Source organism: Pedobacter sp. WC2501, from assembly GCF_052682415.1.
Window position 1 is genome coordinate 5,418,547 of the sequence record NZ_JBQZFI010000001.1, and the last position, 57,671, is coordinate 5,476,217.

Below are 57,671 nucleotides of genomic sequence, written 5' to 3' on the forward strand. Positions count from 1 at the left end.
GTCGCCTAAAGCCATTCCACAAATGGCAGATACAGTCGATGTTTTAGCACAATTGGATTTAAGCAACACCGCTACAAAGCTTTTGGCCATTGTAGCCAATTTAAGGGGCGTAGAGGACGCGGTAAAGCATAAAACGATTGATTACCTTGGTTTCCCTTTTTCGATTTCTGAGACGTTCCAGCATCGTAATACCAATTCGAGCATATCACAATCATTAAATACGGTCGAAGAAATGCTCTCCCTTTGTGCTAAAAATAACAAAAAAGCGGTTGTTTATTTGTCTATGGGTTTTGGAAATCCTTATGGTGATGAATGGAATTATGAAATTGTAGAAAAATGGGCTGATGTTCTCGTGAATAAAGGAGTAGAGATTTTATCGCTGGCTGATACCGTAGGTGTTTCCACTCCGGAAAAAATAGAAAGTATATTACCTAAATTGATTTCAAGGTTTAACAATACAGAAATTGGAATCCATTTGCACTCCACTCCTGCCGAGCGGCTCGCAAAGATCCAAGCTGCTTATCATTCGGGTGTAAAGCGTATAGATTCAGCTTTAAAGGGCTTTGGTGGCTGTCCAATGGCTGCTGATGACTTAACCGGAAACATTGCTACGGAAGATGTTATTGGCTATTTGAATGCAAAAGGAGAAAACCTCAATTTAAATATTGATAAATGGAATGAGGCTATGGCGTTATCGGGAAAGATATTTTGGTAGGTTCCTTTTAACTCCCGAGGTCGTCATTTCGAGCGGAGTGAAACGCAGTCGAGAAATCTATATCAAAAGATTTCTCCATTTCGCTGCGCTTCAGTCGAAATGACGATATTAGGAACCGGTGTCTCTAGGCTAACTATTCCTTAAACCTTCTTCACCATTTTAAAATGCTGAATCCCAGCTTCCTCAAATTGCTCCCCCTCAGCTACAAAACCAAACTTAGCATACAAACTCATAGCATCTAATTGCGCATTCAGGTAAATATAATGTGCATCTTCTGGCAGATCAGATAATGCTTCAGCAATTAGTGCCCGGCCAACTCCCTGCCCTCTAAAATCTTTTAAAACTGCAAAACGTTCAAGCTTATACCCAAGGTCGGTTTTACGCCATCTACAGGCACCGCAAGGTTGTCCATTATTTGTAGCCAGAAAATGAATAGACTCATCTTCATGCTCCCACTCCAGCTCCGGCGGACAATTCTGTTCGTCTACAAATACAATTTTACGTATAGCAAATACTTTATCTAAATCTTCGGGATGGTTAACTTTTTGAACGTGCAGACTCATTATCGTGGTGTTTAAAGTGTTTATTCGTTTTTAATTTCGATTCATTTAACTCTTTCGCTACATCTATCGAATGTGAACAATGAATATCGGCCTCTTTTTTGGCAAGTGTGGCAATCGCAACGTAAAATTTATGTAACTGATCCAGTTCTTTTTCACTCAGATCTTCAATATCAACCATCCGGTTACTTGCCCCCTGCTGTGCAGCAATCAATTCATTTAATTTTAACTGGATCGCTTTACCATCTTTATTCTGTGCTTTCTGGATCAAAAAAACCATCAAAAAAGTAATAATCGTTGTACCTGTATTAATCACCAACTGCCAGGTTTCAGAATAATTAAACAGAGGGCCGGTTACTGCCCAAATAATTACTATAGCAGTTGCCGCAATAAATGCAACAGAACTACCGGTAAACTTGGTTGCCGCGTTAGCGAATTTCTCAAAAAAATTATTTTTTTTAGTATCGTTTTTAGATTTTGCCATCACAATTTGTTTGCTTAAATATAACCATAAAACAAACAAAAGCGCCATAAGTTTTTAAACCCATGGCGCTTTTGTTTAATTATCGAATGATTGATTTTTTGAATGGTTGAATGGAAATCCAATCTTCAAAAACCGATCAAATCTTACAGCTTATCGTTAACATTGATGCAGTTCAGATCTTCGAAAGCAGTAGTTAAACGCTTTACAAAAGTTTCTTCACCTTTACGTAACCATACGCGTGGATCATAGTATTTTTTATTTGGTTTATCATCGCCATCAGGGTTACCGATCTGGGCTTGAAGATAAGCTTCATTCTTTTTGTAATATTCTAAAATACCTTCCCAAAATGCCCATTGCATATCAGTATCGATATTCATTTTAATTGCGCCATAAGAAATTGCTTCTCTGATTTCTTCCTGAGTAGAACCAGAACCACCGTGGAATACGAAATTGATAGGTTTCTCTGCAGTTAAGCTGAATTTTTCTTTGATGAAATCCTGAGAGTTCTTCAAAATTACCGGTTGCAATTTTACGTTACCTGGTTTATAAACACCGTGTACGTTACCAAAAGCAGCAGCAACAGTAAAACGAGGAGAAACTTTGCTTAATTCTTCGTAAGCATAAGCCACTTCACTAGGCTGAGTATATAATTTAGAGCTGTCTACATCGCTATTATCAACACCATCTTCTTCACCACCTGTTACACCAAGTTCGATTTCGATAGTCATGTTCATTTTAGCCATGCGTGCTAAGTATTTAGCAGAAATTTCCATGTTTTCTTCGATAGATTCTTCCGATAAATCCAACATGTGTGATGAAAACAAAGGTTTTCCGGTTTCAGCGAAGAATTTTTCACCGTGGTCTAAAAGTCCATCAATCCAAGGCAATAATTTTTTAGCGGCGTGGTCGGTATGTAAAACCACGGCAACACCATAATGCTCTGCCAATAAATGTACATGTTTAGCAGCCGATACAGCTCCTAAAATACATGCTTGCAATTTCTCATTATCTAATGATTTACCAGCATAAAACTGTGCACCTCCGTTAGACAATTGAATCATAACAGGCGAATTTACTGCCTTAGCAGTTTCCAATACCGCATTAACCGTATTGGTACCGGTTACGTTTACTGCTGGTAAAGCAAACTGATGTTTTTTAGCCTGCTCAAACAATTCTTGAACGGCATCTCCGTAAATTACGCCTTTGTAGCCTTTTAAACTCATTTCTTGTTAATTTTATTAAGTCCGAAGTTATAAAAAAAAATAACATTCCAAGCTTTTGTAACAACAGAATTATTTGCCTAACAGCAAAATAAAGCCTGTTTAGTGTAAAAAAGACATTATCCTTAGTGTAAAAAAGACACACTTCAGTTTTCAATTCTAAGTTTACAATGGGCAAATACAGGTTTTCAAATTACTTCAGCTATTAGCTATTAAGCATCAACCACTTAACCATCGACTATTTTTACATCTAATAAGGGTCGACTTTATTTTATTTTTCGTTTCTTTGCAATCCAATTCTTCAAAAAATTATATGGCTTGGTTTAAAAGAGAGAATAAAGGTATCATTACCACAACAGAAGAGAAAAAAGAAGCACCAGATGGTTTGTGGAATAAATGTCCAAATTGTAAGAAACCGCTACATCAGGCAGAACTTCAGGAAAACAAATACGTTTGTCATTACTGCAATTACCATCTGAGAGTAGGCTCAAAAGAATATTTCGAGGTTTTATTTGATAATAACGAATTTAAAGAGCTGTTCCCTAACTTAACATCAGGCGACCCTTTAAACTTTAACGATAACAAACCTTATACCGATAGAATTAAAGAAAGTCAGGCTAAAACTGGCTTAAAAGATGCTATCCGGGCAGGTGTTGGTAAAATTGAAGGTCAGGATCTTGTTATTGCTTGTATGGATTTCGCTTTCATCGGTGGTTCAATGGGTTCAGTTGTGGGCGAAAAAATTGCACGTTCAATTGATTACAGCATCAAACATAAAGTTCCATTTTTGATGATTTCTAAATCAGGTGGTGCACGGATGATGGAAGCTGCATTTTCATTAATGCAAATGGCTAAAACATCAGCCAAACTGGCTTTATTAGGTCAGGCTAAAGTTCCGTACATCTCTTTATTAACCGATCCGACTACGGGCGGTGTAACGGCATCGTATGCCATGCTTGGCGATATCAACATTGCCGAACCAGGTGCTTTGATCGGTTTTGCCGGTCCAAGGGTAATTAAAGAAACCATTAAAAAAGATTTACCGAAAGGTTTCCAAACCTCCGAATTCGTTCTGGAACATGGTTTCCTTGACTTTATCGTTGACAGAAGAGCCATGAAAGCTAAATTGGGCGCTTTTATCAAAATGATGAACAATTAGTTGTTCAATAGTTCATTGGTCATTTGTTCATGAGTACAAGTTGCCCAGTAAACAAATAAACTTATAATAAGAAAAGCAGGGCTTAAATAACTCCGGTTAATTCAGTCCTGCTTTTTGCTTCTCCCGATTTTACATCGGGACCACGGCAATCAGGTTTAGCTTGCATAGCCAGTGGTTCTTATGAGGGGTTTTTCTAGCGAGTGTATTTTACCATAAAGGTACCAAGACACAAAGAAAAAGGCTATTCCTTACTTAGGTGAACTAAAGTGTCTTAGGTGGTCAAAAGATACTGGGTATTAACACCAACTCCTGCAACATTTCCATTAACATCCCCCAACCCTACTCCATATTTCATAAATTAGGGTATCAAATAATCAACCCTAATTAATTATGAATAAAAAGCTACTATTTTCTGCCCTATTCTTGTGCGCTTCTGTAAGCGTTTTTGCGCAAGACAGGAAAGTAATCGACAATATTGTTAAAGAAGTAAACGAAAACTCTCAATTAGAAAAACTTGCGCACGAATTACTTGATGTTGTTGGTCCGCGTTTGGTTGGTTCGCCACAAATGAAACAGGCCAACGATTGGGCAATTAAAAAATATAGTGATTGGGGCATCTCTGCCAAAAATGAAAAATGGGGTGAATGGGCAGGCTGGGAAAGAGGCATTACGCATATTGATCTGGTAAGTCCGCGTGTACGCACTTTAGAAGGAACACAATTGGCCTGGAGCCCATCAACCAATGATAAAGCGATTAATGCAGAAGCGATTATTCTTCCAGAAATAACAGATTCAGCATCTTTTCAAAAATGGTTACCCAATGTTAAAGGTAAAATTGTTTTAATTTCCATGAACCAACTTTCTGGCCGACCAGAAAAAAACTGGGAAGAATTCGCTACAAAGGAACTTTTCGAAAAATTTAAAAAAGAAAAAGCTGAGGCTGTAAAAGCATGGACAGCCAGCATTGCTAAAACAGGTCTAACCACTAAAACACTTCCTGTAGCTTTAGAAAATGCAGGTGCAGTAGCCGTGGTAATCAATAATTGGTCGCAGGGTTTTGGAGTAGATAAAATTTTTGGTGCAAACACCACAAAAGTGCCAACTTTGGATTTATCAGTTGAAGATTACGGTTTAGTTTACCGTTTGGCATTAAATGGCGACAAACCGAAGCTTAAGATCGAGGCAGATTCGAAGAAATTAGGTGCTGTACCTACTTTTAATACCATCGCTGAGATTAAAGGTACGCAAAAGCCAAATGAATATGTGATGCTTTCGGCTCATTTTGATTCTTGGGATGGCGCAAGCGGCGCTACAGATAATGGTTCAGGTACGATTTTGATGATGGAAGCCATGCGCATTTTGAAGAAAATCTATCCTAACCCAAAACGTACCATCCTGGTTGGCCATTGGGGAAGTGAAGAGCAGGGTTTAAATGGTTCAAGAGCTTTTGTAGAAGATCATCCGGAGATTGTGAACAACCTCCAGGCCTTGCTTAACCAGGATAACGGAACAGGCCGCGTGGTTAACATTGGTGGACAAGGCTTTGCTAAATCAAAAGATTACATTACCCGTTGGTTAGCAGCAGTACCGGATACTATTAAAAACCAGATCAAAACCAGTTTCCCAGGAACACCGGGCGCAGGTGGATCAGATTTCGCGTCATTTGTAGCTGCGGGAGCGTTGGGTTATTCGCTCAGTTCTACCAGTTGGGATTATGGAACATACACCTGGCACACCAATCGCGACAGTTATGATAAGTTGGTTTTCGATGAAATTAGAAGCAATGTGATTTTAGCTGCCATTATGGTTTATATGGCATCAGAAGATCCTGAAAAAACCTCAACAGAAAAAGCAAAAGATTTACCGGTTAACGAACGTACCGGAAAAGCATCTACCTGGCCGGTACAAACTAAATCGAACAGAAAAGGTGGGTTGTAAATAAATAACCCCGAGGCAAGCCTCGAGGTATTAAAAGAGCCGGAGTTGTTCTAAATGCACTTTTTGATACTCATTTTCCTTGCCTTGATTCTCTATATATTTTTTTATCACGTCTTTATTGCCATATTGACCAACAGTATTTGCATAGTAGCCACTTGTCCAAAAATTGCCTCCCCACAACAATTGCTTTATTTCCGGATGGCGTTTAAAAAGCTCACGAGCTGTGAGGCTTTTTATCAAGGTCACAAGTTTCGAAACACTCATCGAGGGAACAGATTGAACTAAAAAATGAACATGGTCTGGCTCGTAACCTATTTCCAAAAACTGCAATTCATAACGCTCGGATATCTCCACGCAAATATCTTTCAATGAAACACCTGAAGAACTGTTTAGTGCTCCACGACTATATTTCAGAGGAAATACCAGATGGTATAACAAAAGGGTCTTATTGTGACGTTTATAAATATGTTCATCCACAATGCAAATGTATTTGAAAACTCTTCGTTTTCAAACTTTCCGCTTTGACCCCGAGGCAAGCCTCGAGGTATTCTCGGAATAAAGACTTGAATACATTTTAAAGGAGCATTTGGAAACAGGTGCTCTTTTTTCTTGCAGCAACCCTGAATATGCTGTCATGCTGAGACACGAAGCATCTGCGACCTATGAAACAGATGCTTCGGCCTCAGCATGACAACAAGCGGTATTACTCCTCTTTCTTCTGAAACTTATAAAACAAATACCCTAAAAAAGGCAAAATTAATACACTTCCCAATAAAAGTGCTAAGCCCAAACTGTAAATAGTTTTTTCTGGCCCGGCTGTTTCCAATAGCGAAATTGCATCTCCGCTTTTTAAACGGATAAAGTTTGGAAAGTGGGCATAACTAATTGCCAGGAGGATCATCGTTACCTGGAAGCCCGCTAAAATGCGTAAAACCTTGGTTTTACCTTTAATCAGCAGATACCATAACAATATCAGCGATAAACTCGCCAAAACAATGGCCGATAAACCAACATTACTTTTAAAAACCCAGTCGGTTAATGGAATTTTATCTCTTTGGGCTGCAATAAAAACCATGGCACCAAAAACTACTGCAGCAACATTCATAAATTCGGCCTTTTTAATAAAACGGCGTTTATCATGATATTCATCTGTTTCGCCAATAAGATAGATGGCTGCCAGGAAACCGCAAAGTGCCACCGTAAAGAAGCCTACTGCAATTGAAAACCAGTTTAACCAACCCGATATATAGGCAGTATAAAAATCAGTCGCCTGTGTGTCGATATGGCCCGAAATTAAGCTTCCGGCAATTATACCCAGAAACAAAGCCGTTACAAAACTCGAATACCGAAATATCCGGTTGTATAACCACTGCATATCATCTTTCACGGCATCATAATGGCGGAATACAAAGGCAGTACCACGGGCAATAATCCCAATGAGCATAATGGCCAAAGGGATATGAAGGTAAACCGACATGGTGGTATAAATATGTGGGAAACCCACAAAAAGGATCACAATAGCAATGATCAGCCACATGTGGTTGGCCTCCCAAACAGGACCAATGGCCTGATACATGGTTTTACGGGTTTTACTCCTGTTTTTTGTTGAAGTAAACAGTTCTATAATCCCCGCGCCAAAATCGGCCCCGCCCAATAAAAAGTAGAGCAGAATGGCCATGCATAAAAATGTAATTACAACATCTTTCATAATTTATTTTTTTGCCACAGATTTATACAGATGAACACAGATTTCAAAGAAGTTAAGCAACATACATCAAAATTTTTATCCGTGTTCATCCTTTTTATCTGTGGTTAATTAATTCGTTTCAGATTTGTTATAAAGTACAGGTACCATTTTAATCTGTCGGTAAAGCAAAAACGTTACGATAATGCTTAGCGACACATAAATTGCCGAGAAGATGTAAAATGAATAAGCAATACCAGGCATCGGCGTAACGGCATCCTTAGTACGCATAATGCCATAAATAATCCAGGGCTGCCTGCCAACTTCAGTAACTACCCAACCGGCCTCTAAAGCGAGATAACCAAGCGGAATGGCGAAGACGAACAGTTTTAACAGCCAACGATTTTCGGTTAAAGGTTTCTTCTTAAAAAGGATAAAGAAATAGGTTAAAGCTACCAAAAGCAGTAAAGTTCCAATCCCTACCATGATCTGGAAAGCGTAATGGGTTATAGCGACTGGTGGATGTTCATTTTCCGGAATCTGATCCAAACCCTTAACTTCAGCTTGAAAATCGCCATGTGCAAGAAAACTTAAAGCGCCTGGAATTTTGATTGCCCCTTTTACCGTTTTATCCTTCTCGTTTACGATACCACCGATCAAAAGCGGGGCAGGTTTTTCGGTTTTATACAATGCTTCCATCGCAGCTAGCTTTGCAGGCTGACGTTTGGCTACGTCTTTTGCAGAGATATCGCCACTTAATGGCTGTAATAAAGCAGCAATACAGGCAAATACAGCCGCTATTTTAAAAGCTTTTAAATGGAACACCGCATTTCTGTCCCTTAGGATCATCAAAGCATGTACACCTACCACAGCAAAACCCGTTGCGGTAAATGCGGCCAAACACATGTGTAAAGCCTGACTAAACCAAGCTTTATTTAACATGGCTTGTATGGGATCGATATTGAGGTATTGTCCGTTTACAAAATCAAAACCTGCCGGACTATTCATCCAGGCATTGGCGGCCACTACGAGTATTCCGGAGGCCAAACCACTCACTCCTACTACCATTCCAGTAAACCAATGGAACCATTTATTTAACTTATTCCAGCCATAAAGAAAAAAGCCAAGGGCTATCGCCTCAATAAAAAAAGCTGTTCCTTCCAACGAAAAAGGCATTCCGAATATCGGTCCGGCATGATCCATAAATTTTGGCCAAAGTAAGCCCAATTCGAAAGATAACATGGTACCTGATACCGCACCGGTGGCGAAGAATATGGCCACCCCTTTACTCCAGGCTTTTGTGAGGTTTTTATACACCTCATCGTTTGTTTTAAGCCATTTGTAATGGGATACGGCCATAAAGAATGGCATCACCATGCCGATACAGGAAAAAATAATGTGAAAGCCTAATGATAAGGCCATTTGGGAACGGGCTGCTATAAAATCATCCATGGGCTGTAGATTTTGAATAGTAACAAATATAGTTGTTAAACACTAAAGCCTATGGTAATTCAATGACGTTGAAAGGATTATTTTAAATATAGAACGTTTATAAATTGAAAATAGATTTTGAGGTTGGTTGTTGCAGCAATGATTACTTGGTTTAACCACAGATGTGCACAGATAAACACAGATTTTGGAAGCATAATACCATTATCTATGCACATCCTTTTTATCTGTGGTTAATAAGCTCATGATTGTCTACCTCCCTTTTAGCTCATCATAAGCGGTGGTTAAACTCCTTGAATCAACTCGGAAAATTATTGTTAACCAGGTTATATCCAGCTCCCCTCCTAATTTAGGAGGGGAGCTGGGTGGTTAACGAATAAATATTTACACCCCTTTCAGCTCATCATAAGCAGCGGTTAAACTTCTTTCAATGCCTTCACCCTTCCATTCGGGTGCATTTGGGATCGTAGTCGTTTTTAAAATATCTTCTTTGCTTTTACCTGCTTTGATTTCGCCGCCCACAAAAGTTAAGAGGTTTTGAAGATAATTTTGATAAGCTTTAACATCAGCTTTATTTCCGGTTACTTTTTCCGGATCAAGGCTATGTCCCCAGATAAATAAGGTATCATTATCAAACTGGTTCTGGATCTTATCTAAAGCAGTGATCCAGTTGCCAATGTGTGCGCCATTTTCTCTATCAATATATGGAAATTTACGGTTGAAAACCAGATCACCAACATGTACGATATTGGCATTTTCGAAATGGTAAACGGCATCGCCATTGGTATGCCCTGAACCGTAATAATAAGCTTTAATATTTTCTTTGCCCACTTTCGCACTCCATTTTGTCCCAAAAGTGGTATCAGGCAGAAGCTGTTTATCTAAATTATTTGCTTTCTCTGCACCTCTTTTCTGGTTTACCAGCGAATTTTGGTGTGCAACCACTTTTTCTGCCAATCCTTTAAAAGAAATATTCCCAGCGGTATGATCGCCATGATGATGGGTGTTGATCAGATATTTGAAAGGTTTTTCGCCCAGTTTTTTTAATTCGTCTATTACATGAGGTGCTGTAGTCGGGAACTGTGCATCTACCACTACAAAACCATTGCTCGAATTTAACCAGCCAATGGTTCCTCCCTGTTCGGTAAATATACCCACATCATTACGGAGCGGCTTAAAATTATAAGCACGCAACAGCTCCTGCTGTGCAAAAACATCTGTTTTATAAATTGAAAGCAAGGCTACTGCCAGTGCTGAATTTTTGATAAAATTTCTTCTCTCCATTTTGCGATTAAGCTAAAAAAAACCACAGCAAATGCTGTGGTTTAAATTTAATGATTTAGATTCTAAAATAACAAATTATATCGCCGAACCTGGTGTAGTACCGGGTTCATGCCCAGGGCCTAATGGATTATTCTTACGGTCTTTATCTTTGTTAAACAGATTGGTCGTTACTTTTGATGATTTATTTTCATCTAAAGTTCTATCTTCTTTAATATCTTCTGCGGTTTTATCCAGTAAATCGTTCTCAACAACTTTACCTTTTTCTTTATTCGTTTCCATAGTAATTGTAAATTGATATACTATAGGAACAAGCTAAAAATAAGATTGTTTTTAATAGTTGTTTCTGGAATGGTTTTGGTACTTCCGATGTTTGGTGAGTCACCAAACATCGGAAGTAAAAATTTATGATTATCTTACTTAAAACATAATCATATGAATTCTGATATTTTTAAAGATAGAAGAAAATCATTCCTTGAATATAATGACATTTACTTTTGGACTTGCACAATTAAGGATTGGATGCTCTTATTAGAGCCACCTAATTATAAGCAATTAGTATTAAATTCCTTAAGAAAACTTGTTAAACAAAATTTTATTGAGGTTTATGGCTTTGTAATTATGCCAAACCATATCCATTTAATTTTGAAAATATTAAAACCAAACGGCAAAGAAAAACCGAATTCAAGTTTTTTAAAGGATACTTCACATGAGCTAAGGAAAGACCTTAATATCAATAACCCTAATTTTTTAAGACTTTTTGAGGTAACTGAATCGGATCGTAAATATAGAATATGGCAAAGGGATTCGCTCGCAATCAATATGTTTGATATAAATATTTTAGACCAAAAACTAAATTACATTCATTATAATCCATTACAAGAACGATGGCGTTTGGCTCAAAATACTGAAGATTACTATTGGTCCTCTGCCAGGTTTTATAAAACAGGAATAGATGATTTCAATATGCTAACAGATTATAGGGATGTATTCTAATTTGCTAATCCCTATGTTTGGTGGCTCACCAAACACGGTATTAAAATATTGTTTGGTGAGCCACCAAACAAGGAAACGGCGTCTCGCTAAGGCCCCTCAATTAATCTTGTCTCCACGCAAAAAAAAGTCTTAGCGAGACGCTAAGACCAGTCTAGGATTTTACAACATTGCTCCAGGCAATTTTCCCATTTCATGGATGCATCCGAAAGAATGAAATTTCCTTTTGTGTATTTTATTAAAATGGTTTGAAGATTCGAAAGAAAATGGATTGAAGATAAACTTGTAGATGTGTTTTCTTTCTGCGTTTAATTTTTCTTCCAATTTTGCATTTTCCAGATTTTGAGTATTGTTGTTCTTTTCCATGACGATATAGGTTATTGAAAACCTGGTGGGTTTTCAGGGTTAACAATTTTAATACTTAATAAAAGCTATTTTAAAATTTGCTTAACCTTATACCATGGGGTTTATGATAAGGTTTCGTTCTGGAACTACATTAAAATGGCGTGGATTGCCTTATGTTTGATTAAATATAAGCTTAATTTTTGAGCTTTGCAAGAGAATTTTATTAGTTTAAATGAGTAAGCATATTATTTCAATAATTAATTGTTTATTTTGGAAATCAGCCATAGTGGCATTTAGGTAGATACAGTCCTGCTCTTTACTTTACTCCGCTACGCTCCGTGTTCGCTCCGATCAGGTTTAGGTGGCACGGCCAGTAATCCTATTTAGGGTTGCAGGGCGCAAAGAATTTACCTGTAAGAATGAATTCTTCTCTTTCATCATACAACCTTAAATAGCAGCACCATCTTAATGGAGTTAAACCTGATTGAAGCGGATACCGGCCAAGTGCTTAAGGCCTGCAGGCGTATAAGCGTAAAGCAGGACGAACATTACAATGAAATACTGTCTTTGCTTTCCAAAAAAATCAGCTGTTTTTTGCCCACAAAAAAAGTCCCGATTTTCACCGGGACTCTCCTATTTGGTTAATGATATTTTAGACTAAAGCATTCTGCTTCACTACCATTTTAACTTTTTCGATTACGTAATCCAGATCCTCTTTAGTGGTATATTTACTAAAAGAAAAACGTACTGAAGGGCGATTTGGATCCGCATTGATACCATTTAGCACATGCGAGCCTATATTTGAACCTGAAGAACATGCACTACCGCCTGAAGCGCAGATACCATTGATATCCAAATTAAACAATAACATATCGGCCATGTCCATTTCAGGGAAAGAAACATTTAGTACCGTATATAAACTTTTATCGGCATCGGTTTCGCCATTAAAGCCAATACCTGGGATTTCGGCAACTAACTGTGTTTTTAGATAATCTTTTAGGCCCTGAATGTACGACTGATGCTGATCCATTTCTGCATAAGCAATTTCTAAGGCTTTAGCTAAACCCACAATACCATATACATTTTCGGTACCGCCACGCATGTTGCGTTCCTGTGATCCGCCGTAAATCATCGGTGGGATTTTAATATTGCTGTTTACGTATAAAAAACCAACGCCTTTAGGTCCGTGAAGTTTATGTGCAGCACACACAATAAAATGTGCTTTAAGCTCGCGTACATTGTGTGGATAATGGCCCATAGTCTGAACGGTATCGGCATGGTAAATAGCATTGTATTTCTCGCAGATATCGCCAACTTTAATCATATCGGTTAGTGTACCTAATTCGTTATTGGCATGCATTAATGAAACGAAAGTACGCTCGTTATTTTGAAGCAATTCTTCTAAATGGTTATAATCGATATTTCCTTTTTCATCAATATTAACGAAACTTAATTTATCGATCTCGCCATTTTTAAGCATCGTATTTAAGGTATGCTCAACAGCATGGTGCTCTATTTTTGAAGTGATGGCATGTTTAATGCCATAAGCTGAAATTCCGCAACGGATAGCTGTATTATCGGCCTCTGTGCCTCCGGAAGTAAAAAATATCTCAGACGGAGATGCATTTAACAGACCTGAAACGGTTTTACGGGCTTTCTCCACGAGTGTTCTCACCTCACGGCCAAGTGCATGAATGGCAGATGGGTTACCAAAGTAATTTTCCATCACATTTGTCATTTCTGCGATTACTGCTGCATCTAAAGGCGTTGTGGCCGCATTATCTAAATAGACCCTTTTCATTTCTATGAATATTTAAAAGTTTTTTGTTGCAAAGATGCCTTGTTAAGGGCAAACTCTGATTTAAATGCCCAAGGTTTAATCGTTATATTAAACCTTGAACAGGTATGCTTGATCCTGAAACCTTAAAAGATTAAAGGTGTAATATTTCTTTAATGTCAGAAATAATTTTGTTAGCCAAATTCTCGGCAATGGTTTCATTTTCTGCCTCACTGTAAATCCTGATGATCGGTTCCGTGTTGGAGCGGCGCAAATGTACCCAGGTTTTATCAAATTCTATCTTCAAACCATCAATTGTACTATATGGCTGATTTTTATATTTCTCTTCTACCTGTTTCAATAAATTATCGATATCCATTTCTGGCGTAAGGGTAATCTTATTTTTAGAGATGTAGTATTGAGGATAGCTGGCCCGAAGTACAGAAATAGATTTACCAAACTTGGCCAAATGTGTTAAAAATAAAGCAATACCCACCAAAGCATCTCTACCATAATGCGATTCTGGATAAATGATTCCACCATTACCTTCACCACCGATTATGGCATTCGTCTCTTTCATTTTGTTAACTACGTTTACCTCACCTACTGCCGATGCATGGTATTCTGAACCCGCTTTTTCAGTTACATCTCGTAAAGCACGAGTTGATGACAGATTAGAAACCGTGTTTCCAGGCGTATTTTTCAATACATAATCGGCAACAGCAACTAGGGTATATTCTTCGCCAAACATGCTGCCATCTTCGTTTACAAAACATAAACGGTCAACATCAGGGTCTACTACAATACCTAAATTTGCGTTCTGTTTCTGAACTTCTTTCGATATTTCAGTTAAGTTTTCAGGAAGTGGTTCAGGATTGTGCGGAAAATATCCGTCTGGTGTACAATATAATTCTACTACCTTGTTCACTCCCAAAGCTTTTAATAAAGCAGGAATAAAAATACCGCCGGTTGAATTTACACAATCGATTACTATTTTAAAATCAGCTTTTTTAATCGCCTCAACATCTATCAATGGCAAGGCTAAAACTTTATCGATGTGCTTTTGAAGATAAGTATCGTTTTTAATTACTTTTCCAAGTTTATCTACCTCAGCGAAGTCAAAATCAGCACTTTCGGCTAAATCTAAAACCTCTTTGCCATCTGCATCGCTAATAAATTCTCCACTGGCATTTAATAATTTTAAGGCATTCCATTGTTTTGGGTTATGACTTGCGGTTAAAATAATTCCACCTCCTGCATTTTCATCTGGCACCGCAACCTCTACCGTTGGCGTCGTAGATAAACCTAAATCGATTACCTCAATACCCAGGCCTTGTAGTGTTCCGATAACCAGGTTATTCACCATCTCACCCGAAATACGTGCATCACGACCTAAAACTATTCTTTTATTGCCTGTTTTTTGTACCACCCAACTACCGAAGGCAGCCGTAAATTTAACAATATCAAATGGCGTTAAGCCGTCTCCTGCCCTTCCACCAATGGTTCCCCGTATTCCTGAAATCGATTTTATTAAAGTCACTGTATATAATTTGATGAGGCTCAAAAATAAGAAAAAAAACAAGATAGCTGCTATTTTACCCAGCTTCTGCAAGTTAATTTACATTGTTTTTATATCTATAAACACCATGTAATTAGTAGAGATAAGTTTCAATATCAAAATCAAAGGTATGTTCTATTTTGAGTTCCTTTATAAAAACAGGCATCCTATCAACCGGCTTATTAAAACCTTAATAATTTATTACATCAGTGTACATCTGCAACTCAATCTTCGCAAAGCACAACCACTGGCTTATTAATTTCTATGCAATAATGTTGCATAAAACACCACTCGAAACTTTACTAGCGATTGTAAAACCTTATATTTGCATCTTTTTAAGATACAAACGGCTTTTATATGCAGCGCAAGTGGTTTCAATATTGGTTTAATTCGCCATATTATCATATTCTTTACCAACAACGAAATGATGCTGAAGCCGAATTCTTCATTGACAAACTCACGGATTACCTTCATCCAAAAGCCGATGCTAAAATGCTCGATATTGCCTGTGGAAAAGGCCGGCATTCTATTTACCTGAATAAAAAAGGCTTTGATGTTACGGGGATAGATTTATCAGAACAAAGCATAAAATACGCCAAGCAATTCGAAAACAGCAAACTACACTTCCTTGTTCACGATATGCGGAGGCTTTTTTACATCAATTATTTTGATATCGCTTTAAACCTGTTTACCAGTTTTGGTTATTTTGATACAGAAAAAGACCACGTAAATGCGCTTAAAACTTTTCGTAAATGTTTAACCGCCGATGGGATTTTGGTGCTGGATTATTTTAACACGGAGAAGATTATCCGCAATTTAAATTCCTGTGAAACAAAATCATTGGATGGGATCACTTTTCACATCACCAAAAATGTTATAGATGGGAAAATTATTAAAAAGATAAATTTCGAAGACAAGCAAAAAGTGTATCATTTCGAAGAGCGGGTACAGGCATTTAGCTTTGAAGATTTTGAACGGATGTTGAGCAAAGCGGGCATGGTTATCGAAAAGACGTTTGGTAATTATGACTTAGCTGATTTTGACGAAAAGAGCTCAGACCGGTTAATTTTAATCTGTAAAAAAGCATGATAGAAAGCATACAGCAATTTGATGTAGAATTGTTCTTGAAAATCCACCGTGGACTTTCAAACAGCTTTTTTGATTGGCTGATGCCTTTAATGCGCAACCGCTTTTTCTGGTCGCCACTCTACCTCTTTATTGTTGTTTTTTGTATTAAGCAATACAAAAAACAAGGTTATTATATCATTGGAATGGTGCTGTTCACCTTTGCCATGGGTGATTTAATTGCCTCCCGGGTTGTAAAACCCTGGGTATCACGTGTGAGACCTTGCAATGATTTAAGTTTAGCGAACGACATTATCCATCGCGTACCCTGTGGAAGCGGTTTAAGTTTCCCATCGGCTCACGCTACCAATCATTTTGCTATAGCTGTTTTTTTAATCTGCATTTTTTACAGCAGATGGAAACCTATTTTACCTATTGGCCTACTTTGGGCGTTTATTATCAGTTTTGCGCAGGTATATGTTGGTGTTCATTACCCTGTTGATGTAACAACCGGCGCCTTGTTAGGAATCACAATTGGCATGATTTGTTCGAAAATATTTAAAAAATTACAACCTGATTTTTAACCTATGGAAATCTGGAAACTCTGCGTACTCTTTTTCTGTGCCTTTTTAGGCGGAACGGCTATCTTTTTGGTTAAAAGTGATAAATCTAAATTACTTAAACTGATTTTATCTTTCAGTGGCGCCTATTTATTTGCCATTACGGTTTTACATTTAATTCCAGATGCCTACAGCGGGCCTGATAAAACTGAAATTGGTATATTCATACTGATTGGTTTCCTTTTGCAGATCTTCTTAGAGCAATTTTCAGAAGGTGTAGAACATGGCCATATCCATAAACATCATGATGGACATGTTTTCCCTTTCGGGATTATGATCAGTTTGTGTTTACATGCCTTTTTAGAAGGGATGCCCTTGGCAAAAGAGCAACATAATGAATTGATTTTTGGTATTTCGCTACACCATATTCCTGCAGCATTTGCATTGGCGAGTATATTAATGCAAAACCATTATAAGAAAGGCAGCATTGTATTTTACCTGATTGTGTTTGCGATTATGGCACCCCTTGGTTTTTATGTAAGTGTTGGTTTAAGTAACGGCACTATTGGCGGCCTTGACGCTTATTTCAATAAAATTATGGGCATTGTAATTGGTATTTTCTTACACATTTCTACCACCATCTTATTCGAATCGAGTGCCGATCATAAAATCAATACCCGCAAAATGATTGCTGTTTTATTAGGTATTGGTGTAGCATTGATTGGTTTCTTTGCCGGACATTAGTTCAGTTGGCAGTTTTCATTTAGCAGTTGGTAATGCCAGTTTTCAGTTGACAATTTCCCAACTAAGCAACTCGTCGATTAACCGATTAACCATTTCAAACAATTAACTCACTAACCGTTTTAAACGTTTAATCGTTTATATATTTAACCTTTTCAAAAAAACATCTGTAAATTCGTGTATGGATGAGATTGTAAATGAACCTGTTGTAGCCTATCAAAAAAGGCATTATACCATTGAAGAATACCTGGAGATGGAAAAAGAAGCGACAGTTAAACATGAATATTACCAAGGTGAGATATTTGCCATGTCTGGCGCCGGCGACAACCACAATGAGATTTTCAGCAATGTTTTTACAGAAATAGGCACAAACTTAAAGGTAAGCCATGCAGGCCTTATGGTAGTGATAAACGAATGAATATCCCCGAAAATACATTATTTACCTATCCTGATATTTCCATTTATTGCAATGGTTTAACGCATAGCGATGTTGATGAAGATACCTCAATTTTACCAACTGCGATTATTGAAATACTTTCACCTTCAACCAAAAATTACGATAGAGGCAAAAAGTTTATGCTGTATAAAGATATTCCTTCATTAAAAGAATACATCATGATCGATTCAGAATCGGTTTGGGTTCAGGCCTTTTATATTGATGATGAAAATAACTGGAAACTTAACGAGCACAAGGAGATTTCTGATACCCTAACCCTAATTTCGATGGGATTTGATATAGCTTTAAGCGATATTTACTATTATGTTACCTTTTGAAATCGGAGATCTTAACTTTATTTTTTAATTGTTAAAGCGAAAATTCAAAAACCTGTGAAATAACCAGTTAACACAATATCCGTGTTAAACGTTTAATCGTTTATATATTTAACCTTTTCAAAAAAACATCTGTAAATTCGTATATGGATGAGATTGTAAATGAACCTGTTATAGCCTACCAAAAAAGGCATTACACTGTTGAAGAATACCTGGAGATGGAAAAAGCATCAACAGAAAAGCATGAATATTTTCTGGGAGAGATATTTGCCATGTCTGGTGCAGCCTTTAACCATAATCTGATCTTTTCAAATGTTTTCGGGGTTCTTGCCCATAAACTAAAAGGATCTAAATGTATTCCGTTTGGCAGCGATATGAGAATGCATGTCCCAGAAAATACGCTATTTACTTATCCTGATATTTCCATTTATTGCAACGAAATTAAACATTTAAATGAAGATGAAGACACTATTTTGCAACCAACTGTAATCATCGAAATCCTTTCACCTTCAACCAAAAATTATGATAAAGGCAAGAAGTTTAATCTCTATAAAGATATTCCTTCGTTAAAAGAATACATTATGATCGATTCGGAATCGGTCTCGGTAGAGGCTTATTATATCGATGAAGAAAAGAATTGGGTGCTCAATCAACAGAAAGAGCTTTCTAAGGCATTAACCTTTGTTTCGATGGGGTTCAATGTAGCGCTAAGTGATATCTATTATTATGTTACCTTTTGAAATTGGAAAGCTTAACCCTATTTGTTTTAATTATTAAAGCGCAAGCCCAAACAACTATTAAACAACCAGTTAATATAATATCCGTTTTAAACGTTTAATCGTTTATTTATTATATGTTCAATTATAATTCAGGTAAATAAGTATATGGAAAATATTGTAGATGAACCAGCAGTAGCCTATCAAAAAAGACGTTATACTGTTGAAGAATATCTGGAGATTGAAAAAGAAGCGACAGTTAAACATGAATATTACCAAGGTGAGATATTTGCGATGTCTGGAGCCGGAGATAATCATAATTGGCTGTTTTCTAATATTTTTTTAGCAGTTGGAGGCAAATTAAAAGGGAAGTCATGCCACATTTTTGGAAGTGATAAGCGGATGAACATTCCCGAGAATAGTTTATTCACTTATCCGGATATCTCTATCTATTGTAACGATATAAAACATATTGATATTGATGAAGACACCTCAATTTTGCCAACTGTAATCATCGAAATCCTTTCCCCTTCAACCAAAAATTACGATAGAGGCAAAAAGTTTATGCTGTATAAAGATATTCCTTCATTAAAAGAATACATCATGATCGATTCAGAATCGGTTTGGGTTCAGGCCTTTTATATTGATGATGAAAATAACTGGAAACTTAACGAGCACAAGGAGATTTCTGATACCCTAGCCCTAATTTCAATGGGCTTTGATGTGGCTTTAATCGATATTTATGATCACGTTCGCTTTAATAAGGATAAATGAGTTTGTAAACAAAAGCCGAGAATTGCAAACTAAAAGCTGTCAACTACCAACTAAATCACTTCTTTTCCTTCTTTTTGCCATAAGCCCAGGGGCAATGTTTGCACTTATTTTTACAGCAATAACCGCGTTTTAGATGATAGGTTTCGGTAAAAACCATCAATCCATCTTCGTTAAAGTAAAAATCTTCGCCTTCTTTTAACATAATTATTGAATGACAGCATCTTGAATGAGTGAATTATAATGATTGAATATTAAATGAGGGAATGTTTTTAATCATTTTTCTTTATCGCCTCATTCAATCATTCTCTAACGTTATCATTCAATCATTTTTTAACCATTGAGTATTTTAACTTCGAGTTTATTTTTAAAATAATCTTTAAGCTGTTTACCATCACCATGCAAAGTCCATACTTGTTTTGGTTTAACTTTTTCTATGGTTTCTAAAATTGCATCCCAATCGGCATGATCAGAAATATAAAGTGAAATCCCGTTTTGTTGCTGCAGGTTCTTCCATCCCGAGGCAAAGGCACGTACTACATTAATTGCCTTATGGTAACTGTGAAAAACCATCGGCGGCACAATATAAACCTGATGTTCCTGATTATTTTTCATCACCTTTCTATCATACATTTTATAGTTCCCTACTTTTATGCCATAGTCCTCATATATTTTAACAAAGGGCATAATGCTGTGGTGAACCATAACGTTCTTTGTAGGGCAATGCTCGTTGAGCAATTGTATTATCCGCTGGCTTTTGCCCAATGCATAAGAACCAAGCATGATATTCACACTGGTTTCATTCAGCTTTTTAATTTCGTTTATGGGAGATGGATGTTTGGTTTCCGGATTAGCAAACGTACTTTCTGTAATTAAAACGTCTGCTTCTACAAATTCAAAAGGCTCACAGGTATTGTCCGGTTCAATCTTATAATCACCTGTATAAAGATACTTTACACCCTTGTATTCCATTAAAACCTGTGCAGAGCCTAAAATATGTCCGGCAGAATAAAAAGTAATGGTAACTTCTTTTATTTTGAAGGATTCATGATAACTTTTGGTAAAAAAATCAACCGCGGCAAATTTGCGGTAACGGTGTTTCATAAAAGTTGCAGTAGCAGCCGTGCAGTAAACATGCTGGCTTCCACCAATGGCGTGATCGCCATGCGCATGCGAAACCACCGCTTCATTTACCGGTTGTTGTGGATCTAGGTAAAAATCGCCGTAAATACAATATAATCCCGTTGGGGTAATGGCAATGAAATCTTCTAAAATCATTTATAAGGGTGAATAGAATTTAAGGATGTATGATTTAAGTTGATTAAGCCCTGGTATTCTTAAATTCTCTGGCTGACTTCAGGAATTCCTGGTGTAAAGCTAAAACCTGCCCGATTATGGATTGCTGTTCATCATTAACAATGAAATGATTTGCCATTTTCGATTTTTCTTCGTCGCTTAATTGTTTGTCCATACGGGCTTTAACCTGTTCTGCAGAAACACCGTCGCGTTGCATTACCCTTTTCAATTTAATTTCATAGGGTGCAGTAACCAGGATAGTAGTATCGCACATCTTATAAGAACCACTTTCGAAAAGCAAGGCAGCCTCTTTAAGTGTATATGGTGTATTTGCAGGTATGGTTTCTTCCCAGGCATCAAATGCCCTAAAAACAGCCGGATGAACTAATGCATTTAATTTTGCCAGCGCTTCTTCGTTATTAAAAACAATGCCTGCAATATGTTTATTGTTCAGTTTTCCATCTTCAAAATAACTTTCATTTCCGAAAGCAGATTTGATTCCTGCAACCAATAAAACATCTTCACACATGATTTCCTTTGCAACACTATCAGCGTAAAATACCGGAATCCCCAATACTTCAAAAACCTTGCAGGCCGTTGTTTTACCACTGCCTATACCACCTGTTATACCTACTTTATACATTATTTGTCTACAATGAAATCTATTTTGGAAGGGCTTACGCTTACCAACTTACAATAATCTGGAAATTCGGTAATCTTAACTGTAAAGCGGCGATGCCCTAAATTTTGCCATTCATCAACATCAATAGTTGCCGTAATAAAACTTTCATCAACCTGGTCATAATTGCTTAAAGCCACTAAAAAGGTAACTTTAACTTTTTTTGGATAAAGTTTAATGCTGTTATAGCTTCGGTTATTGGTAATTTTTAAAGGTACCTCGATGGTTTTTTCAGTAAATTCGTCTACAGGGACTTTAACCTCTACAGAGGATGGGTAGATGCTAACATTTTTGTGGATACTGTGCTGTAAGGCTACCCTGGTTGTACTGCTGCTCTGTATTTTATCCTGTTTAAGTGTATCAGTTGGCCAAAATTCTATTTTTGAAAGTTCTTCCAGCGGGCCAGCCACCTTAACATATTTTGGGTTAAGGATAATCTCACTCGAAATGCCATATTGTTTTTCGAAACTGAGTTTATCAATCAGTTTTACCGGAACTTTTTTAACTACACGTTTAGTAAAATCGAAATAAAGGGTATCGGGCTTAACAGAAATTACTTTTTGTGTACTTTCTAACTGTCTGTTAATATTAAAAAGCTGATCGGAGAAAACGACAAAATCTTTGGTATTCAGCTGACTCAGACTAACAGAAACAGAAGGCGGACTGATCCTTAAACGGGCAAACAGGAGCTGCCAGCCTGTTCCTTCTACCTGTAAATCTATAGTATCTGATTGTAAAGGGTAAAATGCCCTTTTAGTAGGTGCATTTTTAAAAACCAATACAGTCTTTGCTACATAAATATATTTGTTGTTTAATGCCATAAAAAGCCATGCAGCTATAGCCAGCAGCAAGCAGGCCAATAAGCTAAATACACGTCTTTTTTCAATCTTCGTTAACCTGATGAAGGGCATAATAAATTAATATTAACTGTAAGCTGGAAAAACTCTATCCAAAATGCATTTAATCAAATGTAGTAAAACAAAAACAGTCCCGAAAGTTTTCGGGACTGCTCAATTTTTATTATTTTTTATTAAGCTTTAGGTGCAGCCGGGGTTACTGTCGCTTTTGTTGCATCTAAAGAAACGGCCGATTTATCGAAACGGATTTTTACACCACCTTCAACTTCGATTAAAAAAGTTGTGTCATTCATATCGGCTATACGGCCATGAATACCTGCTGTAGTTACAATTTTATCACCTTTTTTCAGTTCACTGATTAATTTTTTATGGTCTTTGGCTTTTTTAAGCTGAGGACGGATCATAAAAAAGTAGAATACCAGCGCAATTGCCCCAAACATGATTAATTGTCTTGGATCAAATCCTCCTGCTGCCTCTAAAATTACTGTTGATGTCATTTTTTATTTTTTTTATTTTTTATGAATTTTGGTCCTTATGGATGATGCCATAAACAATTGAACCAATTTATTTTTTAGCAAGCACCTCTCCCACTAAATGGACCGTGGTTACCGTTGGGTTTGCATTTGAAGTGATGGTTACGACCTTATCTTGCATGCCCATTTTGCCTTCGCTATTGAAAACCACACTAATTACACCTTCTTTACCTGGTAAAATAGGTTCGCCTGGTACCTGCGGAATAGTACAGCCACAAGTTGCCGTTGCATTTGAAACGATGAGTGGGCTTTTGCCTGTATTTTTAAATTTGAAATCGTGCTTAACTTTTTCACCTTGTGTTATTTTACTGAAATCGAAAATATCGCGTTCGAAAACAATAACAGGTGCATCTGCTGGAGCAACTTTAGCTGTTTTTGATGTATCGTTGCCAACTGAAACAGCTGAAGCAGTTTCGTTGGTTTGATTATTTGCATTACGGCATGCTACAAAAGAAAGTGCAGCAATAGCCAGAATAAATGTTCTTTTCATTTTTAATCTTCGATTAATCCGCGGCCAATCTTTTTAATGGTGTTATTTTTCTTAAGATCGCCTAAAATTTTGTCTAAAATACCGTTAATAAACGAATTACTCTTCGGTGTACTGTAATCTTTTGACAACTCTAAATATTCGTTAATGGTTACTTTAACCGGAATAGATGGGAAATTTAGCAGCTCGCAAATGGCCATTTTCATCAAAATTGTATCCATTAATGCAATACGTTCTGATTCCCAGTTTTTGGTTCTATCGGCAATCATTTCCTGATATTTTGCATCGTTCTGCAAAGTATGTACAAAAAGATCCTGAACAAATTTGCTGTCTTCAACCCAATCAGCACTAATTTCGGTCAATTTATTTTTGAAAGGATCATCGGATGTAAAGTTTTTCAGGGTTTTGGCAACCATACCTTTCATCACTTCGTGATCTACCTGCCAGTTGATAAACTTCTCTTCGAAAACCTGAATAATAGCCTGGTTTTTCAAGATGATTTTACGGAAAATGTATTTGATGATATCTTTTGATGACTCTAAACTTTCGTTCGGATCGGCAAGATAATCGGCATATTCTTTTGATGCTTTTAAAGAATTGTAAACGGTTTTACGGATTTCCGGATCGAAACCCCAATCTACCTTGTACTTTTTAATTGCAGAAACATACTCTGGATTTTGCTGCATTAAAACGCTAAACTTATTGTGTAGCAATTTCATGTTAGGATTAATATCCTCTGCAGTTTTAATAAACTTATTTGCGCGCTCTGCGGCGTCGTTAGCAGTAAATTCGGTAACTTCTACCATTAAAGATAACATCCAGATGTACATTTCGTACACGCTATCGATGCTCTGCATTAAAGTTTTCAAATCACCTTTAATGTCTTTTTTGTCTGCCATGTGCCATGCAAAAATATTTTGCAAAGCTTTGATTCTTAAGTGCCTTCTGTTTAACATGAATGTAAGAACGAGTGTGGTTTTTTAAAACCTGTTTTAATAATTATGATTTAATATGACGATTTAATTTTTTTAACATCTGCAATCCGTTTCTCGGCAATCTGGTTTGCGGCAATATTTGTTGATATGTTTTCGGTTTTACTTAATTTAATTACACTGCGTGTAGCATCGTAAATATTCTCTGTAAGCTGTACGGTACGTTTTTTACCAAAACCAGTTAACTCCGAATAGCAGGAAATTAATCCGCCAGCATTAATCAGGTAATCAGGTGCAAATAAAATCCCCTTCTTCAAAAGCAGTTCGCTATCTAAAACCTCATCTTTTAACTGGTTGTTTGCTGAACCTGCAATAATTGCAAATTTCATTTTTTCGATGGTTTTGTTGTTAACGGTAGCACCCATTGCACATGGGGCATAAACATCGGCATCAGTGGTAAAAATTTTATCGGCCTCGATCGGTTTCGCTTTATATTTACGGGCAACATAAGTTAATTGTTCCTGGTTAATATCGCTGATCAAAACTTCGGCATTTTCTTTTCTTAACAGGGCAACCAGGTGCTCACCAACATTTCCGATACCTTGTACTACAATGGTTCTACCAGCAAGCATATCTGTACCGAATACCTCTTTAACACTGGCTTTAATACCTAAATAAACACCTTGAGCAGTAAAAGGAGCCGGGTTACCTGCCCCACCGATTGACTCAGGAACACCAGTAACATAATTGGTTTCCATACGGATATATTCCATATCGCGTGTATTGGTCCCCATTTCTTCTGCGGTAATAAATTCGCCATTTAGGTTTTTAATAAACCTACCATAGCTACGCATTAAAGTTTCTGTTTTGTCTTTCCTGGAATCGCCAATAATTACGCCTTTTCCGCCGCCCAGGTTTAAACCTGTTATCGCTGCCTTGTAAGTCATTCCGCGTGATAATCGCAGCGCATCTTGTAATGCTTCGCCTTCCGTGCTATAACTCCACATGCGTGTTCCGCCCAATGCAGGTCCCAATGTGGTATCGTGTATAGCGATAATTGCTTTTAAACCTGTATCTGGATCATTACAGAAAACCAATTTTTTATGCCCATAGACACTTAATTGATCTAAAATTGATGAATCTGACGGAGAATTTGCTGGCATATTAACGTTCGGCTAACCTGCTGCAAAATTAAAATAAAAAACCATTATTACATGTATTTAACGAAACTATAACAAAAATTAATTTGGACAGGATTAAATAAACAAGGTTATTAGTTTAAAAAAAGTATTATTTTGGAGAAAAACGTACTCCATCTCATCTGAAGAACCACCGGCTTATGTTAAATAAACCTGATAAAGCGGAAAGCCCACAGCGCAGCGAGGACTTGAAGCGATAGCAGGACTTACATAACCCAAAAACACCGAACCTTGCTTTTCAAAATAATCATTGACCACCTAAGCCACCTGAGAACAGCTTAGTTACCCTACATATCCCATCCCACATCTCCCCTTTGACATCCGAAAGTGTCATTAATTTTTAAAGCTTAGGCCCGAATAGATAAATATGTATTATGAAATAACAAAATTAGCTAAGTTTGTACAACATGAAACACCTGAGCCGATTAAACAAATACTTCCTAAAATACAAATGGTGGATTATACCCGGAAGCATTTTCGTGGTGATTTCTAATATTTTTGGTGTAGTGCCAGCTCAGGTAATTGGCTATGCAGTTGATCTGATTGACGAAAACATCCAAATATTTAATCTCTTTCATGGTTTCGATCGGCAGGCCATAATTTACGACATATTTAGCAGTAACCTTTTATTTTTTGGGTTGCTGGTTATTGCACTTTATTTATTGCGTGGGCTGTTTCTGTTTTTTATGCGCCAAACCATTATTTTAATGTCGCGGCATATAGAGTTTGATATGAAAAACGATATCTACCAACATTATCAGGAGTTGAGCCTTGGTTTTTACCGCCGGAATAACACCGGAGACTTAATGAACCGGGCAACAGAAGATGTTAACCGCGTAAGGATGTATGTTGGTCCGGCGATTATGTACACCATTAATACCTTCGTTTTATCGGTGCTCATTATCTGGTCTATGTTTGATGTTAATTCCAAACTGGCCATTTATTGCCTGTTGCCCCTTCCCTTCCTGGTGGTGATTATCTATTATGTGAATACGCTGATTTTTAAAAAAAGCGGCAAGATCCAGGAGCGGTTGTCAGATCTTTCGAGCTTTGTACAGGAACGTTTTTCGGGGATCAGGATCATTAAATCATATGTTCGCGAAGATTACACCCGAAACATGTTCGAAATCCAGAGCAATGATTATAAAAAAGACTCGATGAACCTGGTTAAGGTATCAGCTTTGTTTTACCCGACCATGCTCCTATTAATTGGATTGAGTACGATTTTAACCATATATATTGGAGGGATCCAGGTAATGAATGGCAGCATTACCGCAGGGAATATTGCCGAATTTATCATTTATATTAACCAGTTAACTTTCCCGGTAACCATGCTGGGCTGGGTTACTTCTTTAATCCAGCGGGCTGCAGCCTCACAACAAAGGATAAATGAGTTTTTAGATATCCCATCTGACATTCAATCTAAAGAAACTACAGAAATTGAGTTAAAGGGTAATATCAAATTCGATAATGTGAGTTTTATCTATCCGGATACAGGCATTGAGGCCTTGAAAGATGTGAGTTTTGAAATCAATAGTGGCGATTTTGTAGCCATTATCGGCAAAACAGGGTCAGGAAAATCTACATTGGCAAATCTGATTATGCGGATGTATGATGTAGAAAACGGCAGGATAGGCATCGATGGAAAGAATATAAAAGCACTAAATCTCAAAGATTACCGAAGCCAAATTGGCTTTGTGCCGCAAGAGGTTTTCCTTTTTTCTGACACCATAAAAAACAATATAGCCTTTGGTTTAGACCAAGTTACCGATGAAGAAGTGCATGATGCGGCTAAAAACGCTTCGGTTTATACGAACATTATTGATTTTGAAGAAAAATTCGAAACCATGTTGGGTGAACGGGGAATAACACTCTCAGGAGGACAAAAACAACGTGTTTCTATTGCAAGAGCACTGATTAAATCGCCTAAAATTTTAGTCTTCGATGATTGTCTTTCGGCAGTTGATACTAAAACCGAGGAAGAAATACTACAAAACCTTGGTAAAATCATGGCTGGAAAAACCAGTATTTTAATTGCCCATAGGATTTCGACCATAAAAAATGCAGATAAAATTCTGGTACTTGATGACGGGAAAATCATCGAACAAGGCACACACAATGAATTACTTAAGCTAAACGGCAGTTATAGGGAGCTTTATAATAACCAACTTTTGGAGGAGGAAACGCGTACGATTTAAATTGTATTAAAATTGTATTTTGAACTTTAAATATTTGCTTTATATTTACCGAAACCAAAAACCAACATCAATACCAACCATGGGAGAATTCGACAACAAGGAAAGAGAAGAAGTTTTTTCAAAGAAAGTAAGAGCAGGTAAGAGAACTTATTTCTTCGACGTGAAGGCTACTAGATCGGGTGATTATTATTTAACAGTTACCGAGAGCAAGAAAAGATTAGAAGACGGTGTGTTTGTAAAACATAAAATCTTTTTATACAAAGAAGATTTCGAAAAATTTGCAGAAGGACTAAACGAAACGGTTGATTACATCAAAACTCACCAGGATGTGGTTGAAAAACGTTATGAATACTCTGAAAATGGAGAACATAGCACTAAAGCAAGCGACGATTTTACTTTTTAAGTAATTATAATTTCAATAGAAAGCCTACAGATTTTCAAAATCAGTAGGCTTTTTTTATTTGTGTATAATTTATTGTTTACTTTATACCTACACTATTTACGGCTACAGCGAGAATTAACAGAAAATAACTCACGAGTAACACAATGGTAAGTATGCCCCAAAATTTAAAAAGTGATTTTGCATTTGCAATGGCATCGTTTAAATTTTCCTGATCGCCAAACAGCACACCTTGTTTGCCCTTGGCTGAAAAACGTAACAACAATAAACTTGGGTAAAAAAAGAGGAGCGCCAGCAAAAGGTAAAATATGGTAATGCCCGTTGCGCCGATACTGGCCAATGGCCCTAATTGATTGAGCATAGCCGGATTAGCTGTTATTGCTGCCCCTATTCCAAATGAACTTAAGGTTAAAAATGCAGAGACAACAAAACCTACAACCGATAAAAACCTTGCCCATTTACTCATATCGTAAAAATAGCTCCGCATTTCTTCGGTAACAACCAATTTTACTTCCTGAGGTACTTCATTTTCAAAATCTTCCATTTATCTCTATCTATTTTGGGCTAAACTTAGATAAAATATAGATTTGATACAATAGCAAGGGTTTAAATAAAGGTTTTAAAAGCTTATCTTTGCGCGGAAATTGAGATGTGAGATGTGAGATGTGAGATGTGAGATGTGAGATGTGAGATGTGAGATGTGAGATGTGAGATGTGAGATGTGAGATGTGATGGCTTGATGGATGACAGCTAAAAGCCACCAAACTAATGCTCAAGAATGAATGCACGGCTATTGACCATAAGACTATGAACCAATAGCCATAAACTTAAGAACTAAAGACAATAATATAAATGGCATTACAATGTGGTATAGTTGGTTTACCAAATGTTGGAAAATCGACTCTTTTTAACTGTTTATCAAATGCAAAAGCGCAGGCAGCAAACTTTCCCTTTTGTACTATTGAGCCCAATGTTGGCGTAATTACAGTACCTGATGACAGATTAACCAAGCTGGCCGAGTTGGTTAAACCAAACAAAGTGCAACCGAATACAATCGAGATTGTAGATATTGCAGGTTTGGTAAAAGGTGCATCGAAAGGTGAAGGCCTGGGAAACCAGTTTTTAGGAAATATCCGTGCTACCAATGCAATTATTCACGTTTTACGTTGTTTTGATGATGGAAATGTAATTCATGTGGATGGTTCTGTTGATCCGATCCGCGATCGTGAAATTATTGATACTGAACTTCAGCTTAAAGATTTGGATACCGTTGATAAACGTATTCAAAAAGTTGAAAAAATGGCTAAAACAGGTGGCGATAAAGATGCTAAACGTACTTATGAAATTTTAACGATAGTTAAAGCACATTTAGAAGCTGGCAAATCTATCCGTACTGCGGCATTGGCTCAGGATGATTTCGATTTTATTGAAGATTTAGGTCTGCTTACGCAAAAACCAGTAATGTATGTTTGTAATGTTGATGAGGCATCGGTAATTAACGGCAATAAATATGTTGATCTGGTTAAAACAAACGTTGCTGATGAAAATGCCGAGGTTTTGGTGATCTCTGCTAAAATTGAATCGGAAATTGCTGAATTGGATAGCTACGAAGAGCGTCAGGAATTCTTAGCTGATTTAGGTTTAACTGAATCTGGCGTAAATAAATTAATCCGCGCGGCTTATAAATTATTAAATCTTTACACTTACTTTACTGCTGGCGTACAAGAGGTTCGTGCCTGGACCATTACAAAAGGCTTTACAGCGCCTCAAGCTGCTGGTGTAATCCACACTGATTTCGAAAAAGGATTTATCCGTGCCGAGGTAATTAAATACAATGATTTCGTAACCTTAGGTTCTGAAAACGCCTGTAAAGATGCGGGTAAATTGGGTGTTGAAGGAAAAACCTATGTTGTGGAAGATGGCGACATCATGCACTTCAGGTTTAATGTTTAACCCTACCCAACCCCCTGAAAGGGGCTTTTTAAAACAAAGATAGTATAGAGCCATTCGAAAGAGTGGCTTTTTTGTTTTGAGATGTTTTTGTCACGATACACGGAATCTATTAATTAGAGTTGACAACTTTAATAGCACAGTTGCACAGAAAGTTGTCAACTCTTAAAGTATTATAAGTGATCTTGCCACAGAGATTCGGAAAACACGAAAGATGCTATACTGTTAGGTGATATTAGCAGCGTTACAGGAATTAACTACAGTGCACACGGATAAACATAGATGGATTAATGTTTTATTCAGAGTTGACAACTTTAATAGCACAGTTGTACAGAAAGTTGTCGACTCTTAAAGTATCATAAGTGATATTGCCACGGAGACTCGGAAAACATGGAAGATGCTACGCTGTTAGGCGCGATTAGCAGCATTACAGGAATTGACCGCGGATGCACACGGATAAACACAGAATGGATTAATGTTTTATTCAGAGTTGCCAACTTTAATGGCAAGGCGACACAGAAAATTATCAATTCTTCAAGTATCATAAGTGATCTTTGCCACGGAGACTCTGAAACACGGAAGACGCTACGCTGTTAGGCGCGATTAGCAGCATTACAGGAATTGACCGCGGATGCACACGGATAAACACAGAATGGATTAATGTTTTATTCAGAGTTGCCAACTTTAATGGCAAGGCGACACAGAAAATTATCAATTCTTCAAGTATCATAAGTGATCTTTGCCACGGAGACTCTGAAACACGGAAGACGCTACGCTCTTAGGCACAATTAGCAGCGTTACAAGAATTAACCACAGATGCACACGGATAAACACAGATAATGAAGCGCTGTTTCTTTTTAACAATTATTTTGCCATCTAAACCCGATTGACAGTGAAAGCGCCTGATCCTTCATCAGGCCTTGAACAGAAAGCGGGAACAAACTTTAAAAAAGCTTCTGTAATTGCTTTTCAAATACAAAGAACTATTTTGAGATTGAAGCACGGAAGAATCATCGTTGCAACGATGATAATCTGCAAATTCGTCATTTCGAGCGGAGTGCAACGCAGTCGAGAAATCTAACTCAATAGATCTCTCCATTTCGCTGCGCTTCAGTCGAGATGACGATTTCTCTTCTAGATCTCTAACCCATAAGCAGCCAATTGCACTTTTGTATCCTCGTAGCTACTGTGATGAATGCCTTTTAAACCTAAACCTTCGGCAACCTGTACAAATAACATCCGGTCATCGATGTATAAACTTGTTTCTACATCGCTCTGCGAAATATCAATGGCTACCTTAAAAATATCGGCATCGGGTTTGCGGAAATGCACAAAACTAGATGAAACGAAAAAATCGACAAACTCATTCAGTTTAAAGGTATTAATGCGGTATTGGTTTAGCTCTCTGCCCTCGTTGCTGATTACAGCTACTTTAAGGTTGTATTTCTTTTTTAAATCGCAGATCAACTCAATCATTTCGGGATAAGGAAGCGATTTTTTGAACATGAATTCTTTAAAATCATCGTAGGTAAAGTTCCGTTCTTCGAAAAAAACAATACGTTCCAGATATTCATCAAGCGTTAGTTTACCCACCTCATAAGTATCGAAAGTAAGGTGATGGCGTTCTTCGAGATCAACAGAATCAAGGTTAAAAAGTACTGAAGCTTCTCCCCTTGCATGCCTATCCCAACCATTGGTTAATAAAACGCCCCCGATATCGGTAAAAAGTGTGGTAATTTTCTTCTGCATGATTTAGATTTATAATAAAACGCCTTTTAAAATTAATACAGCTACACTGAAATAAATTACAATTCCAGTCACATCAACCATTGTAGCTACAAACGGCGCTGATGAGGTTGCTGGATCGAGTTTCAGTTTTTTCAAAATAATTGGCATCATTGAACCAATTAAACTGCCCCACAACACAATGCCAACCAGGGTAAAAAAGATGGTAGCTGCAATTAAAAACCAATGTGGACCATAATTATAGAGATGTAACTGTTGCCAGGTTATAATGCGGATAAAACCAATGGTGCCTAAAATGATGCCCAGCAAGGCTCCTGAAACGAGCTCGCGCCGCATCACTCTCCACCATTCGGCAATGGTCACCTCGCCTAAAGCCATGGCCTGGATAATTAATGTTGAAGCCTGAGAACCACTATTTCCACCGCTACTCATAATTAATGGAATAAAAAGCGATAACACTACTGCCTTTTCGAGTTCGATTTCGAAATGTTGCATGGCTGTTGCGGTTAACATTTCGCCTAAAAATAGCACAATTAGCCAGCCAGCGCGTTTTTTTACCAGTTTTAGGACCGGAATATCGAGATAAGGCTCATCTAAAGCCTCTGTACCCCCGATTTTGTGCATATCTTCGGTATATTCTTCATTCGCAATCCATAAAATATCATCAACGGTAACAATACCCAAAAGAATGTTATTCTCATCTACTACCGGTAAAGCCACGCGATTGTTCATCCTGAATATGTTAATTGCATCTTCCTGCGGATCGTTTGCCTTAAGTGCAATAAAACGTTTGTCGGTCAATTCTCCAATAATAGCTTCAGGATCGGCCAGTAAAACCTCACGAATCCTGATATCATCCAACAATACCCCATCTTTGTTGATTACATACACTACATCAATGGTTTCGGAGTTTTTACCATAACGCCTGATGTGCGCCAAAACATGGGTAATAGACCATTCAGGTTTTACAGCGATGTAATCGGGTGTCATTAAACGGCCGATACTATCTTCTTTGTAGCCTAAAAGTGCGAGTGATTCTTTACGCTCTTCGGGCGGTAAAAGGGTGATCATTTTTTTAACTACATCACCTTTTAATTCGCTAAAAAGTGCGGTACGATCATCGGGTGGCAGATCTTTGATGATCTGATTGAGTTTATTGCCGGAAAGTTTTTTTATGATACGTTCCTGCGTAGGAAAATCCAGGATCCTGAATACGTTTACTGCCCTGTTGAGGGATAAGGTTTCTATAAATTTAGCTGCATATTGTGGGAGTTCATCTATCAGTTCTTCAACATCCGAAATATTCAGTTGATCCAGATATTGCTTTAACGCCTTATCATTCTCTTTTTCAAGTAGTTCCTGAATTTCTTCCACAACCATTTCTTCCATACACAGCTATTTAATTTGTTACATGCCTAAACCTTTATTAACGGTTCGCAAAGGTGCATTTTTATTTCCTAAAAAGCCAACCTAAGCATTTAAAAACCGTGAACCGAACAGCCGAATTTAAAAATATGGATGCATAAAGCCAACATACAGGAATGTTTGGGAAATGATTTAATCATTTTTTAACATAAAAGAGATCTCAACGGCAAGAAGTTAATTTTATTAAGCATTTGTAGATTAAAAGCAAGCTTTTTTTTAATGAAAAGGCATTGAAAATTAAGAAACCCACAAGCTTATCACGCCAACAGTCCTGATCTATTCAACTCTACTAAAATTCCCATCATATCTCAATACAACCCATTTTCATTAGCTTCAGCATATCTGTTCTACTGTACAGTTCAGAAATAACATAAGCCACATCTTCTTTTATTTTTTCTTTACCAGATAAAAATAAACTTAAAAAAAGAAATTTATAAAAATCTTATTTCTATAAAAAGCTTAAAATAAATCAATAACAGACAAAACAAAAGAGTTTGCCCCCTAATCTTTATCAGATTACCCCTCACTACGAGCGCCTTTTTATGCTTAATTTGTTTTAACCAAGTATAAAAATGACAGATCCTGATATCCCAATTGCCAAATGGATATTACTGGTTGCAGGCAATTAAAATTGACATGACCAGTTTTTGAAATCACAAAGCTTTTAACCGATTATGAGAAACTAATTATGCTACAAAACGCCCAATTATCAATTACCAGTATACCAGCGGCAATCTTCCCTGAATTCTGAAATTAATTAAAATCATTTTAAAGCATGCATTCATAGTAAAAAAGAGGGACTCAACTAAATGAGTTGCATATGCCCTCTTTAAAATAACCAAACGAACAGATGCATATGCCTGTTCATTCACCTTTACCTAATTTTTATGAAAACAAAATTTTCTACCTCAGTTCCGTTCAGCATCTTTATGCTTGGAATTCTTTTATTTGCAGGCAGTTGCAGAAAAGCCGAGTTACCGAACTCAGACACCATTAAAGATCCGCTTTCGATAAAAGGAAAACTAAGTGCAATACCACCTAATGAAACTCCATTATCCGTCACTAATGGTACTTTTTACATCGTGAACCGCAAAAGTGGAAAAGTTCTGGACGTTGGTGGATTTCAGACTGCAGATGGTGCCAATGTTTCCCAGTACGGGGGTACAGGCGGAACAAATCAAAAATGGAATTTAACCCTGCTTTCAGGCGGCTACTATTCGATTATTGGCGTACATAGTTCCAAAGGTTTACAGGTGGATCAGGCAGGAACAGCCGACGGAAACAATGTAAATATATCTACCTACTCGGGAGCAACAAACCAGCAGTGGCTATTTACGTCACTTGGCAACGGCTATTATCGTATTGTAAATAGGAACAGCGGCAAGGACATTGAAGTCGCCAATCAGTCTATCGATGATGGTGCTAATGTGGATCAATGGAGTTATGGGGGCGGAGAAAACCAGCAATGGTCTTTACTAACGGTTAACGCAACCGGCCAATTGAGCTGGGTACTTAACAGCACCGGAGTACCTGCCGATGTCGTGACGCGCATTACCAATGCCATGAATGATGCCTGTTCGAGGTATAATGCAGGTGCTAACTGGCCGTCGCGCACGCTTACTGTACAATATAACACAGGTGTACCCACAGCGGACGGCAGTACAAATGGAAATATACGATTCGGTGCGAACACCAGTTACCAGAATGTGCGTACGGCAATGCACGAAATTGCACATACTTATGGGGTTGGTTTGAGCAGTGGATGGACATCGAATACCTCTACAGGCGACTTCCTAGGCACCAATACAACCGCACTGATTAAAATTTTTGATGGTCAAAGCGCTGCAATACATACGGGAGGCGGGCATTTTTGGCCTTACGGCTTAAACTATGACAATGAATGGAGCGAAACAAATGCCTTCAGACATGTAAAATTAGTTTTTGCCATGCGATCGGACGGGATGTAGCACAACAGACTACAGATCTTAACCAGACGACCGGCCAGATATCGGATTTAAATATCTGGCCGGTCTTTGGACAATTAATTTCAGGCGGATCTCAAACCAAGATCTAGTTTTTCGCGTTTATAGGTTATGGAAAACGATAATATTCAGGAATACTTTACTACTTATATTGAACTACTTGATAAAATCCATACCCTTGGCCATGAAATCGATGCATCAGTTATTGAAACCGACATACAGGATATCATCGAAAAGAGGTCGAAGTACAGGACGAGAATGCATATGGTGAGTAATAAATTGATTATGGCATTAAAGGATAAAGGTAACAGATATCCCGTCTATAATGCTTTGGCTCAAAAAAACACGCTGCTTTCCGTGATAGATGGCAAATTGGAATTTAATGAAGAATGATAGCTCATTGGTAGAGCGCACTACAAATTGCTGTTCAACTGCATACTAAAAACCTGGGTATGCGCGAAACGCTTAATTAGAAAATCGATAATTCGCCTGCACGCGTAAACGCCTCTACAACCATAGGACTCTGGCACCGATCGGTGTCAGCTTATCGTCACTAAATGTACCTTTTATATACAAAACGCTGATATTACAGGGGATTTTCGGGATAAAGACTAAATGAAAATAAGTGTATTTTTTTATTCAAAATGCAAAAAAAATAAGTTTTCAAATCCTATATTTGCAGCCTTGCTCCCGTAGTTCAATGGATAGAATTATGGTTTCCGGTACCATCGATATGAGTTCGAATCTCGTCGGGAGCACCTCACGAGACAAATCAGTTTTTACGCTGTTTGTCTCGTTTTTTATTTTACGCAACCATCTGTTAATCAAATGCGCATATCCGATCTCTTCATTCAATTGAATATTTCAGGGCAAACGGTACGCACGGATCTTTAGATCAGAATTTCTTCTCTAAGCAATTTCTTGTTAATTTTTTAAGTCCATGTCAAATAATGGGCTTGGCCATTTAGATTCTACTGGATTTAATCTTTGATCTGTCGAATTGGATTTGAGTGCTTTAGGGTTTCTTTTGAAGGATATTTAGTTTTTCTTGTAAATCATCCTTTAATGATCTTGTGGAGAGCTTTAGATATTGTTTTTGAACTGGATGATTGGGAATGTTTCCTGGCGGCAGGAACTTTAAGTTCTCGTGTAGTCTGATCATTGTTCTGCCCCTGGCTCACTGCTTCTTAACTTCTGTCAACAGCAAACATTGGCGGAAATGCTATAATTTATACGTGCTAGGTTAATTCAGGAATGGTAGTTTCATCGACTATAAAACTTCTCATTAGACCCTCTTTGAACATATCTTTGAGTTGCGTGTTCCATTGATACGTATCATTTGTTAACTTATTGCTCAAGACTTTGAGGGTACAATTCAAAAAACCGTACAGCTTTCGGGCGTAGACCTGATATACTGAAAAATCTACTTCAATCCCAAAATCATCAGCTACGCCTTTTTCCCAGATCTGCCCTTCCATTGTTTTAAAGAAACCCACAACTGATTGAATATAAACATCCCTGCTGTAAATCTCCTCATCACTAGTCCCGCCTTCCGTCCATATCAAAAAACCTGTGGTGACCTCCCTATCCAATCCTTCAAGGAGATAGGTTACTTTGACAATATATGCCCAGTCATAGTAAGACGAACACACTTCTATCTTGCGATAACTAAATTTACGGGTTATCGATGGACGTTCCTCATACAGGTATCCCGTCAGCCTGTCCAGGTTGGTTTCGTCAAAAAGAAAATCAACCAGCTTGATTATTTCCTTGTTGGAAAAGCTGAATATATCCCTGCAGTAAAATTTGGTAGTTTCCATGACCGATACGTTATTAAGTATAAATTTAGAATTTTATAAGCATTTTTATCCTATTCAACCAATTGTTCGTATTCATGTTTATTTCAACGAAGTTTGAAGTGAAATGCGGCACCACTTTGAAAACTGAACGAGCGGCCATCTCCCTTTAAATACTTAGCTATACTCCGCTGGAGGGATCGACTGCATATTTTTTACATTTTTCTTGACTTCTAATCCATTTATTCGCGAACTTTATTACTTATCTTTGTTGCCTATTTTATTCTAAGTGAAAGCTCCACGTCCAAAACTCCGTACCGAAAATTCCATGCATTCTTCGGGGCTTTTTCTCAATGAAGGAGCTATTGAGATTTTAAAGGAGAAGGATTATTGTGTAGAAGATCGTTTGCTGGATGGGGATGCCCCAAAACAGTTTATCAGGGTTTATAGATTTTTACCCAATAGCAGTATCCACAGAAATAATCCAAGAACCTGGATCCCATACATTGCCAAAACAGCTGAAAAGTGGTATCCCCATGAATCTGTAATCGAGTTTATGATCAATAGGATCGGTCAGGTTTTAGGACTTAACATGAATGAGGTTGAGCTATACCGGATAAACAGTCAGATCAGATTTCTCAGTAGGTATTTTTTGAAGAATAATGAGACGCTGACGCATGGTGCGGAGATCTGTGGTGAATACCTGGATGACATACCCTTTGCGAAGGAAATTGCCAATGAAAAGAAATCTTCCCGTGAACTGTTTACTTTCCAGTTTATCGAACAGGCAATGGCTGCCAAATTTAAGGGGGAGAGTCACGGATTGATGTCTGAACTTGTCAGGATGATTATTTATGATGGCTTGGTTGGAAATAATGACAGGCACTTTTATAATTGGGGAGTCATAACAAATACGAAAAAGCTAAATACTGTGCCGCGTTTTGCTCCACTTTACGACTCTGCAAGAGGTTTGTTATGGAATAACAGTGATGACTGGATTGTAAATAACCTTCAGTCGATGAGCCGGGACGGGAAAAAAGTTGAGCGTTACATAAACGAGGCATGTCCTAGGATAAGTATAGATGATGACAGCGGCATTGACCATTTTGGATTAATTAGTTATCTTAAAAACTATAATGCTGATTACAGCGTTCTTATAAAAGAAATGTCTTCATTTGATAATGAGGAGCGGATAATTGAAATGTTAAAAATTGAATTTTTTCCTTTTTTTATCAAAGAAAGATGTAAATTAATAGAGTATATTGTTAGAGAAAGATTTAAACGAATAAGGGAGTTATAATATGATCAAATATTTTAAAAGTCTTTTTTCAAAATCGGAGGAACCTCATTCAAAGATTGAAGTTCATTTACCAAAAGAAGAAAACGCTACGTTTGAACTTCGGGTAGATAAGTTGGTTATTGGGATCCTTCATTGTGAGAATGGAGAATGGGAATTTAAATATACAGAAGCTTTTAAGCAGCATCAGAATGAATATAACCATATTGCAGGTTTTTCAAACCTCGATAAAATTTACCATAATGATACTTTGTGGCCGTTTTTCCAAACCCGCATTCCGGGATTAAAGCAGCCTGCTGTAAAAGAGATATTGAAAAAAGAACACATTAATGAATCCAATGAACTGGAATTATTGAAGCGTTTTGGACAGAAAACTATTTCGAATCCTTATGAGCTCGAACTGGTTTAAAATGTAATTGAAAAATGAATATTAATCCTCAGATGAAAATCTGGGGATTTTTTTTGGTAATCTGTTGCCGTTGGTATCTTTATGCGGTTAGCTGAATTTGCACCAAAAAATCTGATTTACCATTCGAAGGGAAACATTTGTTACAGGAAATATTTTTCCGATTTTCCCCATAAACTAAGTTGATCTTGCTGGGCGGAATATGTGTATATTTGACTTTGCAGCTAAAGAGTGTATCAGCTTAAATGCAGAATGCGCGTACAGTTCTTCTGAAATACGCAAATTAAGATCATTTCCCTAAAATAAGTTTATCTGCACTTAACTATGATCTACCGAAAACTAATTACCTGCCTAATTGTAATTATGGTTCTATTTTTTCCATTTTGAGAACCAACACAATACTTTAAAACCGGTTTGATGCAACTCGGCAATATTATTCTTAAAGCTATATTTCAAAGCTTTGCTGATCCTTTAGCTAGTGGCTATAACCTACATAATTAACATTTTTCGGGAATGGCTGACCCCGCTCATCATTACTACAAGATGTTGTCTTTAGAAATAACTGAGCAAGAACCAGGCTTAGTCAGGTTTGTCTGTCACATCCTTTCTTTTGAAAACACCGAGACTGAAAGTCCCTGAAACATACAAAAATCTCGCGTTTGCCTTGTCACCACTAGAAATCAAATTGTAGCTGAGACTGAGCGCACTCAAAAATTTGATATTATTTTGTTTGTAGATCCTTGCCGGAAGAATACTCAATCCAATTCCCGCGTTATGCGAAGTTTTTTTGAAGTCATTTGTGGTAACAAAATAGTATGGGGTAGGTACCAGTTGGATATTGGGAAAAGGGCCTCTGAGAAGCACCTCGTGGATAGCAAAAATGGGCAATGCTGCAGATAGGCGAGTTATGCTTTTCGCCTCAACCGGTCCGAGATAGCAGTCTGTCGTTCCGTTGGATGCTACATTTGCATCTGAAAGAAAGTCAGGGGTTTTCAGCTGAAAACTGGTGAGCTTGTCTACGTCCACGGCGTGTCGATAGCTTCCGGAAAGGGAAAGGGCATAATGGCTGCCCTTGAAAATATTTGTCACCACTTTCGCACCTGGGTTCCACCTTCTATATTTTGAAGGCGGAAGGGCCCCAAACAAAGGATCATATGTCTTGAAGTTCTGATAGTCTACAAATCCGGCAACGCTAAGGGTATAATAGAATCCTCTCTTGAGGTCGGGAGCTTCAAGGTAATCGATTGCAATATTATACCCGATTTCGAAATGCGGGCTGACATTGGTTTTCTTAGAAAAGATCAACGTATTCTTGGAATTGTCCACAATGTTAACATTATAACTCAACATGTGGGTCTTAAGCATTGTACAAACTTTTTCCCCATCTGCTTTGGTAACATAGAACTGGGTCTGACGGATCTTCCATATAGGTCCTGAAACCCCTATGTTTTTTGAGGAAAAACTTGGTGTAGTGAGCGAGGTGGGAAAGGAAACCAATGTCTCGCTTTTTTTATCGCTTAAAATGTCCTGCGCACTGGCGCATACAGGAAAAAGCCCCGTTAGGAACAATAAAATAATTTTGGGAGCATTCATAATCTTAGATGGTATTAATTAATAATACCTAAATATAAAGTAAATGTCTTTGAAAGACGCGGATTTACCCATTTAAATTATTCATTTAAAAAATTAGTAATCAAATGGTTACCACACACCTCTAATTCAAAAAGGAAATCGATTAGCCCACCTAAGCTATTACAAAAAACTACTCGGTAGAGAGAAATCAAAAATGGACGAGATTGTCGACTATGCGGCCATAAGAACCTTAAGAAATGTAGGTCACAATCTTGCCAATGAGCAATGCTGTTGAAAATTGCAAGAAATTGAAAATGACTGCACTATACGGCAATCAGAGCGGAAAGTGTGGAAATGAGCGTGAAATATGATGCTAAAGCGTTATTAAGAAAAGAATTTATGGACATATTTCAGCTGTCTAACTGGATTTAGATGCCCATCAGATTTGACCAATAGGCAGATAAAAAGCAAAAAAATTAACTCAAAAATTTTTAAAGCCCATTATCCTTAAATGAGAAAAATTCTACTTTTGATACAATCAACTGATCCTTAACAACAATATTCTTATCTTCTCCCAATTTCCTGAACCTCCGGGCAATAAGCTCTTCCTGATTTGTGGGAAGGACTTGTTTATGGGGATTATTTTGTCCTACAATTACTTTTGTAGCATGGACCTGACTTAATACATCAAATACTGTATCAAAGTCTGTAGGTCTAAGCTTCTTTTTTGTATCAAAGAAAATCCTGTGCGTAATGCGGTCTTCTTCGTTAAGAACTAATGCTTGATACCCTCTCACAGTGGCAATATTTGCCTTGTCCCAATTTTCAAGAATTTCGAAATATGCATCATCTGCATCCTTAATTTTCTTGCGGCCCTGGATTTCCTTAATCTTGTAAGTCAAATCCTCAATAGTAATCCAACCCTTTTGAGGGTTTATTTGATTTTTACTTTTAGAAATTGTTTCAGTACTCATAGCGAAAATTTAATTATACAAACCTTTCAGGACTGTTGTGCATGATATCAAACGAATGGTATTCACTAAATTTAAGTCCAGATCCAAGACCTGTATTAACGAGATCAATATAACATTTATTATTGTAAAGTTTATCACTGTATTTGTCACCATTTAAAACTATTGGATGGTATTCAAGGTCTGCCATGAAAAGCTGCTCGTGCTTAAGCATATGCTCAATGGATTTCACAAAACCTTTTGCGACAGACAATATTGCCTCTTTAACGTCGGCTGCATCAAAAAAGTGTTCATCTGTTGAATCTATATAGAGGACAGCATTAGTTGAGGTACCGGTATGATGAACGCCTTCTGCATCTACGAAAGAAAAATCTGACACTATCGGAATCGTTAAAAATGACTTAGGATCCTTTATTTCGTTATAATAACTTTTAAGATTTAGCAATGCGACAATTTCTTCAAAGGCCTTTTCATCGTTTCTAACAATCAGTAAAGGTTTTCCGGTAGTAAAAGAATAGCCGATATTCCCTCGATCTAATTTATAGACCCGTTTTGCACTGCCATCCCCGCTCATTGATCTTGTTCCAAAGAAAGATGTAATCTGCTGAAAGAAAAGATCTCCCTGGACATCGGTTACCCTATAAATTGAAGTCCTATAGTCCTGTCCGGATGCTTTAAATTTTTCCAGTACGGAATTGAGCACCGAAACAAAACTGGTACATACTGATAGCGTTTGTGGCGTCAAGTACTCTACTCGCTTTTGTTTCTGCGGTCCCTGTTCATCTTCAGCCAGGGTTCTTTGAGCATATGTAAAGTGATTATTGATCTCAGCGATAGTCCACCGCGGTTGAACAATGCCGTATGGCAATATTTTTATCTGTGCTGTCTCCAACAATTTCAATCTGTTTTTTTGTTGTTCGGAAAAAGGCAGCCCGTTGATGATAGCTGATTTAAGCGTTCCATGGCGAACGATCAGGTTTTCCTTTTCAAGCAGATTGTCGTTGAAATAATATCTCTTTTCAGCAATTTTCATAACAATTCTACCCCCTTCATATTTGAAGTGATCTTCTTCTAGGATGTATGCCAGAAAAGCATTGAGCAGGGATATTTTTTTAAAATCCAGGGAAGCTAGAAAAGTTGGTTCGCTGCCATTGAGTGTCACGTGGATATTCTCCCTTATCCTGTCGGCATCTTTTAAAGCCTTCAAAATATAGGCATAGTCATTTTTTACTATTAGGCTAAACTGATAGACCAGAAAACCGTCTGGAATTTCTTTATGTTCAAGGGCAGCTTTTTTTACTGCGGATAGCTTTTTTTTCAGATTTTTGAATGCTGTTGGATTAGATTTAAATACAGTGAGTATATATTCATAACTAAAATCATAAATCTTTAATCTGAAGAGATCAATCAATCCACCATCCCCCAGACCGGATATCATGTAATGATTGTTTCCGTTCCTTAAATTGGACTGGCCTATTGAATCATTGCGCCAATAGGAAAACGTATGGGATGCTGGATTTACCCCACCTTCGATCCCATACCCAACAGCATAGATTAAAAGATCACAAAATACAGGCACCGTTCTTTTATCACCTCCAACCTGTTCAAGTGTAATTTTTATCTTTTTTTGACTTTTGTTTTCATTTTTTTCGACCTTGACAGGTTTAGTGCGCATGTACTCTCCATAATTTATGGAGTGCTCCTCTTTTATTTTCTTAAAATTCTTAATAATCTGTTTTGATACGTTGGAAGCGGTATCATACTGCCAGCTAAGCACCGGAAGTTTAGCGTATGGAAATAATGATCCTGTATCCGGCCACTCATACATATTGGGATGTATTTTGCGTGTATCGCAGCCTGATTGCATATGAAGGTAATGTGGCTCCTTTTCAAATAATCTCACTACGAGATTAGACTTGAGGGCAGCAGCAGCAAATGTAAGACCAGCAACGCCGCCACCAACTATTCCGATGGTAAAGCCATCTTCATCTAGCCTTATCTGCTTAGAACTGATTAAAGCATTAAATATGTTCAATGCTCTAATCTGCTGTTTGTAGACGGTAATCCCACCTTGGTAGATACCGATAATATACTGTCTGTCTTCAATCTTAAACAGTTCAAGATACTCCTTATCATTCAAATCTTTACTCTCTTTTTGGGAAACAAGATCAAGAAATGTTGGATCAGGCACTGTAGCAGCAGGCAAGGCTACGTCGAGTGGAGATTCATAGGAACTCCAGTCTTTTCTTCCCACATATTCCAATAATGCAAATTCTGTATTTGCTGCGAAGCCACGGCCCCTATCTATTCCAAAAAATCGCGTTAACGTTTTTTCACCTATTTTGCGGTTCGTGAGCCTATAGATTTCATTGGATAAAATCTTAAATTTATTAGGGATATCTTCCTTTATGCCGGATTTTTCAAGAATCTCCTTTTTAAGTTCTTCGAAATACTTTTTTTCCAAATTTTTAATTCAACATGGTGAGTGCGCCAATATAGCTGGCTCAAATTAATAATTAATCACGACATTTTCATTGATCTGTAGCGATATATAAGTCTTTTGGCAATCATCCGAAGTTCAAGCTTCTTCCAAGAATTAAACTCGTTTACATTTCAAAAGTTTTTATAAGAGTAACTTCCATCTTCAAAAAGATATTTGATCATTTCACTGAGTATTTCAGGAAAAATAACCGTTTCGATCTTCTGATCAAACTTTTTTCGATATATCCTTCGTCTATATTTTTTCAAATTAGCGCAAAATAAGAGGTTCTAAGGTAGCATCTCTATCCGGGACAGCTCCTTGTTGATCTAGCTAGTGATTTTAGTCAATCATGCCTTTTTTTTGAGATTTTGAGTGTCGATTATGATTGGGGTGGGCATTTCGGTGAAAATGGCAGCCCGTTCCGCGTTTAAGCGGTGTCTTGTCCTAAAATAGCTTGTCGCCAAAAATTGCTACAAAGATCAAACTAATGTGTTTTGAATTTACTTTTTAAAAACGAGGGAGAACGCAAGTCTTATTTCGAAATTTTCAAGTTAGATATCCTCTTCAACTCATCAACAAAAAAGTTCGTTAATCGTCTCGTTACGAGCACTTAAGGAGACAACACATTTTTGTTATCTCCTTTTTTTACATCTATAAAACCTGTTTCACAACAACTTAACGCACCAATAATTGGTGTTCGATTTTTAGTTTAAAATTACCTGTACCTTTTTAGAACTGGTTCAAAAAATGCTTAAAGTATTGTTCAATCGCCATTTCGAGGAGTTCGATTTCTCTTTAGGATAGTTGATTTTTCAGCATCATTGCTAATCGGACAGTTTTTTGCCTTTAGCTAAAGAAAATCAAGCACATACGTGCCTTAGAGCTAGAAACCACAATGCCATCCTTTTCAAAAAGTAAAACATTTATCTAAAATCATCATAGTCCTGAATTGATCGCCTCCTAATTTGTGGAAGACAAGGACATATTAAGTTTATTGTCGGGGGCCTTGCCAAAGTGGCTGGTGTACCATTCAATCAGCTTAAGAGATTTAAACTGGTTATTTCCATTTACTCCTCTAATAAAACGTTTGGCAGATTTAGTTCCGTTTTCACCTCCCATTGCCTCATAAAGAACATAATCTACAATAATTTTATCATCTGGCTTGGGGCCTTTATAAGCCAAAATCGCTCCATCTTTCCCGATGATGAACGGTGCCGGATCGCCAATCTTCAAAATCTTATGGAATTTGGCAGACGAAGTATCATCACCTAATTTATTGGTTGATGAGGTATCTGAACCGACATAAAGACCGGCAAAAATTACGTCCGGATATTTAGCAAAGCGCTCCTTTAGCAACCTGTATGATTTTTCTTACTGAACTGATAGTTTCTTATTTCCCCAAACATATAGATATACCGTTTTCCCCTTGTATAAGCTACCAAATGAGTGATTACTTCCATCTGCTTCTACAATTTGTATATCAGATATATAAGTATCAGTATAATTATTATAGTCTTTAACCAGGAGTTTGGCGATTCCTTTCACCATCATTGTGCAGGAACTACTAAGGAAACAAAGGACGATAATAAACAGGTAAGTGGATTTCTTCATCTTTTTTAAAGCTTGTTTGACGCTGGGAATATGTATTCGAATTAGTTTATACAGGAGAGACGACAAGAATTGATTGAAGGTTGCATCAATATTCTAAAATATTTTATCAATGGTTATTAGAAACAATGTCGGGTATCCATTCAGGGATATCAACTCAACACCTTCGTTCAATCCAGGTGTTTATTGGTTTAAGATTCGCTAATCCTTTTTAAAAGACCTTATTGGCTTTTACTGCATTAATCCTAAATCGACATGCGAAATACATGATAATAGAAATAGCTTCTGTATTTTCCTTTTGATGAGCTATCAGTCAGATTTTTTCCGCAAGAAGAGCATAATAAGAATCCGCGTAAAGGAAGTTCTTCATGGCTTATCATGCTTCCCCGGTTATGGAGCTTCTACCATACATTATATATTTAACTAATAGTGCCCCCCTCCATTTCAGCGCAAAGTGTCTCCAAATGGATTGCCGAGTAAATACAATTTAAAATACAAGCCGCCCTGAAATTTGTTGAGGCGGCTTGTAGATTATTTACTTTTCAGCTCGCTAATTGGAGCAATTAATGCAAATGCTTTATGTACTTTTTCCACTTCCAGTTCTTGCGGCAAAGAGAATTCAGCAGTTTGTTTTATATTTAAAGATGATGAGCCAATAGCCACTTTGTAGGTTCCAGTTTCAGCAATCCAGGCACTTTTACTTTCCATAAACGAGGCTAAATCTTTCGGAGACAGGGTTAACTGTAAAGTTTCTGACTGGCCAGGTTTAAGTAGCTTGGTTTTAGCAAAGGCTTTAAGTTCTTCAACGGGTTTATCAATATTTTGATGTGGTGCTGAAAGATACAATTGTACAATTTCTTTACCGGTAACCTTGCCAGTATTTTTTACCGTAATGAATGCGGTTAACTTTCCATTAAAAGTTTTGCTACTCAATTTAAGGTCGGCATATTCAAAATTTGTATAAGACAGACCATAACCAAATTCAAACGATGGTTTTACCTTAAATGTATTGAAATAGCGATAACCTACATAAATCCCCTCTTCATAAGTCACATTTTCCGGATTTGGGATAGGTGTACCCGGCCAGTTTTTAGCCGATGGTGTATCTTCATATTTTATGGGGAAAGTCATCGTTAGTTTACCCGATGGATTTACTTTTCCTGAGATAATATCTGCAACAGAATTCCCTCCCTCCTGGCCTGGCTGCCACGATAATAAAATCGCATCAACTTTATCTTTCCAGCTAGCAGTTTCAATTACCCCACCAATATTTAAAATCACCACCACTTTTTTCCCTTTTGCATGGAAAGCCCCGGTTACGTTATTAATTAGGGTTACTTCATCTGTAGCAAGGTTAAAATCGTTATCAACCGTTCTATCCCCTCCTTCACCGGAGTTTCTGCCAATCGTAATAATGGCCAGTTCTGTAGTTTCTGCTTTTTTAGCAATGAGTTCTTTATTTAATTCAAGTTCTGGTAATCTTTGTGGCAAAGCCAAAATACCTCGTTCTTTACGGCTCTCCAATTCTGCGGCTTTTTCTTTTGCAACAAATGGAGTGTACAATGTTTTCAGTTCGGCATCTAATTGATAACCGCCTTTTTCTAAACCTTCTATCAAGGAAACGGTGTATGCCTCGTTTACATCTCCACTTCCAGTACCACCGGCAATAAAATCATAAGAAGTTACACCAAAGGCCGAAATTGCTTTTGCCTTGGCAGTATAGGGCAATAAGTTATTGTTGTTTTTAAGCAAAATCATTCCTTCAGCGGCAGCATTTCTGGTTACTTCTGCATTGGCTTTAAGGTTAGGCTTGTTGCTATATTTGTATTTGGCTATGGTTGGCGATTTAAAAACCAATTCTAAAATCCTCTTGAGATTGGTATCAACTACAGACTTAGAAAATTTTCCGTTTTTCATGTTTTCTAAAATGGCTGCTTTTTGCGCAGGAAGCCCCGGCATGAGCAGGTCGTTACCAGCCCCTAGCTGTGCTACCACATTGCTTGTTCCTGCTTTTAAAGCATTGAAACCAGCGTAACCACCAAACCAGTCGGTCATTACAATACCTTTAAATCCCCATTCATCACGGAGGATATCGGTTAAAAGATCTTTTCTTGCAGAGGTGTAGGTTCCATTGATCAGATTATAAGATGACATCACCGTCCAGGGATTTGATTCTTTAACGGTAATCTCAAAACCTTTCAGATAAAGCTCCCGCATGGTCCTTTCAGTGATGTGCTCATTGATGGACAGGCGATTGGTTTCCTGGTTGTTTGCCGCAAAATGTTTGATCGAAGTACCAACCCCGTTCGATTGGATACCGTTAACCATCGCTGCTGCAATTTTACCGGCAATTAAGGGATCTTCGGAATAATATTCAAAGTTACGTCCATTTAACGGGTTGCGGTGGATATTTAAAGCAGGTGCCAAAAGCACATCAACACCATATTCTTTCACTTCGTTACCCATGGCTTTACCAACACTTTGAATCAATTCTGGATTCCAGGTCGAAGCCAATGCAGTACCCACGGGAAAAGCGGTACAGTAATAGGTATTTTTATCGTTATCACGGATGGGTTTAATACGCAGGCCGGCTGGGCCATCGGCCACAATAATTTCGGGGATGCCCAACCGTTTAATTTCGTAAGTACCGCCCGCAGCACCCGGCACCCGGCCTTCAATGGCTCCAACAACTGGTGTAAGTCCGTCAAAACCAGGCATTCCCGTACCCATCAGCATAGATGCTTTTTCTTCATCGGTCATTTTGCTGATCAGATCATCAATCCGTTCGCTTATCGGAAGCCTGTAATCTTCATATTTATCCAGTTTACCGTTGCTGTTCATATCTTCAAAGGTAAAACCGTTTATGGTTAAGGTTGAGTTTTTTCCATTTGTGGAAGCATTTTTCCAGGAGATATTGGCAAATACCAATACCCCCATCAGCGAAAGTTTAAACACCCCGTTAACATGGTTCTTTTTCATAATCTATATTTATTAATTCATTAACTTTTGATATTTCAACCAATCTTCAAACCGATCGGCCCAGCTATCTACAGGTAGGTTTTGTTTGCCCATACCAAAGCCATGGCCACCTTTTTCGTACATATGGAGTTCTACAGGATAGCCACCATCAAGCCATTTATTGTATAACTGGATGCTTCTTGGTGCAAGCTTTAACTGATCATCGCTGGCTGCACAAACAAACATTGGGGTAACCTTTTTCGGCATTTGTTTTTGCAGCAAATCAGCCGCAGGGCCGCCATAAATAGAGGCTACAAAATTTGGAACGTACGTTGTATTATTGTTTAACACCGTTTGCATGGCAACCGTACTGCCAGCAGAAAAACCAATAATCCCGATCTGGCTGGCTTTTACACCAAATTTTGATGCATTTTCATAAACATATTCGAGTGCCTTTTTACCATCCTCTGCAGCCAATTCAATTACGGGTGCAGTCTGTTTTTCAAAAGTGGCACGATCTTTCAACTTATCCATCATTTCTTTTGCAGGGTCGTTAGTGATGGTTTCTACCAAACGGTATTTTAGCACAAAGGCCGTAATTCCTTTTTCGCTTAACCTTTTGGCAAGGTCTATTCCCTCTCTGTTGATGGATAAACTCTGAAAACCTCCCCCAGGCGCAATTACAATGGCTGTACCGGTATTCTGAACGCCTTGCGGCACTTTGTAAACCAATAAAGTTGGCGAGGTAACGTTGTAAACTACTTCTGTTTTAAACAGTTCGGAATAGGTTTGTGCCTCCTTTTGTTTCCAATTTTCTGATCCTGGGGCAACGCCATTGTATAATTTAACAGTTTCTTGTGCTTTTACCGACACGGAGATACTTAAAGCGACTAGCATTATTAAGCTAATTTTATTTTTCATGATTTTATATTTTAGTGAACTGAATTAAAATGAACTTTAAACTTTTCATGGTTTCACAACTTTATACTGCGCTGTTCTGGCATCTTTAATTACACCTTTCCAATTTAAGCCGTAGCCAAAATCGTAACGGTTGCCTTCGGTATCCTGATGCGGAACCAGATCGAACGGCACATCTTCTTTTTGCTCTTCAACGGTTTTCATATCCGCTGGCATCTGTACCGGAAGCAGGCCTGATGGCTCTGTGCTGCCAGAAATAATATCCAGAACAGCCTGTGTTGATACACCAAAATTTAGTACAATACCATTTACCACCTTTTCGAATTCATTAAAGACCATTGGTTTTGATGCCGTAACCGAAACAATTACTGGTTTCCCTTTCATCATTTCTTTGGTATCTAAAATGGTCCTTAAATCCATAGTATTGGCAGCGGTAACCGTTTTGCCTTTGTAATTGCGATCTTTAATGGTAGGGTCGATTACCTGATCGCCAGCGGCAATACTTTTTGCCCTTGCATATTCTGCGGTGTAAGTGCCATATTGTAATGAAATTGGCACATAACCATTGCTGCCGTTATTCCTGTTGTTAATGTCGTAACCACCTTCGGCACTCTGCGGACTGGTTACAAAAACCAGGGCAAAATCAGCCTGATCGGGATTATCGGTTACGTTATAATATTTTTTAACCAACGCTAAATTTACAGGATAATCTAACCTGGCAGGTGTGTAAACTCCCCACCAATCTTTGGTAGGAGCCGAATAAATTTTAGGGATATAAACGGTTTTCTTTTCTTTAATTGGCAAAATGTTTGCCTTGTTTTTTAAGAGTATTACTGATTTAAGCTGCGCGTCATATCCAGCTTTCATAAACTCGGCATTACCTACAGTAGCTTTAGTTTCAGCTACATTTAAATAAGGATTTTCGAAAAGCCCTACTCGGAAAATGTTTTTCAGTAAACGCACTGCCGATCGTTCAAAACGTGCACGCATAAATTTCTCTCCATATTCTTTAACGCCCATTTGATAGGCTTCCAGAACCGGTTTTTTATCGTTGTTACCACCAAACTGGTCAACGCCTGCCATTAACACCTTGTAATGTCTTTCTGCAATACTTAATGCTTCAGCTCCCCAAGGCTTTCCTGCAAATAGGTTTGGCGTTTTACCCTCATCTCCGGTAACCAGCCAATCGGTGCACACAACACCATCATAACCATATTTATCGCGCAGCAGATCGGTTATGATATATTTGCTGTAACCATTGGCTACGTTTTCATTGTACTTTTTATCCTGATCGAAAGTGATGGTATAATAGGGCATTACGGCAGAGGCCTTACCTGTTTTTCCATTTAATTTAAATGCACCATTTACAAAAGGATCAATATGCTGCTGCAGGTTATTGCCTGGATAAACGGCGAATTTTCCATAAGCCCAATGCCCGTCCCTGCCACCTTCTTCTGCCCCACCACTCGGCCAATGTTTAACCATCGCATTTACACTTTTGTAGCCCCAGCCATCTTTAATTTCATGCTTACCATAAGAAGTTTGAAAACCATCAATGTAAGCCCTGCCCATATCGGTAGTTAATAAAGGGCTTTCGCCAAAGGTCATGGCAATGCGGTACCAACGGGGTTCACTACCTAAATCTATCTGAGGAGATAAAGCTGTAGCAATGCCTAGTGCGCGGTATTCTTTTGCGGCAATCTGGCCAAACTGTTGCACAATTTTTGGATCGAAGGTAGCCGCCATGCCCAAACCATCGGGCCATAAAGAAATTTTGCCTCCGGCACCTGCATTAAATTCGCTGGTAACTAAAGCGGTATTTCGTGGATCGGTACTGTTGTTCGCGGGGATCCCCATACCGATTCCTTCTACAAAGGCCTGCGCATTGTTGTTCCAAATGGCAGCCACTTCGGGCGTTTGCACACTGGTGATTAAAACATGACGAAGGTTATCATTCTTAAAAAACTGTTTCTGTTGATCGGTTAGATCAGAGGCGCTGGCCTTACTTTCCGGAAAAACCTTGCCATTATAGGTACCTGCATTATAACCCGAAATCCCTGCCGGCATGGCCTGATGACGGCTGTATAACATTAAACCTGCAATCTGCTCAACCGACATTTTTGAGGCCAGATCCTTAGCCCGCTCATCGGCAGATAAACGCCAGTCTTCATACCTGTCCAGCTTACCGTTTTTATTTAAATCCTTAAATTTTTTACCCCCAATAGTTAAAATTTTAAGGCCTGAGGCTGATGAATAACCGAGTGTTGCACCATTGTTATTTTCTACCAGCGTAAAACCATCCTTTTGCTGTGCATTTACCGCAAAACAGGCTAAAACTCCCAGGGTTAATGTTGTTGTAATTTTTTTCATCTGTTTATTATTTACATGTGGCTCTTTCTGATCTTAAAACCTAAAATTAAGTGAGGCCTCAACAGTAAACGGACGGATATACGAGCCTACTAAAAGTTGATTATAATAAGCTGAGGCATCGGTAATCAGCTCTGCTCCATTGATTGTCCCTTTAGCACCGGTCTGGTTTAAGAAGTTTACCGCAGTTACGCCAAAATCAAAGTGTTTGTTAATTTTATAGTTTACGCCTCCAAAGGTTTCCCACCTTGCGGCGAAATAAAGCGCATTGGTGAGGTTGGCAAACTGCTTACTGAAATAGCGGAAACTTGCCCAAACCTTTACGTTTTTATAGGTGTAACTCGGATCTATCTCCATTAAGATTTTAGAAATCTCCAGTACGTTTTTATTATCGTAAGAGTAACTGTTACCAAAAGCGTTAAAATTATAGTTTTTATAGATCGGGTTCTGTAAAGTTACCAGATAGTGCAGGTTAAACCCTTTAAATGGATTGGTTACAATGTCGGTAGTCCAGCCTACCGTCTGGATATCGTAATTTACAGTAGCCACCTGAGAATCGCTTCCATTGCCTGGATTAACCAGGTTTAGCCGTGCCTGATAATTGTTTCTGGTAAGATAGGTAGCCTGGGAAACTACACTAAATTTATCATGGTTAAAATAAATACCAAATGCACCTAACGGACTTTTTGTTTTATCCACATTGGGTACAACAGCTCCAGAATAACTTTCTAACCTACCATTGTTTTCTGCATAGGTAAAATCAGCCAATAGCCCTAGCTTATCGGTAATTTTATAAACCGCATTAACAGATCCGCCAAGGTGAAACCAATTATTATCGATATAGGTTTTCTGACGCTGATCAAACACAAAACCACTGGTTCTTGGGGTTAAGTAGTAATCGCCCTTAACTTTTTGGTAGCGTAAATTCAGGCCATAGTTAAGGGATAGTTTATTTGAAATTTGCCATTTATCAGAAAAATAAGCCGATAATTTATTTTCGTATCCATTATGGTATTCTCCGCCAACATTATAGTTATAAAAACCATCCGCATCGGTATTTGAACTACCGCCTGCAGTATTTCTAACCAATTTCCGGGGATTGGCCTCTACGGTTTGGTAATAGAAAGAACGGCTTGAGGTAAATTTGTTTACATCATAAAAATATTCGGTTAAACCGATCCTTAAATCATGGTTATTTACTTTTTTTGTAATTTCAAACCTGGACATGGCCGTTTTCGTAGGCACCTTTGGCGAGCTCAAAGCCAACATCGAATTTACATTTCCGGCATAGTCCTCCCCTGTTGATTGATAAGAAAATCCACCACCTGAAGCAGTTTGGAAAATACTTAGCGGAATAGTTGTAAGTGTTGTTGCTTCTGCATACCTGAAACGGGTAGAAAAATTAAACTTCCATCCGTTACCCAGTTTATAATTTCCCAGCACATCAAAAGACTGGGAAGTTGAGGCAGCATCGTTGTTCCCTAAATTTTTATAACTGAATTCTCCGGTTAAAATATCTTTAACTTTTACCGTTCCATCATTGATAATATAAGAATCCCTACCGATCCTGAAATTATCCAATTCCTGCACCTGCCCGTTTTCCTTATACTGGAAAACCGCATAATTTGTTAAAGAGATAGATTTGGCGTATTTATAAAGGAAACTGATCTCACCTTTATCCTGTTTAAAACGTTTGGTTAAACCGGCACGATAAATCTGGGTTTTATCAGAATAGTTAGAAAACCTAACATCAAACGAATTTGGATCATAATTCTGATAAATACCGGCTACATAAGACCAGCCATTGGATAATGGTCCGGAAACATTCACATCGCCTTTAAGCCAACCATAATGACTGGCCGATAAATTACCTACCAGTTCGAACTTTGGCGTTCCCAGTTTGGTATAAGAGTTTACCGCGAAACCCAGATCGCCAGTGGTAATAACCGATTCCCCTATTTTTAGCAGGCCCGTTTTGGCCAGACTTACACTCTGGCGCCATGTTCTATTAGGCAGTTCGGGCCAGAAAAAATATACTACAGGCAAATCGTTTTCCTGGATGGTAATACCCCCAACAGTTGAAGGAAGACCAATATTTACATCTCTTGGTCCGGTATTGTTTGCTGCATTGAGCATTACATTTCGGTTATCTTCTTCTTTTTTCTCTACAATTTTCTTTTGTGGGATGGAGTCTCTTTTTACAGGATCCTGGGCAAATACAGGAATGGAAAATGCCGACATTAAAAACAGTAAAATGCTTTTAGGGGTGCTCATAACTAACGAATAATTAAACTATCTGATATTTTATTGATTTTTTTTGAAGCATAAAAATTTTTGAGGCGAGATAAATTGGTTAGAAAAAATCAAGCGACTTCTCATTGCTTCATTATGAAGCAATATTAAGATGTTTAATTAAGAAAAACAAATTATTAATTTCGGTGTCTAAAAAACATTACTTTACAGCAATGATTATTCAAGAAATACAAGATGCGAGTGCCGAAATGTGGCGTAAATCCCTGCCCCATATTTCAATTGATAGTGTGGTGTTTGGCTTTCACGATAACAGCTTAAAAGTATTGTTGCTGAAAATGAAAAACGAAGACAACTGGATCCTGCCGGGAGGTTATGTGAACAAAGATGAATCTATCGATGATGCTGCAAAGCGGATCTTGTTCGAGCGCAGTGGAGCGGATAAAATCTTTCTGAATAATTTTGGTGTGTTTGGCGATCTTAACCGCTCTGAAGGCTATTTTGAAAGCTATCCGGATGATCTATGGCATAAGCAACGTTTTATCACCATCGGCTATTACGCCCTAGTGGATTATACACAGGTAACTCCTGTTGCAGATAATTTTTCTGACAAATGTGAGTGGATCCCGGTTGATAAGCTACCTAATATGGTGATGGATCATGCATTGATTTTACAAAAAGCATTAAGTACATTAAGGGAACACATCAGCTACAAACCTATCGGCTATAACCTGCTTCCCAAAGCCTTTACCATGCCAGAGCTACAATCATTATATGAAACCATACTGGGACAAAAGTTGAACCGGGGAAACTTCTACAGAAAAATGATTCGTTACAATATCTTGATCAAACTTGACGAACCCAGAAAAGGTGGAGCACATAAGGCTCCGAACCTATATAGGTTTGATGAGCAAAATTATGAGAAAGCAATAAACGAATTTAGGTTTTAGTCTGACAATAAAGTTGAATTAAAGCAACCATTAATTTTAGATTAATAATTAGTTATTTTTTGTAATGATTTTGAAATTTACAGCTGATGGGTTCAGACAGAGTCGACAAGAAGCTTTTTCCGGAATCGGCAACCGAAAACAATGAAGTTATAAGAAAAGAGGCTGTTGAGGCATCTATTTTTTCAACCAGCCTGACCAACAAGGCGCTGAAGTGATCGCTGGTTTCGTATGTGGAGATACCGATCAATTCGCCTCTTATTCTGTTGCTGCAACAAACTTGGATATAGGTTCATTAAAATGTTAACCAATAACATCACTGTTGCAAATAAGTATAAGCCTTGGAATATTTTAATTGCGATGAAAATCATCATAAATAGAAAAGCAAAAAGATGGTTTAGTTCAGCCTTTGTCATTTCCAATCTATATTCTCCCAGCTCACTTGCCAGGATCTTTTTAGTGACTGATAACTTGGGATTGAAATATTTAAAGAAGCTATGCATGATGATGCATTTGAACGGTGTTAGTCCAATTAATCCGTTAACCTTTTCATTTTTTATGAAATTTAGGTATGCTAACCTATTCCTGTAAAAATTTGTTCTTGAAAGTAAGGCAGTTATGATCATGCCAACTATCCAGGAAATAAAAGCAATCGAAAAACTAAATGTAAAATACTTAATCATAAGCTGAGGCGTCGTCTTTATCCTATAAGCGTAACTTTAAGTACCGAAAATAATAAATAACTATGAAATTGCATTAAAGATTGAATAGCGTTTTATGGCCTTGCCAGGTTTAAATTTAAATAAAATTATTTCGTATGTCAGTCTGAGCGTAGTCGAAGACCATTTTATATTTAAGAGAAGCAATCGACTTCGCTCTTGTGACAAATTAGGAGAAGTAATGTAATTGAATAAAAATTTAAACAGGCTCTTAGAATAGTTTTAAAAAAATTGAAGCAAAATAGTATTAATTAAAGCGATGATACATCATTTTTAGTTAAAATCACGATCTTTATTAACTCAAAGAAAACAAACAGATATGAAAAAATTATTTTTAATATTCCTGCTGCTGCCTTTTATTGGTAGCGCACAGGTTAAAGGCACCCATTTTGAACACGGGCTTTCCTGGCAGCAGGTGAAGGAAAAAGCAAAGAAAGAGAACAAATTCCTTTTGGTCGACTGCTTTACTACCTGGTGCGGTCCTTGCAAATATATGGCCAGTACCATTTTCCCGCAGGAGAAGGTAGGTGAATTCTTTAACAAAAACTTTGTAAATGTTAAGGTACAGTTTGACCAGACCAAAAATGACAGCGAAGAAGTGAAAAGCTGGTATGCCGATGCCCAGTCGATGAGCAAAGAGTTTAAGATAAATGCCTATCCTACCTTTCTGATCTTCTCTCCCCAGGGAGAGCTTGTACACCGTATTGTGGGCGGCGGTGAGGCGGATGAATTTATCGCCAGAGCGCAGATGGCCCTCAACCCGGAAACCCAGTATTATACACTGCTAAAAAAAAGCGAGTCAGGAAATCCTACTCCTGAAACCCTGAAACAATTGGCCGTTAGTGCAGAGGCCGCTTATGATGAGGAAAACTCTGAAAAATTTGCCAATGCTTATATTAATACACAAAAAGACCTCTATACCAAAGAGAACCTGGAGTTTATCAGCAGATACACCAGAAGCACTAAAAGCAAAGGATTTGAGCTAATGCTAAAAGATCCTGAAAAAACAGATGCAATTCTGGGAAAGGGAAAATCAAATAAAATCTTAAGCACTATTATTCTGGAGGAAAACATCTATCCTGCGCTTAGGAAACCCAACGCAAATATAGATTCACTGGCTGCTTCCGCACGGGCGAAATACCCGACAGTAGATATTAGCGAACCTGTAGACCTGATGAAGATCCAGATTTTTCAGAGCGAAAAAAAATGGGACAAATTTCAGCCTGCAGTATTAAGCTATATGAAAAAATACGGTACAGAAGTACGTGCTGATATGCTGAATTCATTTGCATGGACGGTTTTTGAAAATTGTAAAGACAATAACTGCATCACTGAGGCGCTGAGCTGGAGTAAACGCAGCGTGGATGAGACCCAGAGCAAAGAGCCTGCTTACCTTGACACTTATGCCAACCTGCTTTATAAGCTGGGTAAGAAGGATCAGGCAATCGCCATGCAGCAGAAAGCAGTGGACCTGGTTGCAGCTGAAAATAAAGCGCAGTATCAGGTTACGCTTGAGAAAATGAAAAAAGGTAAATAATCCTTAAGATTAAGCAAAAGGGGATGTAGCTTATCGGGCTGCATCCCCTTTTTTGCTAATGCCCTGATATAAAGCATTAGCAACGAAGTTTCTCTGTAAGCTAATTAAGTTAAGGGATAAATCGCAAAATGATGTCACCCTGAGGGATAAAATTTCCCTTGTTATCGTCATTGCGAGAAGGCTTTTCAGCCGACGAAGCAATCTTACAACGATAGCTACTAGCCTAAGCATTAAGATTATTCATTTTTGCATAGGTTTTTAAAGGCATTCATGAGCTCAATCGTTCGGTTATCTTCGTGCCTCGCAACGACGCCCCTCTTAAATACTGGTCATTTATGGTTCCATGTCGCCAATATGCTATTGGGAATCTTG

General features: G+C 37.8%; 51 protein-coding genes, 1 tRNA gene and 1 pseudogene (1 of these 53 running past the window's edge). 20 read left to right on the forward strand and 33 right to left on the reverse strand.

Annotation, left to right across the window (positions count from 1 at the left end; translation table 11 throughout):
* Positions 1-715, forward strand: partial view of a hydroxymethylglutaryl-CoA lyase gene (locus ACUN24_RS22735; protein ID WP_445564597.1) — the 3' portion only. Its footprint begins 146 nt before the window's first position; only the last 715 of its 861 coding nucleotides appear in the window; its start codon lies off the left edge, out of view; its stop codon occupies positions 713-715.
* Positions 716-855: 140 nt separating this feature from the next.
* Here ACUN24_RS22735 and ACUN24_RS22740 read toward each other — a convergent pair whose 3' ends face one another.
* From ACUN24_RS22740 to fbaA, 3 genes are all read right to left on the reverse strand, one after another.
* On the reverse strand, positions 856-1,278 hold the full coding sequence (locus ACUN24_RS22740; RefSeq protein ID WP_193419982.1) for a GNAT family N-acetyltransferase: 423 nt from the start codon (positions 1,276-1,278) through the stop codon (positions 856-858).
* Positions 1,253-1,759, reverse strand: a complete 507-nt coding sequence (locus tag ACUN24_RS22745) for a low affinity iron permease family protein (RefSeq protein ID WP_132403886.1) — start codon at positions 1,757-1,759, stop codon at positions 1,253-1,255. The genes ACUN24_RS22740 and ACUN24_RS22745 overlap by 26 nt, the downstream gene beginning before the upstream one ends.
* Before the next feature lie 143 nt (positions 1,760-1,902).
* Positions 1,903-2,982 carry a class II fructose-bisphosphate aldolase gene (gene fbaA, locus ACUN24_RS22750; RefSeq protein WP_132403889.1) on the reverse strand — a complete coding sequence of 360 codons (1,080 nt, stop codon included), beginning with the start codon at positions 2,980-2,982 and terminating at the stop codon, positions 1,903-1,905.
* Between the two features lie 310 nt (positions 2,983-3,292).
* Here fbaA and accD point away from each other — a divergent pair, with 310 nt between their 5' ends.
* Positions 3,293-4,138, forward strand: a complete 846-nt coding sequence (accD, locus tag ACUN24_RS22755) for an acetyl-CoA carboxylase, carboxyltransferase subunit beta (protein ID WP_121286775.1) — start codon at positions 3,293-3,295, stop codon at positions 4,136-4,138.
* 390 nt (positions 4,139-4,528) lie between these two features.
* On the forward strand, positions 4,529-6,076 hold the full coding sequence (locus ACUN24_RS22760; RefSeq protein ID WP_445564598.1) for a M20/M25/M40 family metallo-hydrolase: 1,548 nt from the start codon (positions 4,529-4,531) through the stop codon (positions 6,074-6,076).
* A gap of 30 nt (positions 6,077-6,106) precedes the next feature.
* On the opposite strand, the gene tnpA is transcribed toward ACUN24_RS22760, so the two are convergent.
* The 5 genes from tnpA to ACUN24_RS22785 all read right to left on the reverse strand — a co-directional run bounded on the left by tnpA (position 6,107) and on the right by ACUN24_RS22785 (position 10,772).
* Positions 6,107-6,553 (reverse strand): IS200/IS605 family transposase, encoded by a 447-nt coding sequence (gene tnpA, locus ACUN24_RS22765; RefSeq protein WP_445564579.1) that lies wholly within the window; start codon positions 6,551-6,553, stop codon positions 6,107-6,109.
* Positions 6,554-6,779: 226 nt separating this feature from the next.
* Entirely contained in the window at positions 6,780-7,784 is a 1,005-nt protein-coding gene (locus ACUN24_RS22770; RefSeq protein ID WP_445564599.1) for a cytochrome d ubiquinol oxidase subunit II, read from the reverse strand.
* A 108-nt stretch (positions 7,785-7,892) separates the two neighbouring features.
* A complete protein-coding gene (locus tag ACUN24_RS22775; RefSeq protein WP_445564600.1) occupies positions 7,893-9,212 on the reverse strand; it encodes a cytochrome ubiquinol oxidase subunit I in 1,320 nt (439 codons plus the stop codon).
* 381 nt (positions 9,213-9,593) lie between these two features.
* Positions 9,594-10,493: an MBL fold metallo-hydrolase gene (locus ACUN24_RS22780; RefSeq protein ID WP_445564601.1), complete on the reverse strand. Its 900-nt coding sequence runs from the start codon at positions 10,491-10,493 to the stop codon at positions 9,594-9,596.
* Positions 10,494-10,568: 75 nt separating this feature from the next.
* A complete protein-coding gene (locus ACUN24_RS22785; protein ID WP_445564602.1) occupies positions 10,569-10,772 on the reverse strand; it encodes a hypothetical protein in 204 nt (67 codons plus the stop codon).
* Between the two features lie 153 nt (positions 10,773-10,925).
* Here ACUN24_RS22785 and ACUN24_RS22790 point away from each other — a divergent pair, with 153 nt between their 5' ends.
* Positions 10,926-11,486 carry a transposase gene (locus ACUN24_RS22790; protein WP_445564603.1) on the forward strand — a complete coding sequence of 187 codons (561 nt, stop codon included), beginning with the start codon at positions 10,926-10,928 and terminating at the stop codon, positions 11,484-11,486.
* Positions 11,487-11,645: 159 nt separating this feature from the next.
* Here ACUN24_RS22790 and ACUN24_RS22795 read toward each other — a convergent pair whose 3' ends face one another.
* From ACUN24_RS22795 to glmM, 3 genes are all read right to left on the reverse strand, one after another.
* Positions 11,646-11,849, reverse strand: coding sequence for a hypothetical protein (locus ACUN24_RS22795; RefSeq protein ID WP_445564604.1), 204 nt, complete (start codon positions 11,847-11,849; stop codon positions 11,646-11,648).
* Between the two features lie 631 nt (positions 11,850-12,480).
* Positions 12,481-13,629, reverse strand: a complete 1,149-nt coding sequence (locus ACUN24_RS22800; RefSeq protein ID WP_445564605.1) for a cysteine desulfurase family protein — start codon at positions 13,627-13,629, stop codon at positions 12,481-12,483.
* A 130-nt stretch (positions 13,630-13,759) separates the two neighbouring features.
* The gene (gene glmM / locus ACUN24_RS22805; protein ID WP_445564606.1) at positions 13,760-15,145 is read right to left on the reverse strand and encodes a phosphoglucosamine mutase; all 1,386 of its coding nucleotides are present in this window, start codon (positions 15,143-15,145) and stop codon (positions 13,760-13,762) included.
* Between the two features lie 375 nt (positions 15,146-15,520).
* On the opposite strand from glmM, the gene ACUN24_RS22810 reads away from it, so the two are divergent.
* The 6 genes and pseudogenes from ACUN24_RS22810 (at position 15,521) to ACUN24_RS22835 (ending at position 19,790) form a co-directional block, all read left to right on the forward strand.
* Positions 15,521-16,252 carry a class I SAM-dependent methyltransferase gene (locus ACUN24_RS22810; protein WP_445564607.1) on the forward strand — a complete coding sequence of 244 codons (732 nt, stop codon included), beginning with the start codon at positions 15,521-15,523 and terminating at the stop codon, positions 16,250-16,252.
* Positions 16,249-16,812, forward strand: a complete 564-nt coding sequence (locus ACUN24_RS22815; RefSeq protein ID WP_193421389.1) for a phosphatase PAP2 family protein — start codon at positions 16,249-16,251, stop codon at positions 16,810-16,812. The genes ACUN24_RS22810 and ACUN24_RS22815 overlap by 4 nt, the downstream gene beginning before the upstream one ends.
* A 3-nt stretch (positions 16,813-16,815) precedes the next feature.
* Positions 16,816-17,532 (forward strand): ZIP family metal transporter, encoded by a 717-nt coding sequence (locus tag ACUN24_RS22820; protein ID WP_132404171.1) that lies wholly within the window; start codon positions 16,816-16,818, stop codon positions 17,530-17,532.
* A 250-nt stretch (positions 17,533-17,782) separates the two neighbouring features.
* Positions 17,783-18,303: pseudogene (locus ACUN24_RS22825) on the forward strand (Uma2 family endonuclease).
* Between the two features lie 143 nt (positions 18,304-18,446).
* On the forward strand, positions 18,447-19,040 hold the full coding sequence (locus tag ACUN24_RS22830) for a Uma2 family endonuclease (RefSeq protein WP_445564608.1): 594 nt from the start codon (positions 18,447-18,449) through the stop codon (positions 19,038-19,040).
* 144 nt (positions 19,041-19,184) lie between these two features.
* Positions 19,185-19,790 (forward strand): Uma2 family endonuclease, encoded by a 606-nt coding sequence (locus ACUN24_RS22835; RefSeq protein ID WP_445564609.1) that lies wholly within the window; start codon positions 19,185-19,187, stop codon positions 19,788-19,790.
* Between the two features lie 55 nt (positions 19,791-19,845).
* On the opposite strand, the gene ACUN24_RS22840 is transcribed toward ACUN24_RS22835, so the two are convergent.
* The 8 genes from ACUN24_RS22840 to ACUN24_RS22875 all read right to left on the reverse strand — a co-directional run bounded on the left by ACUN24_RS22840 (position 19,846) and on the right by ACUN24_RS22875 (position 25,734).
* Entirely contained in the window at positions 19,846-19,992 is a 147-nt protein-coding gene (locus tag ACUN24_RS22840; RefSeq protein ID WP_193421398.1) for a DUF5522 domain-containing protein, read from the reverse strand.
* 128 nt (positions 19,993-20,120) lie between these two features.
* The gene (locus tag ACUN24_RS22845) at positions 20,121-21,065 is read right to left on the reverse strand and encodes an exonuclease (RefSeq protein WP_445564610.1); all 945 of its coding nucleotides are present in this window, start codon (positions 21,063-21,065) and stop codon (positions 20,121-20,123) included.
* Between the two features lie 43 nt (positions 21,066-21,108).
* Positions 21,109-21,726 (reverse strand): dephospho-CoA kinase, encoded by a 618-nt coding sequence (coaE, locus tag ACUN24_RS22850; protein ID WP_445564611.1) that lies wholly within the window; start codon positions 21,724-21,726, stop codon positions 21,109-21,111.
* Entirely contained in the window at positions 21,726-22,673 is a 948-nt protein-coding gene (locus tag ACUN24_RS22855; RefSeq protein ID WP_445564612.1) for a CdaR family protein, read from the reverse strand. Before ACUN24_RS22855 ends, coaE begins: the two co-directional genes overlap by 1 nt.
* A 119-nt stretch (positions 22,674-22,792) precedes the next feature.
* Complete coding sequence (gene yajC, locus ACUN24_RS22860; protein WP_445564613.1) at positions 22,793-23,116, reverse strand: preprotein translocase subunit YajC; 324 nt, start codon at positions 23,114-23,116, stop codon at positions 22,793-22,795.
* Between the two features lie 67 nt (positions 23,117-23,183).
* Positions 23,184-23,642, reverse strand: a complete 459-nt coding sequence (locus ACUN24_RS22865; RefSeq protein ID WP_193421405.1) for a DUF1573 domain-containing protein — start codon at positions 23,640-23,642, stop codon at positions 23,184-23,186.
* Between the two features lie 2 nt (positions 23,643-23,644).
* Positions 23,645-24,595 carry a transcription antitermination factor NusB gene (gene nusB, locus ACUN24_RS22870; protein WP_193421407.1) on the reverse strand — a complete coding sequence of 317 codons (951 nt, stop codon included), beginning with the start codon at positions 24,593-24,595 and terminating at the stop codon, positions 23,645-23,647.
* 50 nt (positions 24,596-24,645) lie between these two features.
* The gene (locus ACUN24_RS22875; RefSeq protein WP_445564614.1) at positions 24,646-25,734 is read right to left on the reverse strand and encodes a Glu/Leu/Phe/Val family dehydrogenase; all 1,089 of its coding nucleotides are present in this window, start codon (positions 25,732-25,734) and stop codon (positions 24,646-24,648) included.
* Positions 25,735-26,177: 443 nt separating this feature from the next.
* Between ACUN24_RS22875 and ACUN24_RS22880 the strand changes: the two genes are divergently transcribed.
* Together ACUN24_RS22880 and ACUN24_RS22885 are read left to right on the forward strand one after the other, a co-directional pair.
* On the forward strand, positions 26,178-27,968 hold the full coding sequence (locus ACUN24_RS22880) for an ABC transporter ATP-binding protein (protein ID WP_445564615.1): 1,791 nt from the start codon (positions 26,178-26,180) through the stop codon (positions 27,966-27,968).
* Between the two features lie 79 nt (positions 27,969-28,047).
* Positions 28,048-28,371, forward strand: a complete 324-nt coding sequence (locus ACUN24_RS22885; protein ID WP_029275977.1) for a DUF3276 family protein — start codon at positions 28,048-28,050, stop codon at positions 28,369-28,371.
* Positions 28,372-28,447: 76 nt separating this feature from the next.
* On the opposite strand, the gene ACUN24_RS22890 is transcribed toward ACUN24_RS22885, so the two are convergent.
* Positions 28,448-28,912, reverse strand: coding sequence for a hypothetical protein (locus ACUN24_RS22890; protein ID WP_445564616.1), 465 nt, complete (start codon positions 28,910-28,912; stop codon positions 28,448-28,450).
* Positions 28,913-29,220: 308 nt separating this feature from the next.
* Between ACUN24_RS22890 and ychF the strand changes: the two genes are divergently transcribed.
* Complete coding sequence (gene ychF / locus ACUN24_RS22895; RefSeq protein WP_445564617.1) at positions 29,221-30,321, forward strand: redox-regulated ATPase YchF; 1,101 nt, start codon at positions 29,221-29,223, stop codon at positions 30,319-30,321.
* Positions 30,322-31,452: 1,131 nt separating this feature from the next.
* Here the strand turns inward: ychF and ACUN24_RS22900 are convergent.
* Together ACUN24_RS22900 and mgtE are read right to left on the reverse strand one after the other, a co-directional pair.
* Positions 31,453-32,067: an HAD hydrolase-like protein gene (locus ACUN24_RS22900; RefSeq protein WP_445564618.1), complete on the reverse strand. Its 615-nt coding sequence runs from the start codon at positions 32,065-32,067 to the stop codon at positions 31,453-31,455.
* Between the two features lie 9 nt (positions 32,068-32,076).
* The gene (gene mgtE, locus ACUN24_RS22905; protein ID WP_445564619.1) at positions 32,077-33,453 is read right to left on the reverse strand and encodes a magnesium transporter; all 1,377 of its coding nucleotides are present in this window, start codon (positions 33,451-33,453) and stop codon (positions 32,077-32,079) included.
* Positions 33,454-34,376: 923 nt separating this feature from the next.
* Here mgtE and ACUN24_RS22910 point away from each other — a divergent pair.
* From ACUN24_RS22910 to ACUN24_RS22920, 3 genes are all read left to right on the forward strand, one after another.
* Entirely contained in the window at positions 34,377-35,456 is a 1,080-nt protein-coding gene (locus tag ACUN24_RS22910) for an RICIN domain-containing protein (protein ID WP_445564620.1), read from the forward strand.
* 126 nt (positions 35,457-35,582) lie between these two features.
* Entirely contained in the window at positions 35,583-35,864 is a 282-nt protein-coding gene (locus ACUN24_RS22915; RefSeq protein ID WP_445564621.1) for a hypothetical protein, read from the forward strand.
* Positions 35,865-36,157: 293 nt separating this feature from the next.
* A tRNA-Arg gene (locus ACUN24_RS22920) sits at positions 36,158-36,229 on the forward strand.
* A gap of 480 nt (positions 36,230-36,709) precedes the next feature.
* Here the strand turns inward: ACUN24_RS22920 and ACUN24_RS22925 are convergent.
* The gene (locus tag ACUN24_RS22925) at positions 36,710-37,291 is read right to left on the reverse strand and encodes a hypothetical protein (protein WP_445564622.1); all 582 of its coding nucleotides are present in this window, start codon (positions 37,289-37,291) and stop codon (positions 36,710-36,712) included.
* A 265-nt stretch (positions 37,292-37,556) separates the two neighbouring features.
* Between ACUN24_RS22925 and ACUN24_RS22930 the strand changes: the two genes are divergently transcribed.
* Both ACUN24_RS22930 and ACUN24_RS22935 read left to right on the forward strand, forming a co-directional pair.
* Positions 37,557-38,567 (forward strand): HipA domain-containing protein, encoded by a 1,011-nt coding sequence (locus tag ACUN24_RS22930; RefSeq protein WP_445564623.1) that lies wholly within the window; start codon positions 37,557-37,559, stop codon positions 38,565-38,567.
* A 1-nt stretch (position 38,568) separates the two neighbouring features.
* Positions 38,569-38,973 carry a HipA N-terminal domain-containing protein gene (locus tag ACUN24_RS22935; RefSeq protein WP_108200118.1) on the forward strand — a complete coding sequence of 135 codons (405 nt, stop codon included), beginning with the start codon at positions 38,569-38,571 and terminating at the stop codon, positions 38,971-38,973.
* Between the two features lie 576 nt (positions 38,974-39,549).
* On the opposite strand, the gene ACUN24_RS22940 is transcribed toward ACUN24_RS22935, so the two are convergent.
* The 9 genes from ACUN24_RS22940 to ACUN24_RS22980 all read right to left on the reverse strand — a co-directional run bounded on the left by ACUN24_RS22940 (position 39,550) and on the right by ACUN24_RS22980 (position 54,120).
* Positions 39,550-40,563, reverse strand: coding sequence for a hypothetical protein (locus ACUN24_RS22940; protein WP_445564624.1), 1,014 nt, complete (start codon positions 40,561-40,563; stop codon positions 39,550-39,552).
* A 470-nt stretch (positions 40,564-41,033) separates the two neighbouring features.
* Positions 41,034-41,516, reverse strand: a complete 483-nt coding sequence (locus ACUN24_RS22945) for a JAB domain-containing protein (protein WP_445564625.1) — start codon at positions 41,514-41,516, stop codon at positions 41,034-41,036.
* A gap of 13 nt (positions 41,517-41,529) precedes the next feature.
* Entirely contained in the window at positions 41,530-43,977 is a 2,448-nt protein-coding gene (locus ACUN24_RS22950; protein ID WP_445564626.1) for an NAD(P)-binding protein, read from the reverse strand.
* Between the two features lie 978 nt (positions 43,978-44,955).
* Positions 44,956-45,351: a hypothetical protein gene (locus ACUN24_RS22955; protein WP_445564627.1), complete on the reverse strand. Its 396-nt coding sequence runs from the start codon at positions 45,349-45,351 to the stop codon at positions 44,956-44,958.
* Positions 45,352-45,366: 15 nt separating this feature from the next.
* On the reverse strand, positions 45,367-45,606 hold the full coding sequence (locus tag ACUN24_RS22960) for a hypothetical protein (protein WP_445564628.1): 240 nt from the start codon (positions 45,604-45,606) through the stop codon (positions 45,367-45,369).
* A 528-nt stretch (positions 45,607-46,134) separates the two neighbouring features.
* Complete coding sequence (locus ACUN24_RS22965) at positions 46,135-48,582, reverse strand: glycoside hydrolase family 3 N-terminal domain-containing protein (protein ID WP_445564629.1); 2,448 nt, start codon at positions 48,580-48,582, stop codon at positions 46,135-46,137.
* Positions 48,583-48,594: 12 nt separating this feature from the next.
* The gene (locus tag ACUN24_RS22970; protein WP_445564630.1) at positions 48,595-49,482 is read right to left on the reverse strand and encodes an alpha/beta hydrolase; all 888 of its coding nucleotides are present in this window, start codon (positions 49,480-49,482) and stop codon (positions 48,595-48,597) included.
* Between the two features lie 45 nt (positions 49,483-49,527).
* Positions 49,528-51,849, reverse strand: coding sequence for a glycoside hydrolase family 3 N-terminal domain-containing protein (locus tag ACUN24_RS22975; RefSeq protein WP_445564631.1), 2,322 nt, complete (start codon positions 51,847-51,849; stop codon positions 49,528-49,530).
* Positions 51,850-51,882: 33 nt separating this feature from the next.
* Positions 51,883-54,120 carry a hypothetical protein gene (locus ACUN24_RS22980; protein ID WP_445564632.1) on the reverse strand — a complete coding sequence of 746 codons (2,238 nt, stop codon included), beginning with the start codon at positions 54,118-54,120 and terminating at the stop codon, positions 51,883-51,885.
* A 191-nt stretch (positions 54,121-54,311) separates the two neighbouring features.
* On the opposite strand from ACUN24_RS22980, the gene ACUN24_RS22985 reads away from it, so the two are divergent.
* Positions 54,312-55,046 (forward strand): NUDIX hydrolase, encoded by a 735-nt coding sequence (locus ACUN24_RS22985; RefSeq protein ID WP_445564633.1) that lies wholly within the window; start codon positions 54,312-54,314, stop codon positions 55,044-55,046.
* Between the two features lie 182 nt (positions 55,047-55,228).
* Here the strand turns inward: ACUN24_RS22985 and ACUN24_RS22990 are convergent, their stop codons facing one another.
* Positions 55,229-55,726 (reverse strand): glycosyl-4,4'-diaponeurosporenoate acyltransferase CrtO family protein, encoded by a 498-nt coding sequence (locus tag ACUN24_RS22990; protein WP_445564634.1) that lies wholly within the window; start codon positions 55,724-55,726, stop codon positions 55,229-55,231.
* Positions 55,727-56,081: 355 nt separating this feature from the next.
* Here ACUN24_RS22990 and ACUN24_RS22995 point away from each other — a divergent pair, with 355 nt between their 5' ends.
* Complete coding sequence (locus tag ACUN24_RS22995) at positions 56,082-57,299, forward strand: thioredoxin fold domain-containing protein (protein ID WP_445564635.1); 1,218 nt, start codon at positions 56,082-56,084, stop codon at positions 57,297-57,299.
* Positions 57,300-57,671 lie beyond the last annotated feature (372 nt).

Bases quoted from the DNA above. Each gene is read 5' to 3' on its own strand.
- ACUN24_RS22740 (WP_193419982.1), bottom strand. From the start codon at position 1,278: ATGAGTCTGCACGTTCAAAAAGTTAACCATCCCGAAGATTTAGATAAA.
- ACUN24_RS22745 (WP_132403886.1), bottom strand. From the start codon at position 1,759: ATGGCAAAATCTAAAAACGATACTAAAAAAAATAATTTTTTTGAGAAA.
- fbaA (WP_132403889.1), bottom strand. From the start codon at position 2,982: ATGAGTTTAAAAGGCTACAAAGGCGTAATTTACGGAGATGCCGTTCAA.
- accD (WP_121286775.1), top strand. From the start codon at position 3,293: ATGGCTTGGTTTAAAAGAGAGAATAAAGGTATCATTACCACAACAGAA.
- ACUN24_RS22760 (WP_445564598.1), top strand. From the start codon at position 4,529: ATGAATAAAAAGCTACTATTTTCTGCCCTATTCTTGTGCGCTTCTGTA.
- ACUN24_RS22770 (WP_445564599.1), bottom strand. From the start codon at position 7,784: ATGAAAGATGTTGTAATTACATTTTTATGCATGGCCATTCTGCTCTAC.
- ACUN24_RS22775 (WP_445564600.1), bottom strand. From the start codon at position 9,212: ATGGATGATTTTATAGCAGCCCGTTCCCAAATGGCCTTATCATTAGGC.
- ACUN24_RS22780 (WP_445564601.1), bottom strand. From the start codon at position 10,493: ATGGAGAGAAGAAATTTTATCAAAAATTCAGCACTGGCAGTAGCCTTG.
- ACUN24_RS22785 (WP_445564602.1), bottom strand. From the start codon at position 10,772: ATGGAAACGAATAAAGAAAAAGGTAAAGTTGTTGAGAACGATTTACTG.
- ACUN24_RS22790 (WP_445564603.1), top strand. From the start codon at position 10,926: ATGAATTCTGATATTTTTAAAGATAGAAGAAAATCATTCCTTGAATAT.
- ACUN24_RS22795 (WP_445564604.1), bottom strand. From the start codon at position 11,849: ATGGAAAAGAACAACAATACTCAAAATCTGGAAAATGCAAAATTGGAA.
- ACUN24_RS22800 (WP_445564605.1), bottom strand. From the start codon at position 13,629: ATGAAAAGGGTCTATTTAGATAATGCGGCCACAACGCCTTTAGATGCA.
- ACUN24_RS22810 (WP_445564607.1), top strand. From the start codon at position 15,521: ATGCAGCGCAAGTGGTTTCAATATTGGTTTAATTCGCCATATTATCAT.
- ACUN24_RS22815 (WP_193421389.1), top strand. From the start codon at position 16,249: ATGATAGAAAGCATACAGCAATTTGATGTAGAATTGTTCTTGAAAATC.
- ACUN24_RS22820 (WP_132404171.1), top strand. From the start codon at position 16,816: ATGGAAATCTGGAAACTCTGCGTACTCTTTTTCTGTGCCTTTTTAGGC.
- ACUN24_RS22830 (WP_445564608.1), top strand. From the start codon at position 18,447: ATGGATGAGATTGTAAATGAACCTGTTATAGCCTACCAAAAAAGGCAT.
- ACUN24_RS22835 (WP_445564609.1), top strand. From the start codon at position 19,185: ATGGAAAATATTGTAGATGAACCAGCAGTAGCCTATCAAAAAAGACGT.
- ACUN24_RS22840 (WP_193421398.1), bottom strand. From the start codon at position 19,992: ATGTTAAAAGAAGGCGAAGATTTTTACTTTAACGAAGATGGATTGATG.
- ACUN24_RS22845 (WP_445564610.1), bottom strand. From the start codon at position 21,065: ATGATTTTAGAAGATTTCATTGCCATTACCCCAACGGGATTATATTGT.
- coaE (WP_445564611.1), bottom strand. From the start codon at position 21,726: ATGTATAAAGTAGGTATAACAGGTGGTATAGGCAGTGGTAAAACAACG.
- ACUN24_RS22855 (WP_445564612.1), bottom strand. From the start codon at position 22,673: ATGCCCTTCATCAGGTTAACGAAGATTGAAAAAAGACGTGTATTTAGC.
- yajC (WP_445564613.1), bottom strand. From the start codon at position 23,116: ATGACATCAACAGTAATTTTAGAGGCAGCAGGAGGATTTGATCCAAGA.
- ACUN24_RS22865 (WP_193421405.1), bottom strand. From the start codon at position 23,642: ATGAAAAGAACATTTATTCTGGCTATTGCTGCACTTTCTTTTGTAGCA.
- nusB (WP_193421407.1), bottom strand. From the start codon at position 24,595: ATGTTAAACAGAAGGCACTTAAGAATCAAAGCTTTGCAAAATATTTTT.
- ACUN24_RS22875 (WP_445564614.1), bottom strand. From the start codon at position 25,734: ATGCCAGCAAATTCTCCGTCAGATTCATCAATTTTAGATCAATTAAGT.
- ACUN24_RS22880 (WP_445564615.1), top strand. From the start codon at position 26,178: ATGAAACACCTGAGCCGATTAAACAAATACTTCCTAAAATACAAATGG.
- ACUN24_RS22885 (WP_029275977.1), top strand. From the start codon at position 28,048: ATGGGAGAATTCGACAACAAGGAAAGAGAAGAAGTTTTTTCAAAGAAA.
- ACUN24_RS22890 (WP_445564616.1), bottom strand. From the start codon at position 28,912: ATGGAAGATTTTGAAAATGAAGTACCTCAGGAAGTAAAATTGGTTGTT.
- ychF (WP_445564617.1), top strand. From the start codon at position 29,221: ATGGCATTACAATGTGGTATAGTTGGTTTACCAAATGTTGGAAAATCG.
- ACUN24_RS22900 (WP_445564618.1), bottom strand. From the start codon at position 32,067: ATGCAGAAGAAAATTACCACACTTTTTACCGATATCGGGGGCGTTTTA.
- mgtE (WP_445564619.1), bottom strand. From the start codon at position 33,453: ATGGAAGAAATGGTTGTGGAAGAAATTCAGGAACTACTTGAAAAAGAG.
- ACUN24_RS22910 (WP_445564620.1), top strand. From the start codon at position 34,377: ATGAAAACAAAATTTTCTACCTCAGTTCCGTTCAGCATCTTTATGCTT.
- ACUN24_RS22915 (WP_445564621.1), top strand. From the start codon at position 35,583: ATGGAAAACGATAATATTCAGGAATACTTTACTACTTATATTGAACTA.
- ACUN24_RS22925 (WP_445564622.1), bottom strand. From the start codon at position 37,291: ATGGAAACTACCAAATTTTACTGCAGGGATATATTCAGCTTTTCCAAC.
- ACUN24_RS22935 (WP_108200118.1), top strand. From the start codon at position 38,569: ATGATCAAATATTTTAAAAGTCTTTTTTCAAAATCGGAGGAACCTCAT.
- ACUN24_RS22940 (WP_445564624.1), bottom strand. From the start codon at position 40,563: ATGAATGCTCCCAAAATTATTTTATTGTTCCTAACGGGGCTTTTTCCT.
- ACUN24_RS22945 (WP_445564625.1), bottom strand. From the start codon at position 41,516: ATGAGTACTGAAACAATTTCTAAAAGTAAAAATCAAATAAACCCTCAA.
- ACUN24_RS22960 (WP_445564628.1), bottom strand. From the start codon at position 45,606: ATGAAGAAATCCACTTACCTGTTTATTATCGTCCTTTGTTTCCTTAGT.
- ACUN24_RS22965 (WP_445564629.1), bottom strand. From the start codon at position 48,582: ATGAAAAAGAACCATGTTAACGGGGTGTTTAAACTTTCGCTGATGGGG.
- ACUN24_RS22970 (WP_445564630.1), bottom strand. From the start codon at position 49,482: ATGAAAAATAAAATTAGCTTAATAATGCTAGTCGCTTTAAGTATCTCC.
- ACUN24_RS22975 (WP_445564631.1), bottom strand. From the start codon at position 51,849: ATGAAAAAAATTACAACAACATTAACCCTGGGAGTTTTAGCCTGTTTT.
- ACUN24_RS22980 (WP_445564632.1), bottom strand. From the start codon at position 54,120: ATGAGCACCCCTAAAAGCATTTTACTGTTTTTAATGTCGGCATTTTCC.
- ACUN24_RS22985 (WP_445564633.1), top strand. From the start codon at position 54,312: ATGATTATTCAAGAAATACAAGATGCGAGTGCCGAAATGTGGCGTAAA.
- ACUN24_RS22990 (WP_445564634.1), bottom strand. From the start codon at position 55,726: ATGATTAAGTATTTTACATTTAGTTTTTCGATTGCTTTTATTTCCTGG.
- ACUN24_RS22995 (WP_445564635.1), top strand. From the start codon at position 56,082: ATGAAAAAATTATTTTTAATATTCCTGCTGCTGCCTTTTATTGGTAGC.